A 57,671-nucleotide genomic window follows, 5' to 3' on the forward strand; every position below is an offset into this window, starting at 1 on the left:
TCCATAGCGTCAGCGCCAGTTTGGCCGCCTCTGAGGGCTGGAACGTAAAACCGCCGAAATTGATCCAGTTACGGTTGCCATTGATGTTGTCACCAACCAACTGAACCAGGATGAGGAGCACCAGGACTATCCCGAGCGCGGGCCACGCAAGGCGCTTGAGCCAGACCACATTGATCCTTGACAGGATGAACATGCCAGCAAAACCCAAGACGGCGAACATCCCCTGCTTCAGGGCATCACCGTAGGGCGATTTCTCCGCTGCAATGGACTCCACGCTGGACGCTGACAGGACCATAAGGATGCCAATGGCCGTCAAAGCGAGGGTGGCGCCCAGAATAAGGTAGTACGTCGATCCGTTCTTGGACCGCCCGTTACCCTCTAGCGCACCCCAGAATGCCCCGAACCATACTCGCGGCCGGAGGCTTACCCGCACGCGCGATGAGGCATTTTTTTCATTTTGGGGTTTTTGCCGTTGGGGTGGGCGGTGCGTTGGAGTGCTCACCATGACTACTCCTCGCCGGTGGTTGCCTGCCCCTCCACCAGCTCACGGACAGCATCGATGAATGCGGTGCCACGGTGAGCGTAGGAAGAGAACTGATCCATGGATGCTGCTGCCGGAGCCAGAAGTACGGTGTCCCCCGGCCCAGCGATTCGTGCGGCTGCTGCAACTGCGTGGGACATCAGCGCTTCCCCTGATTCCGGAGCTGGCGCTGCAACTGATCCGCCGGTTCCGGCAGTCTCCATAGTTTCAGTGTGACCCGCGGATGCAGCCAGCACGGGGACATCTGGGGCGTGTCGCTGGAGTGCAGCCTGCAGGGTAGTGGTGTCGGTGCCAATCAGCACGACGCCTTTGAGTCGGGCAGAATGCTCCTGGACCAACTGGTCATAGCTGACTCCCTTGGAGAGCCCACCGGCAATCCAAACCACACTCCCAAAAGAAGCCAGCGCAGCTGCGGCGGCATGTGGGTTGGTGGCCTTGGAGTCATTGATCCACAGGACATCGTTGGCCCTTGCGACAGCCTGGATCCTATGTTCTCCGGGGTGGTAGCTACGAATTCCGTCACGCACAGCAGTTTCCTTGACGCCATATGCCCTGACCAGGGCGGCCGCCGCCAAGGCGTTCGCCACCATGTGTCTGGGTGCCATGCGGCCCAGGTCCGTCAACGCGGCAAGCTCTACTGCGCTGTCACGTCGCTCGGCAATAAAGGCCCTGTCCACCAGGAGCCCTTCCACGACGCCCACCATGCTCACAGCAGGAACGTTGGTGGTGAAGGCCACGGCCCTGCATCCTTCAACCACATCGGCCTCCTCCACCATCCGTTCGGTTTCGGCCTGTTCAGCATTGTAGATGCAGGCGGTCCGGGTGTTGCTGTAGATCTTTGCTTTGGCCGCGAGATAGGCATCGTATGAGCCATGCCAGTCAACGTGGTCCTGGGCAACATTCAGGCAGACACTGGCCTCGGGCGACAGGGAATGTGACCAATGAAGCTGGAAGCTGGAAAGTTCAACGGCGAAGGCATCGTACTCAACAGGATCACGCAGGGCGTCAAGGATGGGTGTCCCTACATTGCCGACAGCGATGGCCTTGAGCCCCGCCGCCTGCAACATCGATTCGACCAGGCCAACAGTGGTGGTCTTTCCATTGGTGCCGGTAATGGTCAGCCAATCGGCTGTCTTTCGGCCAGCCCGGACCCGGAGCCGCCACGCTAGTTCCACATCTCCCCACACGGGGATGCCGCGACGGGCAGCATCAGCCAGCAGTGGCTGGTCCGGACGCCACCCGGGAGACGTGACAACAAGGTCCGGAACCGTCCCGTCCACCAATGGAACCGACTCGATGTGCTCGGCCCCTAGGGGGACGGCGCGGGCGCCAACGATCATCAAGGTATCGGCCTGAGCCCGGGATCTGTCGGTGGTGGATGAATCCACCACCACGACGTCAGCCCCAAGTTCAATCAGAGTGTCAGCGGCAGCAAAGCCGGAAAGGCCCAGTCCTGTCACAACAACTTTCAGCCCGGCCCAGTCGGCATCCCAGCTGACAAGTCCATCAAGTCGTCCGGAGCTCACAGCAGGACCACCCATTCAGCGTAGAAGATCCCCAGCCCCGCCGCCACGAAAAGTCCGCCAAGAATCCAGAACCGGACTACCACAGTAACTTCTTGCCAACCCTTGAGTTCGAAGTGGTGCTGAAGGGGAGCCATTTTAAAGAACCGCTTGCCACCGGTGGCTTTGAAGTATCCCACCTGGATAATGACGGACAACGTGATGATGACAAAAAGGCCACCAATGATCCCCAGCAGCAGTTCAGTGCGGGAGAGGATGGCAAAACCGGCAACGGCTCCACCAATTGCGAGGGATCCGGTGTCCCCCATGAAGATCTTTGCGGGAGAGGTGTTCCACCAGAGGAATCCGACAAGGGCGGCACTGATGATAGCCGCGAGCAGTGCAAGGTCCATCGGATCCCTGACCGTGTAGCATCCACTGCCGGCTTCCTTGGCGGAACCACAGGCCTGGTTGCTCTGCCAGATTCCCATCAGCGTATAGGCACCGAAGACCATAATGGCGGCTCCGGCTGCTAGGCCGTCAAGACCATCCGTGAGGTTGACGCCATTGGTGGCTGCTGTCACGATCAGATTTGACCACAGAACAAAGAGAATCGCCCCAAGGACTGTTCCGCCAAAGGCCAGATCAAGCCATGGAATATCCCGTACTAGGGAAATCTGGGTCGACGCTGGAGTGATTCCGGCGCTGTTGGGGAAATTTAGCGCCATGATGGCGAAGATGATCCCCACCGCGGCCTGGAGGATCAGCTTGGCCTTGGCGTTGAGACCCAGGCTTCGCTGGCGAGAGATCTTGATGAAGTCATCCAGGAAACCGACCAGCCCCATACCTACCATCAGGAAAAGCAGGATCAGGCTCGAGGCCGACGGCCCGGCCGAGTCCGGGTTCAGGAGCCACATGACCAGGTGCGTCAAGCCGTAGCTGGCCACAACCGTCCCCACCACCACCGTGCCGCCCATCGTGGGCGTTCCTCGCTTGGTGTGGTGCGAGGTGGGTCCGTCGTCGCGAATGAACTGCCCGTAGCGTTTTCTTACCAAGAGACGGATGAACAGTGGCGTGCCCACCAACGCAAGGATGAGGGCCAATCCGGCACCAATCAGAAGTGCAATCACAGCTGGGCGCTCCCGTCATTTTCAGTGTGGATGGGTAAGAGGGCTGCTATCCGGTCGCCGAGCAGGCGCAGGCCCACGCTGTTGGATGATTTGAACAACACAAGGTCTCCAGCCACGAGTTCCCGAGCAAGGATCTCCTGGGCTTCGTCCATGGTCTCAGCAAAAATGCATTCATCGCCCCAGGAACCCTCCTGGACGGCGGAAACGTAGAGTGAGCGGGCCGCCTTGCCCACCACCAGGAGTCGCGAAATATTGAGTCGCACTACTTGCGTGCCCACCGCGGTGTGCTCCCTGATGGAGTCTTCACCCAGTTCAAGCATGGCACCCAGGACGGCCCATGTGCGTCGACCGCGGCCCAGGTCCGCAAGGGTTCGCAACGCGGCCCGCATTGATTCCGGATTTGCGTTGTAGGCATCGTTGATGATTGTCACGCCATCGGCACGTTCAGTGCGTTCCATCCGCCATCGGCTGGCCGGACCCTGGCTGCTCAACGAGCTCGCAATCTCTGCTGCTGGGATCCCCACAGCGAAGGCAGCAGCGGCGGCAGCCAGCAAATTTGTGACGTGGTGCCGACCAATCAGCTGGCTGGCCACCGGATACGTTTCGCTGTCCGCGGGGAAGACAAGATCAAAACGCGGCGTTCCGTCGGGGGCAGTGTCTACCGAGAGCGCCTGCACCAGGCGCTGGTCGCCGGTAGGCCCGCCGTCGGCCGCTGGACTGTTCTCGGCGCTGAAAGCAAGCACGCGCGCACCGGTGCGCGAAGCCATGGCCCACACCTGCTGGTCATCACGGTTCAGGATGGCCGTCCCGGCAGTAGAGAGGGATTCCACCAGCTCACCCTTGGCAACAGCGATGTTCTGCACACCGCCAAATTCTCCGGCGTGGGCGGATCCCACACAGAGGACCACACCAATGTCGGGTTGGACCATTTCACCGAGGTACCGGATGTGGCCGATCCCGGTTGCGCCCATTTCGATGACCAGAAACTGCGTATCGTTGTCCGCCCGGAAAATAGTCAGTGGAACGCCCACCTCGCCATTGTAGGAACCCTGCGGGGCCACGGTGGACCCGGTAGCAGAAAGAATTCCAGCCAGCAGATCCTTGGTGGTGGTTTTTCCCGCTGAACCGGTGATCCCGATAACCGTGAAGTCAAGCCCTGCGGCACCACGGTGGACACGGATCCGGCGCACCGCTTCCGCCGCGAGTGCACCCATAGCGAGCACGGCATCGGTGACCACCACACAGGGGACGGTAACACCGTCGATCGGGTCAACGTCGTGCTCCACAATCGCCAACGTTGCACCAGCTACAAGGGCTTGGCCTAGGAAAGCGTGACCGTCAGCGTGTTCGCCGTTTTTGGCCACGTACAGCGCCCCCGGAGTAACGTCCCGTGAATCCGTCGTCACAGATTCGGGGACAATCCCCGGGTCTGCCTGTAGGCGGCCATCAGTAATGTCGGCAATCTCAGCCGCAGTAAATGCAATCATCTCGGTCTAGGACTCTATCCGGTGGTTTTGGAGAACGGTGAATCCCCTGGCTGTCAAGGCCGTACGGAGCTCCACCCGATCATCAAGGGCAATATTGACGCCCTTGACCTCTTGCCAGACCTCATGGCCGCGTCCGGCAACAAGGATCGTGTCAGACTCGGTGGCGTGTTGTACTGCTTCGCTGATGGCCAGCTCACGGGGGAAGATTTCTTCAATACGAGCGGAAAGATGCTGGTCCATTTTGGCTTTCCTCGCCCCTGCCAGAACGTCTGCCCTGATCAGAGCGGCATCTTCGTCATGGGGATCGTCATCGGTGATGATCACCAGGTCTGCTAGTGACGCAGCAATTGCGCCCATCTCGGGACGCTTCCCCTGGTCACGCTGGCCGGTGGCACCAAACACGACTATCACCCGAGATCCCGGTTCGTCGGAGCGAACGGCTTTCAGCGCGCGCGCCAGTGCATCTGGATTGTGCGCAAAGTCGACGACAGCGGCAGGTGACGTGCTGATCAGTTCCATGCGCCCCGGAACTCCGACAGACAGGGGATCAGAGGCCTCCAGAGCCTTCTGAAGGTCATCTGCGTCCACCCCGGCGGCCAAAACCATGACAACCGCCAGTGCTGCGTTAGAGACGTTGAAGCTACCGGGCAGTCCGGTGTACACCTCAATCCGGACATCATGGGGCCCGCTCAGCACGAAGCTGCTGCCAAGGCCACGGGGCCTGACATCTGTGACATTCCACTGCGCATTGTGGTCCCCGCCATCTGTGCACAGCGTCATGACAGGAATCTCCGACTGCTGGGCGAGCCTCCTCCCCCAGGGATCGTCCACCGTAACAACGGCGACGCGCGCGTGTTCTGGAGTGAAAAGCGTTGCCTTGGTGTCAAAGTACTCGTCCATGCTGCCATGCAGGTCAAGGTGGTCCTGCGTGAGGTTAGTGAAGCCTGCAACATCGAAAACGACACCATCAACACGGTGGAACGTAAGTGCATGCGACGAGACTTCCATCGCTGCGGTATCCAGGTTTCGCTCCCTCATGAGCGCCAAGAGGGCGTGAATATCAGTGGATTCAGGTGTGGTCAACAGGCTGGGGATCGAGGCACCACCAGCGAGGATCTCGATGGTCCCGATCAGGCCTGCACTGCGCTGGAGCGAACGCTGTATCGCATTGAGGAAGTATGTTGTGGTGGTTTTTCCGTTGGTTCCCGTCACGCCAAAAAGCGAAGGGGCCGGCCCTGGCATCGATGTTCCATAAACTTTCGCGGCAAGGTTGCCCACCGACTCACGTGGCTCAGTGGTGACGACCAGGGGGATGCCCAGCGAAGCCTGACTATCCAGGGCATCGGCACCAGCCTGGTCCGTCAGAACGGCCGCAGCTCCCGCAGCCACCGCCTGTTGAACGAAATCGATTCCGTGCCTGCCAGCGCCGGGCAGTGCGACATACAGGTCACCGGGAAGGATCGTTCGCGAGTCGATGCTGATTCCGGTGATCAGCGTCGCTTCAGCATCCACAATGGCCGGAGTTGGCAGGACCCCTGCCAAGGTACCCAACTGCACGGGTGCGACCATGCTTGGCCGGAACGGCGATTGACGACCTGCCGTAGAGGGCTGTCCTGCTCCGGCGTCAGGACTGGTGGACTCAGACAAACGAATTCTCCGATGGTACTTGTAATGACTGGCACATTTTCCTGCTGGAAAACGGGCCCGGCGGACTGATTATTTTGCGTACTGCGGTAGCTGAGCAGGTTTTCCGGTTGACGGCTGGACGTTGTAGCTTCGCAACGCCTGGGCCATCACTGACCGGAATACAGGTCCCTGGGTAATTCCGTAGATATCACCCTTGGGACGTTGCAGTACCACCTCAACGATAAACCGGGGATCGTCCATGGGCGCCATTCCAACGATAGAGGCTGTGTATCCGCAGAAGCCTGAGGTGCCGTCATCGCACGGTGATTCCGAGGTGCCGGTTTTGGCACCTACCCGATAGCCGTCAATGGCAGCATCCTTGACCTCACCCTGCGTGACGGCGCTTTCAAGCATGTCCCTGACCTGCTGGGCCGAATCCGGCGAAATCACTTGGCTGGATTCCTTGGCTGGGGCTTTTTCCTCAGTACCGTCAGGGCTGATGTAGCTGTCAATGAGGCGTGGCTGCTGCATCAGTCCATCATTTGCGATGGCCTGATAAGCACGTACCGTCTGCAGGGTGGATTGGGACACGCCCTGACCGAACAACACCGTAAATTCCTGCCGGCCATCCCACTGGTCTGCGGGTGCAAGAATGCCGTTGGCCTGCGAGGGAAGCCCGATTTCCGGGGCCTCGCCAATGCCAAATTTCCGCAGCCAATCGTAACGCTGCTCCTTGGACAGGCGCTGGCCAGCCATGACAGTTCCCGTGTTCATGGACCAACCAAGGATCCCTGCAAGGGTCCGGTCTTCGGTACCGTGGGTGAACGAATCAGTGAAGGTTTGTCCGTTGACGGTGTACGACGGAGGAATAACGAACTTTTCCAGCGGGCTGGCCTTTCCCTCCTGAATCAGGGCAGCCATTGTGAGGGTTTTCTGAACGGATCCCGGTTCGTACGCTGCTGTAACAGAACGCACTCCCCGGTCCTCCGCAGCTACTTTTCCTGGATCGTTGGGGTCCGGTGCTTTAGTATCGGCCATTGCAACGATATTGCCGGTTTTTACATCCTCCACGACTATCGAGCCCCACTCGGCGCTGAGTTTATCCGCCTGGTCCTGGATGGCCTGCTGGGCAAAGTACTGCAGGTCTGAATTCAGCGTGAGTTTGACGTCCTTGCCGTCCTGCGCCGGGGTCAATTCATCGATTCCCACGGGAATCCGCAGTCCATCGGCACCGATTTCGAACAGTCGTTTCCCATCCGTTCCGCTCAAAACGTCATTCTGGGTTTGTTCCAGGCCAGCGATACCCGAGCCGCCCTCTTCGAGGAAGCCGATAATTCCCCCCGCGATCGAGCCATTGGGGTAGACCCTCTTACTGACCCCTTCGGAGACCACACCTGGGATCCCAAGTTTGGAGATCTGGTCCTCGATATCAGGCTTGACGTCCTTGGCGACCAGGAAGTATTTCTGTTCGCCCGTGACGGCGGCGCGGACCTCGGCGTCCTTCATTCCCAGGAGTGCTGCGAGTTCTGAGATTCCCTGGTCACGACTGATGGTCTCAACGGCACCACCTGATGCGTTGAATCTGTAGAACTCTTCCGTGTTCGTGTTCAGCACCTGGTCAACAGCGATGTTGTAGCGAATCACGCTGTTGGCCATCGCTGTGCCTTGGGAGTCGACGATGCTGCCACGTTCGGCCGGAAGAACAGACTCCCGCATGCGCTTGTCCAACGCAGCCTGCGCCATTCCGCCAACGTTCAGCCCCTGGACCAGAACAAGTTTTCCGCCAACCACCAGAAGAAGCGCGAGCATGATCCCCAGTCCCAGCCGAAGCCGCTTTGTGGGCCCGGCCAGCTTGGGGTTTTGGCTCGCGCGGCCAGTCTTACCGGTTCGTCCAAAAACTGCTGTGGTGTTGTTCTGGGCTTTGCCGGTTTTCTGCGCCACGGGGTTCCTTGCTGGTTGAGAAAGTGCGAGCGTACTGCGTTACTGCCCCGGGGTCTTCTGTTCCGGGGCAGGAACAGATCCACCATTGAGCTCTGGTGTCGGTGCGGCAGCTACCGCTGCCTTAGCCGGTTGTTCTGCCGGAGACCTGCTTTCGAGCGGATCGGAAGCACTGGCCGGTGGCACCACGCTGAGCAGGCCACCAACGGCGGGTGCCGGAAGGAGCGTCCCCGGCGCTTTGCCTTCGGCTGCGGGCGCAGCTTTGCCGCTGACGGACAGCGTTGAGAGGTCAATCTGCCCCTTCGACGTCGAAGCGACCATACCCAAGTCTGCGGCCTTGGCTGCGAGATTCTGGGGAGCTTCGAAATTTTGTTGCTGCTGTGTCAGGTCCTGGTTTTCCTTGGTCAGGGTTGCTTGTGTGCTGCGGAGGCTGACGAGCTCATACTGCGACGTAGAGACGGAGATATTGAGGACAAGAACAGTGACAAGGGCAACGGCTAACAGGGCGAAGCAGAGCACTACGAAGGGTGCGCGCCTCTTGCGGGGAGTCGATCGGACCAACGCCAGTGGAGTCCGCGGCTTACGCGCCGCGGTTCCGCTAGTCCCGGGGAGCGAACTGGACTGTCGGGTTGACCCGGAGTAATTAGGCGCTGCGGCGGTGCTCATGCATCTCTCCTGGCTTTGATTCTTTCAACAGCCCGCAATCGTGCAGATGCGGCCCTGGGGTTTTGCATAATCTCTTCGCCGGTAGGCACTTCGGTGCCTTTAGTCAGCATCTTCAACACAGCTTTGTGCTGTTCGAGTTCCACCGGAAATCCCAGCGGGGCGGACGACGACGAGCCCGCCTGGAAGACCCGTTTCACAACTTTGTCCTCTAGGGAGTGGTACGACATCACAACTATCCGGCCTCCGAGCGCAGTCGCATTCACTGCCGCGGGAACCGCACGCTCCAGCACGTCGAGTTCCTCGTTGACCTCGATGCGTAGCGCCTGAAACGTGCGCTTGGCGGGGTGACCTCCGGTTTTGGCCGCACCAGCAGGAACCACCGCACGGATGACATCAACAAGCTCGCCGGTGGTGGCAAACCTTTTCTCCGACCGAGCTGCGACAATCCGGTTGGCAATCCTCCCAGCGAATTTTTCCTCACCCCAGCTCCGGATGATTCGGACCAGGTCTTCTTCTGAATAGTTGTTGACCACATCTGCAGCCGTCTGACCTGCGCTGGTATCCATCCGCATGTCCAGGGGCGCGTCAAATGAATAGGCGAACCCCCGCTCCCGCTCGTCGAGTTGGAGCGATGAGACGCCGAGGTCCATGAGGACGCCGTGTACCTCGCTGACGCCAAGATCAGCGAGGACGTCGTCAATTTCGTCATAGACGGCATGCACAAGGTCGGTCCGGCCCTGGAAGCGTTCCAGTCGTGCGCCGGCCAAGGCCAACGCCTCCTCGTCCCGGTCGATGCCCACAAGATGGAGATCAGGAAAACGTTCGAGCATCGCTTCGGAGTGTCCGCCCATGCCCAGCGTCGCGTCAATCACGACTGGCTGGCTGGCACCTTTGCGAGCCGCTTCGAATCCGGGTGCCAACAAATTAATGCACCGGTCCCGCAGGACCGGCACATGGCGTTCAGACGTTGGCTTGTTCTGGTCTGTCATGCCGTAGTCCTTCCGGTGGGCGATCGGCGCAGTGGGAGTTGCTGGGTTTTCAGAGAAGAAGGATTGTGCACTGACGGCGGGTTCTTCAGCCAGATCCCCATCCGCACCACCCCTTGTCCGCTGGCCTGGCTCCGGGGAAGTGAGCCAGGACTGCGTTGGGGCGGGCGGCTGGAGGTCTCGTTCAAGAATCCGCCGTCAAGCCATACCGTCAGAGAATCCCAGGTATGGCGTCATCCGTCTCAGAGAAAGCTGTTTCCTTCTCAGCGAGGTATTCGTTCCAAGCCTGTGCATCCCAGATCTCCGCTCGGGTGCCGGCGCCAATCACTGCCAATTCCCTGCCGAGGCCTGCATACTCGCGCAACGCCGCCGGAATGGTGACGCGACCCTGCTTGTCAGGTACCTCATCCGAGGCTCCAGAGAGAAAGACCCTGATGTAGTCACGTGCCTGCCGCGAGGAGATTGGAGCCTCCCGCATCTGCTCGTGAACTCGGGCAAATTCCTTCTCACTGAAAACGTAGATGCATCGCTCCTGGCCCCTCGTGAGAACCAGACCCTCAGCAAGTTCATCGCGGAACTTTGCCGGGAGGATGATGCGGCCCTTTTCATCCAGACGCGGTGAATGTGTACCCAGAAACACTGGCTACCACCCGTCTGTCGTCAGGAACTGCATTCCCCTGCGTCGCACTACCCTCTTATGCCCTCCACATTACTCCACTTCCACCCACAGTCAACGCAACTCACTCCACACGTGCGCCTTTTGGCCCGCAGCGACCCTCCTCTGGCTGGGAATGACGGCAGGGGTGGAAAGTAGGGGTTAAAACAAAAGGACTCGCCGAAGCGAGTCCTTTTACGTATGGGGTTGCGGCGGTGAAAGAGCCGGTGATCCCTGGAGCATGTCAGGTCAGAGAATGTTTTCCCGGGTCTGTCATGGTGCAGTGTTCAGGGTGGAGTGGGTCAGGGTTGTCCGCGGCGTCGTTCGTCCCAGCGTTCTTCGAGGCTGCTCATAAAGCTGCTGCGCGGCTTCGCGGATTTGCCTGACCGGCCCGACGCGCCAGATGTAGCGGAGCTGCTGCGCATGGTGGCGAAGTAGACACCACCACCCATAATGACAAAGCCGAGCACACCAATCGGAATGATCTGGGTTGTAACGCCAACGAGTAGCAGGAGGATCCCGGCGAGAGTGCCGAGAACTCCAATCACCAGATGACGCGTGGACCAGGATTTAGCCTGGTCCGACCCCATGGAACTGGCGAATTTCGGGTCGTCTTCATGCAGTTGCTTCTCGAGCTGTTCAAGCAGCTTCTGTTCGTGCTCCGAGAGCGGCATCACGACCTCCTTAAGTAGGCCTACGTCAGGACTGTATCCAGTCCATGATTCTGCTCCGATAACGTCTGGTCGACTCGTTTTGTTCCCTGCAACTGCCAACAATGGTCGCTGCTGGGAACTCATCTTTACCAGCCGTGTTTTGCTGGCATGTCCGGTAGATCACAACGCTCGAAATCCCTATATGCATAAGGATAGATCGTTGGGGCATTATCTGAAAGACACAGTATCGGCAGCGGTGACCTATCCCCCGCCTGTCAGTCACGACGGGTGTTCCCCGGCCGCAAAAGCCTTGCTGGCAGCACTGAGCTGTCACCGAACCGCTGAGTTACCTGGTCCAGCACCTGCTCGGCGGTTCGCCAGTTGTCATCACGTCGATCCAAGCTCAGCTGCATGGGTGCCGTGGCCGCTTCCTCAAGCTGTTCAGCACGGACACCCACCAGCCGGACTGCCAAGGGCCGTGCCCCCAAACCATCAAGGAGCTGGACAGCCACAGCGTAGATCAGCTGTGCGCTGTCCATCGGGGCGTGGACTGTACGGCTGCGGGTAATAGACGAAAAGTCGGACCATCGCACCTTAATGGCTACCGTGCGAGCTACCATGCCAGTGCTGCGTAGGCGTGCAGCCGTTCGATGTGACAGCCGCAGAAGTTCCCGGTGCAGGATCTCCGTGTCCCAGGTGTCCGTTCCGAAAGTCTCCTCGGCGCCGATACTCTTCTCCAGGCGCGCGGGCGTCACGGACCGCGGATCCAGACCCCAGGACAATCGATGGACGTGCTCCCCTGTCGCTCCGAGTGAGCGCTTCAGGGCCGAGACAGGCGTGGCAGCAACATCGGCTACGGTCCGGATTCCCATGCGGCCGAGGACCTCAGCAGTCTTTGCACCGACACCCCACAGCGCACCAACCGGCAGGCTGTGGAGGTATGGCACCGTCTCCTCCGGCGTAATGACGAGCAATCCGTCCGGCTTACAGCGCGTTGAAGCAATCTTGGCCACAAATTTGGTGGCTGCAATGCCTACCGACGCGGTAATTCCCAATTCGGCCGCTACCTGCTTGCGAATCAACTCGCCGATCGCTGCCGGCGAGCCCAAACGGCGAACCGCGCCCGTGACATCCAAGAAGGCCTCATCAACACTCAGTGGCTCCACGAGGTCGGTGATGGAGCCAAAAATCATCATGATCTGGCGAGAGACTTCCTGATACAGCGCATGTCGCGGTTCGATGACGACGGCGTCAGGGCACAGGCGCAGGGCGACCACCATGGGCATGGCGGACTTGACACCAAGTGCCCTCGCTTCATAGGAAGCTGACAGCACCACTGAGCGCTCACCAGGATGACCAACAATGACGCGTCTTCGCTTGAGTTCGGGCCTTGTGCGCAGCTCGACGGAGACAAAAAATGCGTCCATATCCACATGGAGTATGCAGCTGCGCCGAAGCTCCTGAAGCCTGGCTTCTGGAGGCTGATTGTTTGTCTGATGCACCACGCCTGTCATCCTATGCCGCAGGACTGACTAAACTGGAGGCTGAATCCGGCAACAACTCCAGGAGGAAAGTCCCTGTGACGGTCTTAGGAAGCATCAAGCCGCCCCTTGCGCTCGCTGCCGCGTGTGTAGTTCTGGCTGTGAGTGCCTGTTCGCCATCGGCCTCGGACGTACCAGCTGTGTCGTCTCCGGCCACGACTGCCCAGACCCAGGCGGCGTCGCCCAGCGCCAATGGCCCAACAGCATCGGCAGTCCCCACGTCGCAATCAGCCAACGGCTCCCTTGTTCAGGACTTTCCCAGCACGCTCATTCCACTCATGCCCAGCGCAACAGTGAAATCCAGCAGCCTCCTGACACCAGGGGGGCCAGCTACAGCAGGGCTGGTAGGCGAAATCAAGGCAGAAGCGCCTGCGATCCTGGCGTTCTATACCCAGTCCTTCGAGTCCCAGGGTTTCAAGGCTGTTCCAGGGGACACAGTCGAGAAGATACCGTCCAAGGACTTTCTCCGAGGAGACAGCGAAACCATCAACGTCTCAGTCCAGTCGGAAGCCGGCGTATCAACTTTCACCATTGGCGCGACAGTTTCGGGAGATTCGATCAAATGAGCATTGCCGAGCAGCTGCGGCTGGAACAGTCCTCCTTCGTTGCAACGGTGGCTGGCGAGCTGACTGGCTTCCTATCCTCCCGGCAGTCGGTGATGTCCGGTATCTCCAGCGACATTGACCCGATCATGGATTCGATTTCAAACCTCGTCACGGGCGGCAAGCGCCTGCGTGCCCTGATGTGCTACTGGGGGTGGCGTGGAGCCGGTGGCGAGGAAGCGGCCCCTGAGGTTGTTACGGCCGGGTCTGCACTCGAACTGTTCCAGGCAGCGGCGCTGATTCATGATGACATCATTGACCGCTCAGACACGCGCCGGGGCGGAGCGAGCGTGCACCAACGATTCATGCAGCTTCATGATTCCCAGGGCTGGGCGCTGGACAGGGAACGCTTTGGCCACGCAGCGGCCATCCTCGCCGGGGACCTGTGCCTGTCATTTTCCGAGGAAGCCTTCACGGACATTGGGCCCAGAGCCGCCGCCGGAACGAGTGCACGCTTGATCTTCAACCTCATGAGGGCTGAAGTTATGGCGGGCCAGTACCTCGATATTTTGGAAGAGGTAGCTGGACCGGTCCGCGACAGGTCGGGGGCGGTATCAAGGGCGCAGTCGATCATTCGCTTCAAGTCGGCCAAATACTCCACCGAGCATCCTCTGGCGCTAGGTGGTGCACTGGCCGGGGCATCCAATGACCTGCTCAGGGGCTACTCCCACTTTGCCCTGCCGCTGGGCGAAGCATTTCAACTGCGGGACGACGTCTTGGGAGTTTTCGGGGATCCCATCACGACCGGCAAACCGGCCGGAGACGACCTTCGCGAAGGAAAACGCACGGTGCTCGTGGCACTCGCCATGGAACATGCAGCTGCAGACGAATCAGCGTTTATCGACAACCGGCTCGGCAGTCCAAACCTCAGTGACGCTGACGTGGCCGAAATACGCAGCATCATCGAAAACTGCGGCGCGCTGGAAGCCACAGAATCGTTGATTGCCGAATTTGGCGCATCAGCGTTCACTGCCCTTGACCAGCTGCCGCTCGACGAATTGACTCATACTGCCCTCCGACGTCTTGCCGAGGCAAGCGTCAGCCGGGCATCCTGAGCCTTAGTGCGGGCAGTCCACTGAAGGGCAAGCCGCCAGGGTCAGCGGCTATCGGACATACACCAGTGGCGCCGGACAGATCCGGCGCCACTGGTGTGTCTTAGATTCTTTATCCCAACAAAAGGCGTGTAGGTCCTACCACGCCAGGGTCTGGGCTCGGCGTCGAATCTCTGTCTTCCGGCCTTCGCGCAGGGCATCAACCGGGCGTCCACGCAGCGACTCATCGGCAGTGAACAGCCACGTCACAAGATCAGCGTCGGAGTAGCCTGCATCCGCCAGCACAACGATGGTTCCGCGCAGGCTGTCAACAACCTGCCCGTCAAGGATGAACGCTGCCGGAACGGACCGGATATTGCGCTCGCCCACCCGCAGGGCCACCAAAGACCGCTCCTCGATCAGGCTGTGCACCCGGGTAATGGAAATATCCAGTATCTCGGCAACATCCGGCAGGGGCAGCCATTCGCCCACAAGGCTCTCTACAGTACTCACAGGTCCTAGATTGCCATGTACCGGGTCCCCGCACCTATTTTTCCCTGATTCAGACGAAATATCGCTGCCTGAAAGCTGATGACACTGCGGCTCAGAATATTCCGATGTCATGCTGTGGCCAGCAGTGTTTGCATTGCGGAAGATTTACCAGACAATTATCAGGAACATCATTCGTCACACCAATAACTTAAGTACCATTGGTGATGTTGAATACCGTGAATCACATCACCCCCACCAGCTCGCGTGGCTGAGAAGAGGATCCACCCCATGACGATGACCCGATCGCCACTCCGGAACACCCGGCACAGCATTCCGGTACTTGCTGCCACGACCGCGGCTGCCCTCCCGGCAGTCATGCTGTCATCCCTGGCCCTTGCCCAGCCCGCCAGCGCTGATACTGCACCCCAGCACATTCCCTCGATGCTGCAGGCTGCCATCAAGGCCCAGAAGGCACAAACAGCAACAGTGACGTCGGCGCAGATTCCCGCAGCTTCAGTGTCAACTGCCATCCCTTCGCTCAGGCGGCCTGCCAGGAACGCAGCGCCCGCAGACTACACGGTGGTCCGCGGAGACACCGTCAGTGCGATTGCTGCCAAGTTTGGGCTGGAGACATCAGCTGTGCTCAACCGCAACAATCTGCAGGCAAACTCCCTGATCCACCCCGGCCAGAAACTGAAAATAAGTGGTGGCGAGGCTTCAGTTGCCGCATCAGCACCGGCCACAGCGGGCACCTACACCGTCAAGGCTGGCGACACCATGAGCGCCATCGCAGCCGGCAACGGCGTGGGACTGGCAGAGTTGCTGGCTGCAAACAATCTGGGCTCAAGCGCGTTGATCTTCCCTGGCCAGAAGATTTCCCTGCCAGGCGCAGCGGCAGTGGAAACTGAACAGGATTCCTCGGCCATTGCACCGGCAGCCAGCCAGACCAATCCCCTCGTGCCAAGCTCGTTCTTGGGCTTCACGTACCCCACAGCAGTGGTGGACTCTGCCAACCAGAACAAGAACCTTCTGAACGCAGCCCCTGTCCCCAGCCGTGATGAAATGAAATCCATCATCATCTCGACTGCTAACCGGATGGGGGTAGAGCCCTCCCTTGCTCTGGCCTTCGCTTTCCAGGAATCTGGCTTCGACCAGCGCGCTGTATCCCCTGCAAATGCAATTGGGACCATGCAGGTCATTCCGTCATCGGGAGAATGGGCCTCAGACCTGACTGGCCGCCAGATCAATCTGCTCGACCCCTACGACAATGTCAGTGCCGGAATCGCGATCATCCGCCAACTCCTTGCCACCAGCAAGGACCTCGACAACGCAATCGCTGGTTACTACCAGGGTCAGTATTCTGTTTCCACCAACGGAATGTTTGACGACACCCTTGATTACGTCGCCGCGATCAAGGCCCACAAGAGCACTTTCTAGGACTGATGAAACATTCCGGCCTTACGCGGCTGGCTGCACTGGTAACGAATAGGGCCCGAACCGCATGGCGGATCGGGCCCTATTCGTTACGGCATTAGGATCGTAGGGTGGATAATCTTGCGCCGGATGGCCTCCCAGGCTCAGTGGTGGACGGCCGCTATGCTGTCCGTTCCCGAATTGCCGTGGGCGGAATGTCCACTGTCTTCTTGGCCACCGACCTTCGCCTTGACAGGGATGTCGCGCTAAAGATCTTGCATCCCCACCTTGCCCATGATGAAAACTTCCTGGACCGCCTGGGCCGGGAAGCCAAGTCTGCAGCCAAGCTCTCCCACCCCCATGTGGTTGGCATGCTGGACCAGGGAAACGACGGCAGCACCGCCTACCTGGTGATGGAATACATCAAGGGCCATACGCTGCGCGATGTCCTCAACGACAAGGGCGCGCTGCCCACCCGATTGGCCCTGGCCCTGATCGACCCGGTCATTGAAGGACTTGCAGCGGCCCACGATGCTGGGCTGCTCCATCGAGACGTCAAACCAGAAAATGTTCTGATTGCGGATGACGGGCGCATAAAGATCGGTGATTTTGGCCTGTCGCGGGCCGTCACCTCGTCAACCGGCACGGGCGCCCTGCTGGGTACAGTTGCCTACCTCTCCCCCGAACTTGTCCTAGCCCAACCCGCTGATGCCCGCAGCGACATCTACTCCGCCGGCATCATGCTCTATGAAATGATCACAGGCCAACAGCCATTCCATGGCGACATGCCCATCCAGATTGCCTACCAGCATGTCAACGATGACGTTCCCCTCCCGTCCGCCATGGTTCCCGGACTGGCAGAGGAAATCGATGAACTCGTCCAGTGGTGCACAGCCCGGGATCCGGAAAACCGACCGGTCAATGGCGCAGCGCTCCTCAGCGAACTGCGTCACATCCGGACCAACCTTGTCGACGCCGATCTAGACGTGCAACCACCAGCGGCAAAGCCTTCCACGCCCAAGACACCGCGCCTTCCGCAGCAGCCAGCCAAGCGCCCGACGTCTCTCAGCTCCCAAGAAACAGAAAGCCTCCAACTCCCCACCCACCAGGACCAGACTGCCGTTTTTACCCGAGGCACTCTGTCGGCCACAGAAGCAATTACCGAACCAGATGCTTCGGGCGGGCACACCCAGGGTTTCCAACCTACGGAAGTCGTCAGTCGAGCGCAGAACAGCACCTCCGTCTTCCCGGACGGCCTGCCCGTAGGCGGAAACCAGCATCGCCCCCCCGGGCTTCCATCCCAGCAGGCCGAACATATCTATGGGGCCCGGCAACCGCACGTTGCGCACGATCATCCACCGCTGTCCCAACGGGCCCAGCGAAAGCTCGGCCGCGACGCCGAGCGCGCACGGTCCCGCGCAGCTGCTACACCGGCAAAATCCTTGCGCGGCGGACACCCTCGACGTCGAGGCATCATATGGGTGGTGGTGCTGATTCTGGCGGCTGTCCTGGCCACTGGCGCCGGCTGGTTCTTTGGGTTGGGCCCGGGCTCGCCCGGCATTATCCCAACGGTAGCGAACCAATCCAGCACGGATGCCTCACGAACCCTGAGTGATGCCGGGTTCCGCTTTGCTGCAGAGGAAGTATTCGATGACGACGTCGCCGACGGAACAGTTGTCGGAACGGCCCCTGCGGCTGGCGAGGAGATCCGGAAATTCGAACTAATTTCACTGTTGGTCTCTAAGGGGCCGCAGCTCTTTCCCCTCCCAACATTGACTGGGCGCACGTTTGAAGAAGCCAAATCTGAGCTTAATACTGCGGCCATGGCGCTGGGAACTGTCACCGAAGTGTTCAGCGAGACTGTCCCTGCTGGCGAAGTGACAGCACAGTCGCCTGCGGCGGACACTGCCGTGAAACGTGGGACGCCCGTGGAGTTGACGGTCTCCAAAGGACGGGAACCCATTGCGGTTCCGGATGTCCGAGGTCAATCGGAAGCCGCCGCCATCAGAGCCGTCAAGGCCGCTGGACTAAGCGCAACCGTGGGGAACACAGTTAACGACAAGACCATCCCCAAGGGTTCAGTGGTCAGCCAGACGCCGCCGTCGGGAACGCTTAATCGTGGCGACTCGATAGTACTGACGATCTCTGCGGGCCCGAAGTTGATCGAAGTGCCCAGTTTTGTCGGCAAACAGGCGACCGACGCCAAAAAGGCCTTGGAAGACCTGGGGTTCACGGTCCAGCAAAACAACATCCTCGGGGGTTTCTTCGGAACCGTGCGGGCCCAGGATCCGGTCGGCACTGCTGTCCCTGAAGGCTCGGTTGTCACCATCACAGTGGTGTAGCAACAATCACGTCACGCAGGTCAAAAGGAAGTGCCCGCCGCCAGAGCGATCTGGTGGCGGGCGCTTCCTACACCACGATTCAGGCAGCGGGCTAGTCTTTCGAGAGAGCCTCAGCTACCAGGAACGCCATCTCTAGGGACTGCTTGTGGTTAAGCCGGGGATCACAGACCGACTCGTAGCGGTCGAGGAAAGCTTCTTGGTCCACAGGATCTGCACCGCCGAGGCACTCTGCAACATCGTCACCAGTCATCTCCACGTGCAGGCCACCCGGGACCGTACCCAGCGACTGATGTACTTCAAAGAAGCCACGCACCTCATCCATGACGTCGTCGAAATTACGCGTCTTGTACCCGTTGGGGGACGTGACGGTGTTGCCGTGCATAGGGTCCGTGACCCAGAGTACCTGCGCACCGGAGGCAGTGACCTTCTCCACCAGCTGCGGAAGCTTTTCCCTGATGTTGCCAGAGCCCATCCTGGTGATGAAGGTCAGCCGTCCCGGCTCCCGGTTGGGGTCAAGTTTGTCTATCAGTCGAAGCGCGTCGTCACCGGTCGTCTTAGGACCGAGTTTTACGCCGATCGGGTTGCGTACCCGGGACAGGAAGTCGACGTGAGCGTGGTCCAGCTCCCTGGTCCGCTCCCCGATCCACAGGAAATGGGCCGAGGTGTCGTAAGGGAAGCCAGTACGCGAGTCGATTCTGGTCAGGGCACGTTCGTAGTCAAGAAGAAGCGCCTCATGGCTTGCGAAGAACTCGACGCGCTTGAGGGCCTCGAAATCTGCTCCGCAGGAATCCATGAAGGTAATGGCACGATCGATCTCGCGGGCGAGCGATTCGTAGCGGGCATGCGCCGGGTTGCTGGTGAAGCCCTTGTTCCAGTGGTGGACCAGGCGCAGGTCCGCGAACCCACCCTGGGTGAAGGCGCGAATCAGATTCAGGGTCGACGCTGAGGTGTGGTAAGCGCGAAGCATACGGGCCGCATCGTGCCCGCGGGATTCAGGAGTGAACTCGTAGCCGTTTACTATGTCACCGCGGTAGGCGGGCAGCGTCACGCCATCTCGAGTTTCATCATTGGAGGACCGCGGCTTGGCGAACTGTCCCGCCATACGACCCATCTTGATCACAGGCAGTGCCGCACCGTATGTGAGGACAACAGACATCTGCAAAATGGTCTTGACCCGGGCACTGATTCGATCCGCTGTTGCTGCCTCGAAAGTTTCAGCGCAGTCACCGCCCTGCAGCAGGAAGGCTTTGCCCTGGGCAGCCGCAGCCAGACGTTCCCGAAGGACATCAACTTCGCCGGCGAAAACGAGCGGTGGTACGGCCGAAAGCTCTTTGACTGACGCGTCAAAGACGTCCTGGTCCTGCCACGTGGGCTGTTGGGAGACAGGAAGGTCGCGCCAGGCATCCAATCCTGGATAGTCGGCTGCGCCGCTCTGGGCAGTACTGGACATGGAAATGGCGGGATTTGCGGATAGCTCAGTCACACTCCAAGAGTAATGGTCACGAGCGCACTAGCCCTATCCTGGCCATCATGCGGACGTTTGCGCCCTAGTTGTCCCTTGCGACCCGCGAATATCCGCCTCAGGTGCGGGCGTCCTACCCCGCCGGATGGGAATCGTCAGGGCCCTGGTCCGGCACCCGAGTGTCAGGCGCCGGAGTGACGGGCGGATCTGGGACGACAGGAGCTTTCCCGCTCAAACGGAGTTTTGCGACTGCCGCATACTCATCCACGTACTCCTGACCTGACAGCATCATGAGCTGGTGCATGATCTCATCTGTTGCGGAGCGCTGGATCAGCCTGTCCTCGGCCATACCCTCGTAGCGGGAGAAATCCAGTGGCTCCCCAAAAATCATGCCGATCCGGCGGATGTTCGGCAGCCTCTTGCCAATGGGCTGGACCTTGTCGGTTCCAATCATTGCCACGGGGATCACCGGGACGCCGGCTTCGAGGGCCAACTTGGCCACTCCCACCTTGCCGCGATAGAGCCTGGCGTCGGGGCTGCGCGTTCCCTCCGGATAAATGCCCAGCAACCCGCCCTTGGACAGCACCTCCATGCCAGCATCCAGGGATTGTGCTGAGGCCGCACCACCCGAGCGGTCCATAGGCAGCTGATTGGTCAGCCGGAAGAACAATGCCGTGAGGCGGCCCTTAACTCCCTTGCCGGTGAAATATTCAGATTTGGCGAGGAAAACGACTGGCCGATGGACCATCAGCGGCATAAAAATAGAATCTGAGAATGACAAATGGTTGGAGGCCAGGATGGCTGGCCCTTCGACCGGAACATTATCCAGGCCCTTGACCCACGGACGGAACAGGAGCTTCATGATGGGACCAAGGAAGACCCGTTTCATCACCCAATAGAACACGTGACGTACCTCTCCAGACGATGACCAGCACAACGCTGCGCTGGGCGTGTGCTCCAGGCAACCCACTCTAATGAGATTTGCTGCAAACAATGACACCATTGGACCATGACAGACAGCAGTGAACCCGGACAACCTGCCGCATTTAGTTATCCGGGTCACGGTCCCAACGCACGCATTGGAGTCGCAATCTGCCACGGTTTTACCGGAAGTCCCCTCAGTGTGCTCCCTTGGGCGCGACAACTAGCGGAGCAGGGGTTCGCGGTGCGCGTTCCCCTCCTGCCGGGACACGGAACCTCGTGGCTGGATCTGGCGCGGACTACCTGGCGACAGTGGCAGGGAACCTTTGCCGAAGCAACGGAGGAACTTGCCCGGTCTGTCGACCAGGTTTTCGTGGCAGGCCTTTCCATGGGTGGCGCCATAGCTCTCCACACAGCCAGCCAACATTCCGTAGCCGGCGTATGCCTCGTGAACCCGGGGCTCAGCTTCTACGACAAGCGCATCTGGGTGATTGGGGTACTCAAATTCTTTCAGCGGTCAGTGGTTCCGAAGGTCGAGGAGTGCTCCACGGCACCGGCGACGGCCGACGGCGACTACAGCCGTACGCCGCTGGCAGCGGTCCACGAACTCAAAAAACTCTTCTCCGCTAGCATCCGCGCACTGCCAGCGGTCACTGCCCCCGTCCTGGTGTTTAGGTCAGTGACCGACGACGTCGTACCACCGTCGTCGTTGGCCATCATCCGCCACGGACTGGCGGAGCGCCCGCGCGTGGTTGACCTGCCCAACAGTGGCCATGTGGCAACCCTTGACACCGATGCGAACGTTATATTCGCCGGCACCGTTGACTTCATCCGCCTCCATTCCAGCTCCGAATCCGCCCGGGAGACTCCGTGAACGCACGTCACGACCACAGTCCATTTTCGAGTCAGTTCAGCGGTAACGGTCCGTGCGTGGGGGTGGTCCTCTCCCATGGCTTCACCGGGAGTCCGCACGGCCTTCGGGATTGGGCGCAGTACCTGGCGGCCGCTGGGTTTGCTGTCCGGATGCCTCTGCTACCTGGTCACGGCACGTCGTGGCAGGAGCTCGGGCGGACCACATGGCAGGACTGGCATCGAGCACTGGACGAGTCCTATCTGGAGTTGGAGGGCACCTGTGACCATGTATTTGCCGCAGGACTGTCCATGGGTGGCGCTTTGGCACTCCGCTTGGCTGCCACCCGACCGGTCTCTGGAACTCTTCTGGTCAATCCTGGCTTGGTCATCGACGACCCCCGGGCGGCGTTTGCCGGGCTACTCAAATACGCGCTCAAGAGCACACCGCCCATTGCCAACGACATCCTGAAGGCCGATGGCGACGAGGGAGCCTATCCCAGAAGTCCCGTCGCCGCCGTGCACCAGCTGAGGCTACTGTTCAGGGACACGGTGCGGCTACTCCCCCGGGTCAGCTCACCCGTCCTTGCCTTCCGATCCACTGTGGACCACGTAGTATCCGATTCCAGCATGAAAGCCCTGAGCCTTGGCCTGACCCACGCCGCGCTTGAAGTGCGTCCCCTGGCCAACAGTTATCACGTGGCCACCATGGACAACGATGCTCCGCAGATCTTTTCAGGGTCTGTTGATTTCATCCGGCACCATATAGACCCAATCAAGCACGCGGGCGCCGTAAAGGTTAACCCACCACAATTGTTCCAGCAGGAAGATTCGCTCGATGACTAGCCCCGACTCCGACGCTGCAGATCAGAATTCCGAGTCTGATGATGCGGTCTGGCGTGATCTTGTCGCTAGGCTGCAGGGTGGTACTCCCCAGGCCACTGACGTACCTGTTCCAGGGACCACACCTGACGGCCGTTCGGCCACAAGTGAGCATTCCGGCGAGGGCCCGGGGGGCCATGTTCCAGCCGAAAAGAACCAGGGAGACCAGCACCCACCGGCTGCGCTGTTCCAGGATTTTGATCCGCTGGGCCTCGCAGCTCCCCACCCTGAACGCTCTCCTGACGGGCCGGCACCTGCGAACCCACGCGACTATGTAGTGGAGGACGAAAACGACGAGGGAATTTTCACTCCGGAGGATCCAGTCATTTTTGCGGGTGCAGAGCCAAAAGCCGTTCTGGCATGGGCTGGTGCAGTCGGTGGTCCACTTGCACTGGTGCTGATAGCGATGTTTTGGAGATCAGCTCCCCTGACAGCCGTGCTGGGACTTGTGGCAATCTTCATAGTCTCGGTGGTATATCTCATCAGCCGCCTGCCCCAGGAAAAAGACGAAACGGACAACGGCGCCCGGCTCTGATCCCAGCGGCACGCTGGCAACGCTCCGGACTGCCTTCTTCGACGTGGCTGTCGCTGCGGAAGGGTCAGCCGCGCAACCTGCTGCTGACACGCGAGAGGTCCGCCGCGCCGATCAACCCGGCGTTGGGGCCAAGGGCTGCAAGCTCGATTCCGGCAGCAGGGCGAAAGCCCCGCCCGGTCAGGTTTCTCGCAAAAGCCCGCCGCGCAGGTGCAAGCAGGAGGTCCCCCGCCGAGCAGAGGCCACCACCAATGACAAACAATCCAGGATCCAGCGCGGCCGCAAGGTTGGCGAGCCCGAGCCCCAGCCACTCACCAATGTCCTCAATAGCCTCGCGGCTCGCTGGATCCCCGGACAATGCCAGTTCAGTCACGATTGCTCCGGTAATGAGGTCCGGATTTCCGTCGACTGCCTTGAGGAGCTCCTGGGCGACCGGAGAATTCGCCTGGGCCAGGATGCGGGCTTCGCGTCCAAGCGCATTTCCCGAGGCATACTGTTCCCAGCACCCTCGATTGCCGCACTGGCACCGATGACCACCGGGCATGATGATCTGATGGCCAAACTCGCCAGCTACACCAAACCGGCCGCGTTCAATCCGACCATCCAGCACCATGGCACCGCCGATTCCCGTTCCCAGGGTGATGGCGACCAGCCGGCTCTCCCCTTGGCCTGCACCGAAACGCCACTCCGCCCATGCTGCTGCATCGGCGTCGTTGGTGAGATAGACAGGGCGTTTGAGCAGCCGCTGCAGGTTATCCCGCAGGGGCTCATTGCGCCATGCTAGGTGGGGGCTGAAAAGTACAGTTCCGCCGTCCAGGTCCATCCAGCCAGCGGCACCAATGCCGACCGATCGGATCCGGTGAACGGCACCAAGCTCCCGGACGAGTTCGACGATGACTTCCTCCACGGCTCGGGGGTCCCTGCCGGGCGTGGAACGCCTAGACTCGCTGAGGATATTTCCCTCCGCATCCACTACTCCGGCAGCGACTTTGGTACCGCCGATGTCGATTCCGATGGCGAGGCCACGGCGTCCGAGGTGGCGGTGCTCGCGGCCAATGGAGCTCCGGCGTATCCGCGCTCGGCCAGTCCTGGGCGCTCGTTTCCAGGGTGCAGGTCGCAGAAACGGACTGAGGTCGCTGGCAGCCGAAGACTCGTTCATAGTCATCCATTCTAGGTTGGCCCGTAACCCCGCCCGGCCCAAAAAAAGTCGGCCCAGTCACCGTAACCCCTTTGTTACCGGCGAGTAGGTGAGATACCGCACAGTGCCCAAGTCGGCGTACTAGGCTGTAGCGTACCCCTGCACGGGCCGATGGATATCAAAGGAGCTATAGTGCGCGAATTCAGTGTTCCGCCCCTGGTGGTTGTGCCCGCGGACAACAACATCACGGATCTGGTGCTTCGCCAGGCCGCCAAGCCAAGCAATCCTGCCCTGTTCTCCCGCCTCAATGACGCTGGCGAGTGGACGGACATCTCCGCCAGGGATTTCCTGGCCGACGTCTCGATCCTGGCCAAGGGCATGATTGCCAGCGGCGTGAAGCCCGGTGACCGGGTCGGAATCATGTCACGTACCCGCTACGAATGGGCGCTGGTGGATTTTGCCATCTGGTTTGCCGGAGCCGTCTCTGTCCCCATCTACGAAACGTCCTCGCCCTCCCAAGTTGCCTGGAACCTGGGAGACTCGGGGGCCGTGGCAGCTTTCGGCGAATCCGCACACCACGAAAATATCATTCGCCAAGCTGTGGACTCCGAGGGGCTCACAGACCTTCGGCATGTGTGGCAGCTCGATGGCACAGGGCTGGATACACTTCGACGTGCGGGGGCAACCACCACTGATGAGCACCTCGAGGAACGCCGTAGCAATGCTGGCCTGTCCGACATCGCGACGATCATCTACACCTCCGGCACCACCGGGCGGCCCAAGGGCTGTGAACTGACACATGGCAACTTCGTGGAGCTCTCGGACAACGCCCTCGCCATCATGGGAGGCATCGTGAACGAGAATGCCACGACGATCATGTTCTTGCCCCTGGCCCACGTTTTTGCGCGGTTCATCTCAGTTATGGCCGTTGCCGGTGGAGCAACTGTTGCCCATACCCCCGACATCAAAAACCTGCTCGGGGACCTGCAAAGCTACAAACCCACCTTCATCCTTGCTGTTCCACGAGTCTTTGAGAAGGTCTATAACTCGGCGCTGACCAAGGCTGAGGACGGTGGAAAGGGAGCCATCTTCCATCGGGCCACAGAGACTGCCATCGCCTACTCCAAGGCGCGTCAGGCAGGCAAGATTGGGCTCGCGCTGAAAGTAAAACACGCCGTTTTCGACAAGCTGGTCTACGGCAAGCTCCGGGCGGCCATGGGTGGAAGGGTTGACCACGCTGTTTCCGGTGGTGGGCCCCTGGGTGAACGGCTGGGTCACTTCTTTCAGGGCATTGGCCTGCAAATTCTCGAAGGCTACGGCCTTACCGAGACAACTGCTCCTATTACTGTTAACACACCCGCGCTGATCAGGATCGGTACAGTGGGGCGCCCGCTGCCCGGCAATGCGGTCAAGATTGCGGACGACGGCGAGATTCTCGCCAAGGGCGTCTGCGTCATGCAGGGTTACTACCACCGTGAAGATCTGACTGCAGAAACCTTTGACGCCGATGGCTGGTTCCGGACAGGAGACATCGGTCAGCTGGATGAGCAGGGTTTCCTGCGGATCACTGGCCGGAAGAAGGAAATCATTGTCACAGCTACCGGCAAGAATGTCGTTCCGGCGCAGCTTGAGGACCGAATCCGGGCTGATGCCCTGGTCTCCCAGGTACTTGTGGTGGGAGACAACAGGCCCTTCATTGGAGCGCTTGTGACGTTGGACCCCGATGCCCTGCCTGGCTGGCTGAACCGGCACGGCCTGCCAGCTGGGACCACTCTTGAGCAGGCAACGGAGAATCCCACAGTCAAGGCTGCGGTGCAGGAACTCATCACCCAGGCAAATTCAGCTGTCTCCCAGGCCGAGGCCATCAAGTCGTTCCGGATTGTCGCTGCGGATTTCACGGAAGCTTCCGGGCACCTGACACCGTCCCTCAAGGTCAAGCGGAACCAAGTGATCAAGGACTTCGATTCCGTGATTGCGGAGATGTACTCCGCTCCCCGTGCCTGACCCAACACCACCAGATACGCCTGGGGCCCCCTCACATCACAGTTCGCCTGAGATGCGAGGGAGCCCCTTCCTGCCCGGTACTGCGCCCGAGCAGTTCCTGGCGCCTACTCGATCACAATCAGCAGGTCCCCGCCCTGCACCTGGCCTACGGCGGAGACGGCCAGCCGGGAAATCGTCCCCGCCACGGGCGCTGTAATAGACGCTTCCATCTTCATGGCTTCAATTGTGGCAACAGTATCTCCGGCTGCCACAGTCGCGCCCAGAGCCACGGTCAAGGTGACGGCCCCCGCGAAGGGGGCCGCAACATGCCCGGGCCGGCCGGCGTCGGCCTTTTCGGCAGCTGTGACGTTACTGACGACTGACCTGTCACGCACCACGACAGGCCGAGACTGTCCATTCAGGGTGCACATCACTGTCCGCATGCCCTTTTCGTCAGGTTCAGAAACGGCCTCCAACGAGGCGATCAGACGAACACCTTTCTCCAGCGCTATGACGTGTTCCTGTCCCCGCTGCAGTCCATAGAGGTAGTCCCGAGTATCCAGCACTGAGATGTTGCCGTAACTCTCTAGGCTTTTTTCGTAGTCCTTGGTGGGTCCGGCAAAAAGCAGCCGGTTGAGCGTCTGCTGCCGGGTCCTGGAATCACCCTGGAGTGCCGCACTGTCCTCGGAACTCAGCTCGACGTCCCGGATTTTTACGGTGCGCCCCTGCAGTGCCTTGGTGCGGAAGGGCTCAGGCCAGCCTCCCGGCGGATCACCCAGCTCACCGGACAGGAATCCTATGACAGAATCCGGGATGTCATAGTTCTGCGGATTCTCGTTGAAGTCAGCCGGATCAGCGTTGAGGCCCACCAGGTGCAGGGCGAGGTCACCGACCACCTTTGACGACGGAGTGACCTTGACGAGCCTGCCCAGAATGCGGTCGGCAGCTGTGTACATGTCCTCAATGGCCTCGAAGCGCTCACCGAGGCCGAGGGCAATAGCCTGCTGACGCAGGTTCGACAACTGGCCACCGGGAATTTCGTGCTGATAAACCCGGCCGGTGGGTCCCGCAAGACCAGATTCAAAAGGCGCGTAAACCCGGCGGACTGCCTCCCAGTAGGGTTCCAGCGAACAGACCGACGCCAGATTCAGACCTGTATCACGGGGCGTGTGTACCAGCGCTGCCACCAGGGCAGATGCCGCAGGCTGGCTGGTGGTGCCGGCCAGGGACGCTGATGCTACATCCACAGCATCCACACCTGCATCAATGGCAGCCATCAGCGTTGCCAGCTGCCCACCTGCGGTGTCATGCGTGTGCAGGTGGACCGGCAGATCAAAGCGCTCCCGCAGTGCCGCGACAAGCTTGGCGGCAGCCGCTGGCCGCAACAGGCCGGCCATGTCCTTGATAGCAAGGATGTGGGCCCCTGCATCGACAATCTTTTGGGCCAGGTCGAGGTAGTAGTCCAGGGTGTAGAGGTTTTCGTCTGGGTCAAGCAGATCGCCTGTATAGCAAAGGGCAACCTCGGCCACGGTGGTTCCCGTTGCACGGACTGCACGGATGGCTGGGGCCATCTGCTCCACATCGTTCAGGGCGTCAAAAATCCGGAAAATATCAATGCCGCTCGCCGCGGCCTCTGCCACAAAGGCCGTGGTGACCTCTTCCGGATAGGGCGTGTATCCGACGGTATTGCGGCCGCGGAGCAGCATCTGCAGGCAGACATTCGGGAGTGCTTTACGCAGCGCCACCAGCCTGTCCCAGGGATCCTCGCCTAGGAATCTGAGGGCTACATCGTACGTAGCACCACCCCAGGCTTCCACAGAGAACAGTTCTGGCATGAGGGCTGAAACTGCCGGTCCGGCTGCCACCAGGTCACGGGTTCGAACCCGGGTGGCAAGAAGTGATTGGTGGGCATCCCGGAACGTGGTGTCGGTGACGGCCACGGCAGTCTGTTCACGGAGTGCGGCCGAAAATTTCTCCGGTCCCATTTCCAGCAACCGCTGGCGCGTTCCCTGCGATGCCACGGCGTCCGGGAGCGGGGGCAACTTTTCAAGTGGATCGGAATGGACTGGCAGTTCACCGTTGGGTTTATTGACCGTTACTTCGGCAAGCCACGTCAGCAGTTTGGTGCCGCGGTCCGCAGAAACCCGCGAGTTGAGCAGTTCTGGCCGCTCCTCGATAAAGGACGTGGCGACATTTCCTGCGATGAAGTCCGGATCATCCAGGACAGCCTGCAGGAACGGAATGTTGGTAGATACCCCCCGGATGCGAAATTCGGCGAGGGCACGACGTGCACGTGCCACGGCCGCTGGATAGTCACGGCCACGGCAGGTGAGCTTGACCAGCAAGGAGTCGAAGTGGGGGCTGATCTCCGCGCCAGAGTAGACAGTCCCACCGTCCAAACGCACTCCAGCTCCGCCCGCAGACCGGTAGCCAGTGATCTTTCCAACGTCCGGCCGGAATCCGTTGGCAGGGTCCTCTGTGGTGATACGGGATTGCAGGGCCGCTCCCCGGAGTTTGACTGTCTCCTGGGATAGCCCCAGCTCTTCAAGGGTCTCGCCGGCTGCGATGCGCAGCTGGGCCTGGACCAGATCGACGTCTGTCACCTCTTCCGTGACAGTGTGCTCCACTTGGATACGTGGGTTCATTTCAATGAACACGTGTTGGCCCGCACGTTCCCCCACTGTGTCCACCAGGAACTCCACTGTTCCAGCGTTGACGTAGTTCAAGGCTTTCGCGAATTTCACGGCGTCGCTGTAGAGGGCCTGGCGGATGCCCTCGTCGAGGTTGGGTGCGGGAGCAATCTCAATGACTTTTTGATGCCTGCGCTGGATTGAACAGTCCCGCTCAAAGAGGTGCATCACATTGCCCTGGGCATCAGCCAGGATCTGCACCTCAATATGGCGGGGCCGCAGGACGGCCTGCTCCAGGAACATGGTGGGGTCCCCAAATGCCGCATCGGCTTCCCGCATTGCTGCCTGCAGCGCCTCTGGCAGGGCTTCGCGCGTCTCGACACGACGCATGCCACGACCTCCACCACCTGCCACCGCCTTGGCAAAGATTGGAAACCCGATCTGGTCTGCGGCAGCAATAAGTTCGTCCACGTCCCTGGACGGTGCGCTGGAGTTCAACACCGGAACACCTGCACGGCGGGCAGCCGCAAGCGCCTCCACCTTGTTTCCAGCGAGTTCAAGGACATCAGCTGGCGGTCCCACGAACGTGATGCCGGCCTCTTCCGCCGCCCGGGCCAACTCCGGATTCTCTGAGAGAAAACCATACCCGGGGTAGATGGCGTCCGCCCCGGATTCCTTGGCAACCCTAATGACTTCAGCTATATCAAGGTAGGCACGGACCGGATGCCCTTCTTCGCCTATGAGATAAGCCTCCCCGGCCTTCTGTCGGTGGATGGAATTGCGATCCTCATAGGGGAAGACTGCGACTGTTTTGGCCCCGAGCTCATACCCTGCGCGGAAAGCGCGGATGGCAATCTCCCCACGGTTGGCCACCAAAATCTTCGAAAACATACTTCTCCTGCACCTGGGCGGATGAATCGGTGAATGTGCTCACAGTGTCCAAGACGGTGGCCGGTCTGCACAAACCAATGTGGCAACCATCACATGAAGAACCGTCATCTCCAGTGTAGTTACAGCACGCCGCGGATGGACGGAACGCCCGCATCATGGGACCACGCAGGCGCCGAGCCGTGCCGGAGTGCGAGATCGCGGGTTTCACTTCAGCCGCACCATATGATGGTGTAGGGCGTTTTCTAGCTTGGTTCCGGCCAGGCTGGGGCCCGGCTGTCCAGGGGACAGCTCCTGAACATTGCAACCGGCGTTAGGTCTTGGGTTTTCACGTGCAAGTAGTCAGCATCAGCAGCCTCAAGGGCGGGGTGGGTAAAACCTCCGTCACAACGGGACTCGCGTCCGCCGCGCTTGCTGCGGGAATCCCCACCCTTGTGGTGGACCTGGACCCGCATGCGGATGCCACTACGGCGCTGGGGGTAGTTTCCGGCGAAAGGCTGGACATTGGCCGGATGCTCAAACGGCCGCGGCGGGCCAATCTGGCTGAGAACGTAGCAGTCAGTGGATGGGCGTCCCGGAACCGGGCCACAGCTTCCGCAGAGGCCATCCTGGATGTGGCAGTTGGCTCCGCATTTTCCGGCATCTACGATCGGCCGGACCTTGGCCGACGCGACCTGCGGCGGTTGAACACCATCATTGCCGAAACGCAGAAGTATGACCTGATACTGATCGACTGCCCGCCATCCCTCAACGGCCTGACCAGGATGGCCTGGTCAGCGAGCACCAGGGTGGCACTCGTTGCCGAGCCCGGACTTTTCTCGGTTGCTGGAACAGAACGCACCATGCGTGCCATGCAGCTCTTTCGGCAGGAATTTGCTCCCAACCTTGCGCCTGCGGGCATTGTTGCAAACCGCGTCCGGACCGGATCCTCCGAACATATCTTCCGACTTGCAGAAATGGAGTCGATGTTCGGCGATCTGCTTCTTCAGCCACGAATTCCAGAGCAGGCAAACTGGCAGCAGATCCAGGGAGCAGCACATCCAATTCATCAGTGGCCCGGCGAGTCGGCAAAGAACGCGGCGGCACTTTTTGACCTGTTGCTGAAAAACCTTTTGGCCTCGGGCACCAGTCGTCAGCCCAGGGAACCACGGCGGGGCTAGGACAGCCTGGGCGCTCCACCACCGTCGCATCACCAGCAACAGATCAGCCTTAAAGCACGAATGCCCCTGCGACTGCAGGAGCATTCGGTGTTATAAATCTTTCAGCTGATTTTGCGGGATACCCTGCGTTTGCTGAGTTCATCGTCGGGAAAGGACTGTTCCAGGGCGTGTTCGCTGGGAAGCGAGGCCAACGTGCCCTCCACTTCGCGCCAGACTCGGCCAACGGCAATCCCGAAGACACCTTGTCCGCCCTGCACCAGATCGATAACCTCATCAGCCGACGTGCACTCGTAGACACTTGCACCGTCACTCATCAGGGTGATCTGGGCCAAGTCTTCCACACCGCGTTCGCGAAGATGTTCTACGGCAGATCGGATCTGCTGGAGCGACACTCCAGTGTCCAGCAGCCGTTTGACGACTTTGAGGACAAGGATGTCTCGAAACCCGTAGAGCCGCTGTGAACCCGAGCCAGCAGCGCCTCGGACAGCAGGCTCCACCAGCCCGGTCCGTGCCCAGTAATCCAGTTGGCGATACGTGATCCCGGCCGCCTTGCAGGCGGTGGGCCCGCGGTACCCTGCGTCTTCATCCAGAACGGGGAGATCCTCGGTAAAGAGCAGCCCTTGGGCGCCCTTGACGGGAACCGACGAGCCAGCTCCGGAGGGTTGCTTCAACCCTCCTGCTTCGCCTGTGGGACTCACCTGGATCCTCCTTGTAGTCTGCTCCCGAAGATGTGCTGCCAGTCCGGCATGAAATCATGCCTCGGACGTTATGCGCTGGGCACCGCCGGGACTGTACACCTCAGTGTGACCGGCACGGCTGCTGCAAGCAACGGGAACTTGATATCTCCGACGTTAGGCCCGTAAAGAGACAAGGTCAAAGACGTCGGGGGCATTGTCCCGGCGTGTCGAAACTTTCAGCCTCAACTTTAACCTTAACGTGACCTAGCGCCCGAAATCTTCGGGTTCCACATCGTCCAAAAACTCGCGGAAACGTCGCAGCTCACGCTCTTCATCCTGCGTGGCTGGCCCTCCCTGTGTCTCTTCGCCGTCATCGTGCTCAGTGATGTGGACGCCAGCTTCTTCCATCACGTTGTCGGCGCACCAAATGCGGCACCGGGCGCGGAGCGCAACGGCGAGGGCATCGGAAGCCCGAGAGCTGACAGTCGTCCCGTTTTCAAAAGTCAACTGTCCATAAAAGACGCTGTCTTCGACCGCCACGATTGAGACGCCAACAATGGCGTGACCGAGGGACTCCACCACGTCGACCAGGAGATCGTGGGTCATGGGCCTGGGTGGAACCACGCCCTGCTGAGCCAGCGCAATGGCGCTTGCCTCAGCTGTTCCAATCCAGATGGGAACATGACGTGCTCCCTCGACCTCCCGAAGCAGCACCAGAGGCTGGTTTGAGGGAAGCTCGATCCGAACGCCGACGATCTCCACCTCAATCATCTAGAAGTCCATCCTGGAAATGTGGTCCTGAACCAAAGCCCTGTGCAATGAGAGGCAAAGATCGCTGATTTCACGGGCCGCCTCAGCGGCACGAGCCTGGGACGCAGCGTCCTTGCGGGACGTCAGCGGCGCAACTGCCCGCTCAACCAGGCCGAACTCGCGCTCAGCGGCCGCCTGGAACGGCCGGAGATGACGCGGCTCCAGGCCGTGACCCTCCAGCTGGACGCAGGCTCGGGCGACCTGCAGTGCGTGCTCATCAAACATCCCCTGCGAGTGGCCAATGAGACCAAAACTTAGCAAAGATTCCAGAAGGGGAACGCTCGCCCCCGATTCCGTCCGCAACTGTTCCTCCGTAAGGCGCCGGCCGCGCCGCGCGAGCTCGGCAGCCATCTCATCCGAGACAATCCTCGGGGACACCACGACGCCGGGGGGCAGGTTTTCAGGCCTCTCCCCCCTGTCAATGGCGTCAAGATAGTCCTTGATGACCTTGAGTGGCAGATACTGGTCGCGCTGGAGGGAAAGGACAAACCGAAGCCGCTCTACATCCGACTCCGCATACTGCCGATATCCCGCTGGGGTCCGCCGCGGGGTAATGAGGCCCTTTTCCTCCAGGAACCGGATTTTGGACGCGGTCATGGTGGGGAAATCTCCACTCAGCTGACCGAGGACCTCACCAATGTTGAGGACCTGCGGCCCACGACGTTGCGCATGTGCCATCACCACAGGCAGATACTCCGGGATCAGGCGCGGCCTGCTGCGCGGGCAGGACTCAGGTAGAAGGTGAGGCGGAATTTGCCGATCTGGACTTCACTACCGGAGCGCAGTTCCACGCTGTCAACACGGTCCTGATTGACGTAGGTGCCGTTCAGGCTGCCTGTGTCCACGACGCTGAAGCCGCGCTCGGTCCGGCGGAATTCGACATGGCGCCGGGAGACAGTGACATCGTCTAGGAAGATGTCCGCGTCCGGATGACGCCCGGCGGAGGTTACGTCGGAGTCCAGCAAGAACCGCGCACCAGCGTTGGGGCCACTGTGTGCTACCAGCAGCGCCGAATCGGCCGGAAGGGCTTCAACTGCGGCTCCTTCTTCGGTGGAAAGTTGAGGAGCTATACCCTGCTCTGCAGCGGGGGCCGTAATGTGGATCGAGGTGGTGTCGGATTCCGATACCTGTCCATCGATGCCAGGGTGCTGTTCTTGGCCAGCCAAAAGGGTCCTCCTCAGTCGTTGCGTCTCGCTTGAGCGCAATCATCACGGTGCACTGGGCCTTCCGCAGGCCCGGGCTGGGCTTTTCGAGACCACGCTGACGTGCGGGGACGCCAGAGGATGGTCAGGTAAAAACCCAGTAGGTTCAGCCTACCTGCTGTTCGTAGTCCGCTGCACTGAGCAGTGACCCCAGGTCCGCTGGATCGGCCAACCTGATTTCAAGAAGCCAGCCTTTTCCGTAGGGATCGCTGTTGATCAGGGCGGAATCAGTGTCCAGTTCTTCATTGCGGGCCACTACTTCTCCAGCAAGCGGGGCAAAAATGTCACTGACGCTCTTGGTGGATTCGACTTCTCCCACTACTTCCTTGGCTTTGACCTCTGTGCCGGGTTCAGGCATCTGCGCGTAGACAACGTCGCCTAGGGCATCCTGCGCAAAGTCAGTGATGCCCACACGGACAACGCCCTCGGAGCTCGGCGCTGAAACCCACTCGTGCTCTGCCGTGTAGGTCAAGTCTGCTGGAATCGTGCTCATCAAAGGGCCTTTCGTTGGTACTTTGCCGGGTCGCGAGGGCCAGATAAACGGTCCACCGCACAAAGTATAGGCGTTTCCGTCGGGATCGTTTCAGATCGCTTCAGTTGCAGGCAGAAGGGCTACAGAAGCACGCTCTTCATGGCTGCAGGGGCCGGGTATAGAATTCCTGAGGCGCCTGCACCGCTAGGCAGCGCGTACTTCCACGATGCCCTTGTCAGCGCCCGCGCCGCCAAAGAGGATCAGCTGGTTGGCGATCTTATCGGTGAAGAATCTGTCATGGCTGACCACCACCACGGCTCCCGGGAAATGCAGAAGCGCTCGCTCCATCACCTGTGTGCTGGAAAGGTCCAGATGGTTAGTGGGCTCATCGAGCAGGAGCACCGAGGCCCCGGACAGCAGGCACTGTGCCATGGCTACGCGCGCACGTTGTCCACCGGAGAGTTCACGGAGGCGTTTCTTCTTGTCCGCCTCCGAAAAAGCGAACATGGACAGGAACCTGCCCACTGACTTCCGGGTTGCTGTCAGCGCAAGGCTGTCCGGCATGGCATTGACAGCGTGGGTGAGCGTATCGTCATCGTCCAGGTCTTCAAGAACTTTGTTGTAGGAGATCACTCGGGCCCCTCCCGCCCATGCCACAGTGCCTGTGTCGGCGGATTCCTCGCCGGTGAGAACGCGGAGCAGGGTACTCTTGCCGCTGCCGTTGGCACCCCGGACCACTATCCTGTTGCCTCGACGTATCTCGAAGTCAACACCCGAAAAGAGCGTCCGGTCTCCGTAACCCTTGCCCAGCCCGTTTACACGGCACAGGACATCCTTGACATGCAGGCCCCGGTAGATCTCGGTGATGATCTCATCAACCGGACGTGGTGCGCGTGACTTCTTGATACCGGCCAACTGCTTGCCAAGGTTCCGCCCGCCCCCTTTGGCAGCCTCGCGCCGGTCAGCGATCCCTTCGGCTTCAAAGGCCAGCAGCTCCGACTCATGGACAAACTGGGCTTCCAGGGTCTTGAGCCGGAACTGCTTTGCAATGATGTACTCGCCGAAGTTGCCCGGATATTCGTGCAGGTGGAAGTTCTCGACCTCGATGATGCGTGTGGCGACAACGTCCAGGAACCTGCGATCGTGCGAGACAATGACGGCTGCACCCTTGAAGTCCCGGAACCAGGATTCCAGCCACTCAACACCCTGGACGTCAAGGAAGTTCGTGGGTTCATCAAGGAGCAGTACATCCGGCTCCTCAAGGATGATCTTTGCCAGCGCGGCACGGTTGCGCCATCCACCGGAAAGCTCGTCTATGGCGCAGATCCTATGCGCGGGCGTAAAGCCAAGAGTGGTCAGTACCTGGTCGATTCGCCGGGGATAGTCCCATCCGTCCAGCCGATCCATCTCCTCGAAGAGTTCAGCCTGGCGGATGATCATCCTGTCCTGCTCGGGTCCGCCGGCGGGATCGGCGGCAATGGCAGCATCGATGGACGCCAGCTCCGCTTCGACGGCGTGGACATCACCGAAGAGACCATCAAGGACCTCCGTGATGGTGGCCGTCCCATCAAGCTCCGAGAACTGGGAGAAGTAGCCAATGCGCGTTCCCTCGTCCACGGCCACCGTGCCAGAGTCCGGCTGGACCTGATCCAGGACAAGTTTCAGCAGGGTGGTCTTGCCGGAGCCATTGCGCCCGATAAGGCCTACGCGGTCTTTCTTCTCCAGCCGGAAAAACGCCTCGCGGAGAATCGGCGTCTTTTCAAAACTGACGTGGACATCGTTCAAACGGATCAGGCTCATGCGAACTGACCTCTCGTGTGTGGTTAAACAGAAAAGCACCCGATGATCGGATGCTTTTCCTGTGCGGTCGGGCTGACAGGATTTGAACCTGCGACCCCTTGACCCCCAGTCAAGTGCGCTACCAAGCTGCGCTACAGCCCGCTGATTCCGCCGTTCTCCGCTGCGCAATGGTCCCGGATTGCTCCAAGAACCTCACTCAGCAGTCCGGCCGAACCACCTAGAAGAGCTTACACGATCCACGGGGGTGCCAATGACACTTCCCGCTGTGCAACTCCCCAGAATCTACAATCAGCGCTTTTTGCCGCGCTTTTCGCGGACACGCATGTTGACTTCGATGGGTGTTCCCTCGAAGCCGAACGTCTCACGCAACCGTCGGGTGATGAACCTGCGGTATCCCGGGTCCAAGAACCCTGTGGTGAACAGAACAAATTTTGGCGGGCGGCTAGAGGCCTGCGTGCCAAAGAGAATACGGGGCTGCTTGCCACCGCGAACCGGGTGCGGGTGTGCCGCCACCAGTTCGCCAAGGAACGCGTTGAGGCGTCCGGTGGGGATGCGTTTGTCCCAGTTCTCCAGAGCCAGGTCAAGCGCAGGCACCAGACGGTCCTTGTGCCATCCGGTCAGTGCTGAAATGTTGACTCGGGGAGCCCATGCGACGTGGGCGAGGTCCTGCTCGATTTCACGCTCCAGATACGTGCGGCGTTCATCGTCCAGCAGGTCCCACTTATTAAACGCCAGGACCATGGCTCGGCCGGACTCAATGGCCAACTGCAAGATGCGGACGTCCTGTTCGCTGAGGACTTCGTCCACAGCAAGGAGCACGACGGCAACCTCTGCCTTCTCCAGCGCGGCCTGCGTCCGGAGGGAGGCGTAGTAGTCGGCACCCTGTGCCATGTGTTGGCGGCGGCGGATTCCTGCCGTGTCGACGAAGCGCCAGGTGCGGTCTCCCAGTTCGATGAACTCGTCCACGGGATCACGGGTAGTGCCAGCGGTGTTGTCAACAACAACGCGCTCGGATCCGGCAAGCTTGTTCAACAGAGAGGATTTGCCCACGTTGGGGCGCCCGATCAGCGCGATCCTGCGCGGGCCACCGGAGCGCTCCACACCCTCAATGGTCGAAAATTCCGGCAGGGTGTTGATCACGTGGTCCAGGAGGTCGGCCACCCCACGGCCGTGCAGCGCCGATACCGGATAGGGTTCGCCGAAGCCAAGGCCCCAGAGGGATGCGGAGTCTGCCTCCTGGGCGAAGTCATCAACCTTGTTGGCGACCATAATGACGGGCTTCTTGCTGCGGCGGAGCATCCGCATGACGCCCTCATCCGTTGCGGTCGCCCCCACGGCGGAGTCCACAACAAACAGCACAGCATCAGCCATCTCGACGGCCATTTCAGCCTGTTCGGCGACACGGGCGTGAATACCCCTGGCATCGTGTTCCCAACCACCTGTGTCTACCAGGGTGAACTTCTGGCCATTCCACTCGGCGGCGTACATGACACGGTCCCGGGTGACGCCGGGGGTATCTTCAACGACTGCTTCGCGGCGGCCAAGGATACGGTTTACGAGAGTTGATTTACCCACGTTGGGCCGGCCAATGATGGCCAGGACGGGATCGAGCCGGGCGGGACCGTCAAAGTCCTCATCGTCGTACTCGCCGCTCAACAGGGCGGCGTCGTCCTCATCGAGGTCGTAGTCTTCAAGGCCAGCCCGGAGCGAGGCCGCGCGGACATCGGCTTCCTCGTCACCGATGGCTGCCAGCCTCTCAACCACCTGGTCGGTGCCGCTGGGGTTGTAATCGTCGTCGCCGGTTCCGGAGTGGCTGGAGGTTTGAGTCGTATCGCTCATAACACGTTCCTTAAAGGGTCATCTGCCGGCGTCCCGGCTACTGCTTGAAAAATGGTGCGGTCATCCGTGCGGGGAAGTTCCTGCCCGCTGGCCGCAATGGCGTCCTGAATATTGCCGGCCAGGGCGGCACGGATGTCTGCCGCTGCCCTGTCCATTGAAACACGCCCGGATTCCCCGGGCTGGCGGGAGACCGTAAACGGCTCCCCAAACTGAACGTGGAGGCGCCGTCCTGGCCTGGGCACGGAGTCCACGTGCTCGACTCCCTGCCTGGTTCCCAGAATGGCTACCGGAACAACCTGCGCCGAAGAATTAAGGGCAAGCCAAGCAACCCCATTGCTGATGGCGCCAGCTTGGCCCCCACCCCGGGTCCCCTCTGGAAGAATGCCGATGCAATGGCCAGCATCCAGGACACTCTTGCAGCGCTGCAGCGCAGCACGGTCGCCGGAACGGTCCACGGGGAGCTGGCCACTGGCGCGCAGTACCACTCCGAGGAATCCCTTAAACATCTCTTTCTTGACAAGGATGTGCATGGGCCGTGGCGCGGCGCCGAACATCACTGGCCCGTCCAGGAAACTGATGTGGTTAGCCGCGAAAATAACGGGACCCCGGGACGGTACAGTGCTGCGGCCGACCACTCTGGTGCGGTAGACCACGTGGTCAAGGACCCAGCCGACAGGGCGACTCCACAGGATGGTCCAACGCCCCGGAATGTCTCGCTCAGTCACGGTTCAGGATCCTGACGACAATCTCTAGCGCAGCATCCACTGTCTCGGCAAAGTCCAACTCGGAGGAATCAAGCGTCACAACACCGTCAGCCGCTTGGGTGAAGTTCACCACCGCGGAGTCTTTGGCATCCCTGCCCGTTACCTGGAGGGCAAGCTGCTCGGCGCTCTGCGTGCCACCCAACTGGATACCACGACGCCGGAGCCTGGCCTCTTCGCTTGCCGTCAGCAGCATGCGTACTTCAGCTCCGGGGGCCACCACCGTGGTGATGTCCCTGCCCTCCACCACAATCCTGCGGTGGTGTTCCTCGATGGTTGCCCGCATCCGTCGAATCAGCTCAGTGCGTGCACCCAGCGTGGTGGCAACGGCACTGACGGCAGCGGAGATGACTGGTTCGCGGATGGCCTCGGTGACGTCAGTTCCGGCCACACGCACAAATTCGTCGTCGGCCGACGTACTGATGTCCAAGGGAAAGTCCCTTGCTGCCTGTTCCACAGCAACAGCGTCTTTGACATCGATGCCCTGCTCCAAGGCGAACCATGTGAGTGCGCGGTACATGGCACCTGAATCCAAGTACGCCACATGAAGGCGGCGTGCTACCTCTTTGCTGACACTGGATTTGCCGGATCCGGAGGGCCCGTCAATGGCCACGACGAGCGGACGCCCCACCCGCAGGGACGCCAGCGCGTCAAAAAGTTCCTTGGCCATTACTGCAGCACCTGCCATCCTCTGTCGTTCAATGCTTCGATCAGGTGATCGTGTGTGTTCGGCATGACGGAAATTTCCACCATGCCCTTGTTCTGTCCCGAGGAATGATCCAGTCGGAGATCTTCGAGGTTGACGCCAATTTCGCCAATCTCCGTGAGGAGTCGAGCGATTTGTCCCGGCCTGTCGTCCACCAGGACAGTCAGCCATGAGTACGCCTGGGGCGGGGCTCCGTGTTTCCCAGGAATACGCTGCTGGCCAGCATTGCCCTCGCTGATCAGCTGGGCAAGGTCCAGCCGGGCACCGTCAGCATATGGATCCTCCAGGGTGCCAATCAGACGATCCAGGTCTGTCCTGACCCCGTAGAGAACCTCCACCACTTTGGCGGCGTTTGCCCCAAGGATCTGGACCCAGAGCGTCGGATCACTCGCGGCTATCCGAGTCACATCGCGCAGGCCATTGCCCGCGAGCGAGAGTGCATGCAGGGGTGTCCCCTGCAGCCTGCTCGCCAAAAGTGATGACATGACTTGCGGGAGGTGCGACACCAGCGCCACAGCCTGATCATGCTCCTCGGGCGAGAGCACGGAGACCACTGCACCTAGGTCTGCTGCGAGGGCTTTCGCAGCAGTCAGGGCCCGGGGTGCCGTTTCTTCCGAAGGGCACACCACCCATGGCATGGACGTAAACAGCTCACCGCGCGCTGCGACTGGCCCTGATTTTTCCCGGCCAGCCATCGGGTGGGTTCCCACATAGCGTGAAAGATCCACTTTCCGGCACCGCAGAGCCGCCTCAATGTCGACCTTCACGCTGGCAATGTCCACGACCGTGGCAGTGGGGTACGCAAAAAGCGCGGCAGTGACGACGTCGGCCGTCACATCCGGTGGAGCAGCCACCACCACCAGCTCAGGGGTTACCTGAGCTGGCTCGGCCAGGGGCTGGCCAGCCCCAATGTCAACGGCAACTGCCTGGTTGGTGGGAGAGGGATCCGAGAGGAAAACCTCTAGGCCACGGCCACGGAGTCCCAGCCCAATGCTGGCGCCAAGGAGTCCAGTGCCCAGCACCACCACGGGTCCAGTCAGCTGACCGGGACCCTGGGCAACGAAGGCGGACATTCCCTACAGCCCCACGGACGACAGCAGGTGGCCGACTTCCTGCTTCCCGAGGTTGCGGATGCTGCCCTGGCGCTGGTCGCCAAGCCCGATGGGCCCGACCTTCACTCGGACCAGGCGGATCACGGGGAACCCGACCTCATCGAAAAGCCGGCGGACAATCCGGTTTTTACCGGAGTGCAACACAACCTCGATCAATACGTGGCCCGGCGTGGAATCGACCAAGCGAAAAGAGTCGACGGAAGCGATGCCGTCTTCGAGTTCGACACCGGCCTTGAGCTGCGCACCGATGCCCTGCGGGAACGGACCGCGAACCTGGACCAGGTAGGTTTTGGGAACCTCGTAGGACGGGTGGGTGAGCCGGTTGGCCAACTCTCCGTCATTGGTCAGCAGCAGCAGGCCTTCGGTGGCGACGTCCAAGCGCCCCACGTGGAAAAGCCGCTCACCATTGGTGTTCCGGACAAAGTCGCTGATGCACTGACGCCCCTCGGGGTCCTCCATAGTGGAGACAACGCCCTTGGGCTTGTTGAACACCATGTACACAAGGCTGTCGTCCAGCTGGATCCTGATGCCGTCAACATGGATGACGGCAGTCGATGGGTCCACCCGGACACCGAGCTCGGTGGTCACCTGGCCATCGACTTCAACACGGCCCTCGGCGATCATTTCCTCGCATACCCGGCGTGATGCGACGCCAGCCTGGGCCATGACCTTCTGCAGTCGGGTACCGTCGGCGTCGTGGAGTTCAGACTGGGGAACGTCGCCACGCGGGCCGCGTTTCCGGGACGGTTTGCGGACGGGTCCAAGGTTTTGGCCGAACCGCTCGCTACCGAACGCTTTGGTGCCGAAGGTCTTGGCCGACGTCGAACGCGGTTTCGGCTTGAGTGCACCGGGAGTCCCCGGGACTTTCCCTGCACCTGGTTTGCGGGCGCCGGGCCGACGGGCTCCTGCCCCTGCCGGTCCTCGCTCCCGGCCAACGGCGGCAGCGCTGTCCTGGGGCTGCTCGTCCGGATCGATGAAACGCTCCTCGCGCGGCCTCGGAGCCTTGTAGGGTCGCTCGCCCTGGGTGAATCCACCCTTGAAGCCGCCCGGTTTGCGACCGGCGCCACCAGCGGCGGAGCCGCCCTGGGCCGGACGCCCCTGGGTTGGCTTTCCTGCGGTCGGCTTGCCCTGCGCCGGCCTGCCTGTTGAGTTTCGTCCAGAACTGTTGCGTCCCGAACCGTTACGTGGTGAACCCTGGCGTCCCGCCTGTGTCATGACCCGTCCTTCGTTGATGATGCCCGATCAGGGGTGTCTGTAGACAACCCTAACCAGCCGGGCAGTTTTCGTCTGCCCTGAAATGTGATGATAGGTGGCGTAACCGCCTAGATGGTGCCGGCGTCGTAGAACTCCGCAATCCCGTCCAGCCCTGGAAGATGGGGCGAGAGTTGGGGCAACTCGGCAACAGACCCGATCCCCATCCTTTCAAGGAAATGGGATGTGGTCCGGTACAGGATGGCTCCAGACTCGGGATCAGTACCCGAATCTTCAATCAATCCACGCTGAGTCAGCGTCCGCACGACAGAGTCGACATTGACTCCTCGAATTGCAGACACCCTGGCCCGCGAAACGGGCTGCCGATAGGCGACGACTGCAAGAGTTTCCAGAGCCGCCTGCGTCAGGCGTGCCGTCTGCCCATCTAGGACAAAAGTGCCCACAATGTCGGCAAATTCAGCACGCGAGTAGATCCGCCACCCGCCGGCAACAGTCCGCAATTCAAATCCCCGGGGCACTGGAGCTGGGGCATGGTGATGCACCGTTTCCGGATCCGGGGAACTTCCAGTATAGCCGTCATAGTCCCGTTGCAGTTCCGTCAGAAGAAGTTCGACGTCGGCAACTCCGAGTCCCAGCCCGGCGGCAAGTTGGCTGGCACTTGCTGGCTGGTCGATGACCATCAGGACAGCTTCCAAGGCTGCCTTGGCGCGGCCGGGCCGAACCCCACCATCTCCGACGTCCGGGAACGCCTCGTGCCCTAGCGATTCCTGACTCACGTCTGTCCCTCGAATTCCTCGCTCAGATGGTCACTGGACCACTCGTGGATACCAGCCCTCCAGTGGACACCGAGCTCCCCCAGCGGCGCAACCTGGTCAAATCCCACGGCCCGGTCGCGGTACATCTCCAGGAGCGCCAGGAACCGTGCCACCACCACCAAGGTTGATTCAGCATCAGCAATCAGGGCCCGGAAGGACAGGGGATGCCCCTCCCGGAGCCGCAGGCCCAGGAGTTCGGCTTGTTCGCGGACGCTGACGGTTCCGCCGTGCAGGTGCGCCAGGCCAACCTCTGTGGGTTGGGGAACCTTCGGCAACAGCGCTTTGCTGGCCAGGGCCGCGAACTGCTCCGGCGTGTGCCGCCACACCAGATCCGGCAGCATGGCGGCGAAATGTTCCTCGAGCCCCACTGCCCTGGGAAATCGCTGGGCCTCATCCTCCAGCGTGTCCCCCAGCAGTACAGCAACATGCTTGAAAGCCCGGTATTGCAGCAGCCTTGCAAACAGCAGGTCGCGGGCTTCAAGAAGTGCGAAGTCTTCGTCGTCATCCACCGCACCTGCTGGGAGCAGTCTCGCAGCCTTGAGGTCCAGGAGAGTTGCCGCGATCACCAGGAATTCGCTGGCCTCATCCAAAGCCCAGTCGGTGCCGATCTCCTGGAATCCGCGGATGTACCTGATGAACTCATCGGTCACGGTGGCAATGGCCACTTCCGTGATATCCAGCTGGTGCTTTGCAATCAGGCCTAGGAGCAGATCGAAGGGGCCAGTGAAGTTGGCGAGTCGAACCTCGAAGCCGGCCTTGAGCTCAGCCATGGGAAGTTACGGCGCCCCTCCGCGGGAAATCAGTTCCTTGGCGAGCCTGCGGTAGGCATCAGCGCCAATATGGTTACCGGCATAGCTGGTGATGGGCTCGGCGGCCACTGTGGCGTCAGCAAACTTGATTGACCGTTTGATGACGGTTTCGAAAACCTTGTCGCCGAATGCCTCAACAAGGCGGGTGATGACTTCCCGGCTATGAAGGGTCCGTGCGTCGTACATGGTGGCCAGGACACCATCAACCTGCAGGCGCGGATTGAGCCTGTCCTGTACTTTGTCGATGGTCTCGACCAGGAGCGCCACCGCCCGGAGAGCGAAGAACTCGCAGATCAGGGGAATGATGACGCCATGGGCGGCAGTCAGTGCGTTGACTGTCAGGAGGCCAAGGGATGGTTGGCAGTCGATGAGAACGACGTCGTATTCGTCTTCTACCTTTTTCAGCGCGCGGTCCAGGACTTGCTCACGGGCGACTTCGTTGACCAGCTGCACCTCTGCTGCCGAAAGGTCAATGTTGGCCGGCAAGAGATCAATATTCTCTGTTCCCGTGTGCTGGATGGCGTCGCGGATGTCGACCTTGCGGTCCATCAAGACGTTGTACACGGTGAGATCAAGCTCGTGGGGGTTGGTGCCCAAACCGGCGGAGAGCGCCCCTTGCGGGTCAAAGTCCACCACCAAGACTTTGCGGCCGAACTCCGCCAGTGCAGCGGCGAGGTTGATGGTGGAGGTGGTTTTCCCCACTCCGCCCTTCTGGTTAACCATGGCAATGACCCTGGCAGGACCGTGGGAAGACAGCGGCGTTGGTTCAGGGAATTCGCGGTACGGCCTGCCAGTTGGACCCATGACGGCGTCTTCCAGCTCGTCTCCCGCACCCTCCAGCGTCACTGCACCCTGCTCGCTGCTCACGTATCTATCCACACTTTCAATGACGTTGACTGTCCATGCGCTGAATCTTCGGCGCCGACCTTTCCTGCCCACCACGTTACAGCCCAGCCGTCCCGAATTCCTGTTACTGCTGGATCCCTTTCCGTGAGCCTTGACTCTCTGGTAAAGGTCGAAGGTTCCTGTCAGGGGCTGGTTCACGAGACACCCAACAGCCCCCGCGGGCAGTGTCCGCGGGGGCTGTTGGGTAGGCATGAACTGACGTGGCGCGATCGGGCTGTCCGTAACCGGGCTCGGTTCAGGCTGGTGGGGTCAGGCGTTGGCCGGCACCCGGTCTGTTTCCTTTTCCTGGCGTTCGGTTGTCTCCGGAACATCGTGGCCAGCGATCATGGTCTGCTCATCAAACGGAGCAGTACCGTTCAGGACCTTTTCAACCTGGACCGTGTCAATCTCTTTGACCCAGGTGCCCACCAGGACAGTGGCCACGGCGTTGCCGGTGAAGTTGGTCAATGCGCGCGCTTCCGACATGAACCGGTCGATACCAACAATGATGCCAACACCGCCAAGGAGCTCGGGCCGGTGTGCCTGCAGTCCCGCGGCAAGGGTGGCAAGGCCTGCTCCTGTGACACCGGCGGCACCCTTGGAAGCGATGATCATGAAGATCAGCAGCGAAACCTGCGATCCGAGGTCAAGCGGAGTGCCCATGGCGTTAGCGACAAAAAGCGAAGCCATGGTCAGGTAGATGGCAGTGCCATCGAGGTTGAAGGAGTATCCCGTGGGAACTGTTACCCCAACGACCGGCTTCGAGACACCCAGGTGCTCCATTTTGGCAATCAGGCGGGGAAGAGCTGCCTCGGACGAAGATGTGGAGAAGATCAGCAGGTACTCACGGCCCAGATACTTCATGAGCTTGAAGATATTGAACCCCGTGACCACCTTGAGCAGGCCGCCCAGGATAACAACAATGAACAGTGCGCAGGTGACGTAGAAGGCAATCATCAGCGTCAGCATGCTCACGATCGCCTGGAACCCTGTGGCACCGACGACGGCCGCGATAGCACCGAAGGCACCAACGGGAGCAAGCCACATCACCATGATCAGCACCCGGAAGACCAGCGCCTGTGCGTGCCCGATTGCCTTGAGGATCGGAGTCCCCTGCGGACCCATTTTCTGCAGGGCAAAGCCCACCAGGATGGCTGCAAGGAGTGTCGGCAGGACCGGGATTGAACCTGGGATGATACCCAAAAGGAAAGCCGCGGTGGGGTCCAGCGCAGCTGGCTTCGCAGGATCATAGGGCGTGAGCTTGAGGCCCTCGCCCGGGTGGATCATGTTGCCGACCACGAGGCCGATGGCGAGCGCGAAGGTCGACATGATCATGAAGTAACCAAGCGCCAACCCACCAACCTTGCCGACAGTCGCGGCTTTGGCAATGGAGCCAATTCCCAGCACAATGGTGCAGAAGATCACCGGGCCGATCATCATCTTGATCAGACTGATGAACCCGTCGCCCAGCGGCTTGAGTGATTTGCCGACCTCGGGGAACATGAGGCCTACGAGAGCTCCAAGTATCACCGCAGCTATCACGGCAATGTAGAGGTAGTGCGACTTGTCGAGGCCCTTACGGCGCTTCTTCAGCGTCGGCAGCGACTCTCCTCGTTGAGAGGCCATGGCGTATCTCCTTGTTAATGTTTCTGATGGGGCGCGGTGCGCTGTTTCAATGCCCAGCCCACCATCCTGTGTGATATCCATCATTAGGTAGGCAGTGAGCTGGCTCACTGTTGCGTTCATATTGGTCGCAGAAAGGTGCTGATGATCCAGCGTTGGAGCATTGCGAGGCGACTTTTTGTCGCGAACCTGTTGCTTGTCATTTCTTTCCTTGCCATTGCCGGGGCCGCAACGTTCGTCGATGCGCGGGACCGCACCTACGACGAAGCCGGGGCTCGGATGAGGGGGATCGCCGTCACTGTAGCCGCCAATCCACTGGTTCTCAGTGCGGCAGAAAGTGCTGATCCGTCTGCGGTACTGCAGCCGTACGCCCAGGAGATCACAGCCTCGGCGGGGGTGGATTTTGTGACGATCATGGCGCCGGACCGGACCCGGTGGACCCACCCCAGGGAAGAAGAACTAGGTAAGCCCTACATAGGCTCCATTGATGCAGCGTTGGCTGGTCAGGTACTGACAGAGGTAACCACAGGAACGTTGGGTCCTTCGGTGCGGACCATCGCTCCGGTGCTGGACGAGGAAGGAAAAGTCCGCGCACTGGTGGCCGCCGGCATCACGGTCCGGGCGGTCGACATCGCCCTGACGTCCCGGCTACCCGCACTTGTGGGGGTAGGAGCCGCCCTGCTCGTTGGCGGGTCGCTGCTTGCCTGGCTGCTCGGCACGTATCTGCGGAAAGTGACACGTGGTTGGGGGCCTGAACAGCTCGCCCAGCTTTTCAGTTACTACGAGTCGGTGTTGCACTCCGTACGCGAGGGGCTGCTCCTGATCGACACCCGTGGCCGCGTGGTCATGTACAACGACCAGGCCGCCGAGCTGCTGGGCCTGGCCCCCTCCGAAGCCGCAGATCCAACCAATCCTCCTGCGCTGAGGAATCTCCCCCTCTCCGACGGGCTCCTGGAGCTTTTTGAATCAGGCCGCACCGTCCATGATGAAATTGTGCTGGCCGGACCAAGGATTCTGGTCATCAACCAACGTCCAGCCCACGGCCCGGCGCGCTCTGGTGCACGGCAACGGACAGCAACCTACGGAACAGTGGCAACACTGAGGGACCGGACGGAAATTGAGGCGCTGGGCAGCGAGCTGGAAACCATGAAGACGCTTTCTGATGCCCTCCGCGCCCAGACCCACGAACATGCGAATAGGTTGCACACCATGGTTTCGCTCATGGAGTTGGGGCGCACCCAGGATGCCCTTGATTATGCTACCCAGGACCTTGCCCTGAGCCAGCAACTCACAGACGACATGTTGAGGTCCGTGGATGAGCCCGTTCTGGGAGCCTTGGTCATGGGAAAAGTAGCGGAGGCGCACGAGCGAGGGGTGCACCTAGATGTCTCTACAGTGGGATCCGGGGCGGTGGAAGGGATCCACGTCCAGGATCTGGTGACAATCCTTGGTAACCTGCTGGACAACGCCATCGATGCGGCGGCTGACGGCCCTGCGCCACGGCGAGTGGACCTGGTCGTGGAGTCGGATCCCGAAGGGTTGGACATTGTGGTCCATGATTCAGGCTCCCCGCTGGAACCAGGGGCATTGGACACAATCTTCAGGCACGGTTACAGCACCAAGTCAGCGGGTCCGCTGGGGCGCGGAATAGGCCTGGCACTGGTACGTCAGGCAGTCCAGCGCCTGGGCGGAACGCTGACGCTCAATGGACGACGTGGCGCAAAGTTTGAGGTCTTCCTTCCGGCAGCCCTCCCCCAGCAGCAGAAAAAGGAGCATCGCCCGTGAGCCATATTCGGGTCCTCATCGTTGAGGACGAGGCCATCGCGTCGGCTGCCCACGCAGCCTATATTGCCAGGTTGGAAGGTTTTGTCGTGGCAGGCACAGCACCTGATGGCCAGTCTGCGCTGCGGCTTTTGGGTGAGATGGCCGCAGCCGCAAAGCCTGTGGAACTGGTGCTCCTGGACATGAATCTCCCCGACCTGCACGGCCTGGACATCGCGCGGCGGATGCACAGCGCCGGACTCTTTGCCGACATCATTGCCATCACAGCTGTCCGCGAACTGGCAGTTGTGCGCAGCGCTGTATCAGTTGGCGTCGTGCAGTACCTCATCAAGCCCTTTACTTTTGCAACATTCGCCGAAAAACTCTCCAACTACCGCTCCTTCAGGTTGCAGCTGGCCTCTCCGGAACCTGGTTCCGGACAGGCTCCGGCTTCACAGAACGACGTCGATCAGGCCTTCGCGAGCCTCCGCACACCCTCCGAGTCACCGCTGCCCAAAGGACTGGCACCCTCCACCCTGGATGCAGTGAGTTCTTTCCTGAAAGCGCAGACCGCAGCCGTCTCCGCCACGCAGGTGATGGATCCGCTGGGCATGTCCAGAGTCACTGCAAGGCGTTACCTGGAGTTCCTAGCAGACTCGGGGTCCGTCTCGCGCTCAGCGCGCTACGGGACCCCCGGCCGTCCCGAGAATGAGTACCTGTGGACGGGAAGGCAATCCCCGAAAGGCTGATAGTCGCGCCTTTCTGTATACACAGGTCACTTCAATGAGTCGTCGAAAGCTAGTTGTAGAAGAACATTGCTGTCGGCACTAGCTCTCTCACTCCTGAATGTATACACTCGAGGGGACGAGGAGGAGCAACGATGCGCGCCAGCGACAAAGCATACAAAGCCCTGCGCACTGACATCCTGGAGTGGCGGCTCCCCCCTGGATCAGTCCTTGCAGAAGTGGAGCAGGCAGCCCGGCTAGGCATCTCCCGAACTCCGCTCCGGGAGGCCCTCGGCAGGCTCAGCGCAGAAGGACTGACTACTCCGGGACGGCGTGGCGTGGTGGTGACCTCCATTTCACTGGCGGACATCGACGACCTTTTCGAAGTCCGCGGCACCCTCGAGGTCAAGGCTGCGAGCTTCGCAGCGCAGCGCGGTGACCGCTCAGTTTTTGCCGCACTCCATCCTGAGCTCCTGCGAGCGCCTCTCCTGTTGACGCCCGCCGATCCTTTCCGCACCGACTACTACGACCTGGTGGCCCGGCTCGATGCCGCAATTGACGACGCAACCACCAACACCTACCTTGTCAGTGCCATCCGCGGACTCCGCGTCCATCTGGCCAGGGTGCGGCGCTTGGCAGCCAACGACGTCGAACGCCTCACGGAGGCCGCAGCCGAACATGCGGCAATCGCTGAGGCAATCGCCGCAGGTAACCCTGACTTCGCCACGGCCGCCACCACCGTCCACCTGCACCGCAGTCTTTCGCACATCAAAGCCACACATCGAGAGGAACCCCATGGTTGAGCTCCACCCCGTCCGCGTCTATTCGAGCGACGAAAAACTGGCCCGCGAGGACCAGCTGGCCCACAAGATCGCCCGGGTCGCGGCTGATCCCGTTCCGGTCACCGACGACGTCACGGACATGGTCATCAACCGCATCATTGACAACGCATCCGTGGCGGTTGCCTCCCTCAACCGGGCCCCCATCATTTCCGCCCGGGCCCAGGCGCTCAGCCATGCTGCCAGCACCGGAGGACGCGGCGCCGGGATCTTCGGCGTAGGCGGGCGAGTCTCCCCCGAGTGGGCAGCCTGGGCCAACGGTGTGGCCGTCAGGGAGCTCGACTACCACGACACTTTCCTGGCAGCAGACTACTCGCATCCTGGCGACAACATCCCACCATTGCTGGCCGTTGCCCAGCATGCCGGGCTCAGCGGAGCCGACCTCATCCGCGGTATCGCCACGGGCTACGAGATCCAGGTGAACCTGGTCAAGGCCATCTGCCTGCACAAGCACAAGATTGACCATGTGGCCCATCTGGGCCCCTCAGCCGCTGCTGGCCTGGGTACGCTCCTGGGGCTCGACGTCGAGACAATCTTCCAGTCCATCGGCCAGGCACTGCATACGACGACTGCAACGCGTCAGTCGCGCAAGGGAGAAATCTCCACCTGGAAGGCCCATGCACCGGCCTTCGCCGGCAAAATGGCAGTGGAAGCCGTTGACCGAGCCATGCGCGGACAGACGTCCCCCGTACCCATTTATGAGGGTGAGGACGGTGTCATCGCCTGGATGCTTGACGGTCCCGAGGCAGCATATGAGATCCCCCTTCCCGCAGCTGGCGAAGCCAAACGGGCCATCCTGGACACCTATACCAAAGAACACTCGGCGGAGTATCAGGCACAGGCCTGGATCGACCTGGCCCGTAAGCTCCACGACGAGCACCCGGAAACGGCCGATCCCGCGAACGTGGCCACCATCCTCATCCGGACTAGCCACCACACGCACTTTGTCATCGGTTCCGGAGCCAACGACCCCCAGAAGTACGATCCCAGCGCCAGCCGCGAGACCCTGGACCACTCGATTCCATACATTTTTGCCGTCGCACTCCAGGACGGCTCCTGGCATCACGTGGATTCCTATACGCCGGAACGCGCGGCCCGCCCGGACACTGTTGCGCTGTGGCACAAGGTCACCACTGAGGAGGATCCGGAGTGGACGCGCCGTTACCACTCACTGGACATCGCCGAGAAGGCTTTTGGCGGCTCAGTAGTGATAACGCTGACGGACGGCACGGTGATTGAGGACCAGATTGCCGTGGCTGATGCACACCCCCTCGGCGCCAGGCCCTTTGCCCGGGAACAATACATCCACAAGTTCCGGACCCTGGCGGAAGGTTTGCTGGACCAGGCAGAAATCGACAGGTTCCTCGCCGCCGTCGAACGTCTCCCGCAGTTGGAGGCCGGTGAACTCGATCAGCTGAACCTCACTGCTGCCGACGGTGTCATTGATCTCGCTGCCGCACCGGCTGGACTCTTCTGATGCTGTACTCGAATGTCACAGCAGAAGAAAAACGACGTCGGCTTCGGGCGCTGCTGGACAGTGGCACTACCGCCCAGTTCCCCGGGGCCTTCAACCCCCTGTCCGCCAGGCTCATTGAGGAAAAAGGTTTCGCTGGTGTCTACATCTCTGGCGCAGTACTCGCAAACGACCTGGGCCTGCCGGATATCGGGCTGACAACCCTCACCGAGGTGGCCACCCGGGCGGGCCAGATTGCACGGATGACCGACCTCCCTTCGCTGGTGGACGCGGATACGGGTTTTGGTGAACCCATGAACGTGGCCCGGACCATTCAGGAACTGGAAAATGCAGGCCTGGCCGGATGCCATATCGAGGACCAGTTCAATCCCAAGCGGTGCGGACACCTTGACGGCAAAAACGTGGTGGACTCCGATACAGCCGCCAAACGCATTCGGGCGGCCGCCGACGCCCGACGGGATCCCAACTTCCTGATCATGGCAAGGACCGACATCCGGGCCGTTGACGGTCTGGAAGCTGCCACCACCCGAGCCCGCGAGCTAGTGCAGGCGGGCGCGGACGCCATTTTCCCAGAGGCGATGCGCACGCTTGAGGAGTTCCAGGCCATTCGCGACGCAGTGGAGGTGCCCATCTTGGCCAACATGACCGAGTTCGGCAAGAGCGAGCTCTTCACTCTCGAGCAGCTACAGGGCGTCGGCGTCAATCTGGTGATTTATCCGGTCACGCTGCTTCGTAGTGCAATGGGCGCCGCCGAGCGTACCCTTGACTCAATCGCAGCAGACGGAACGCAGGAATCGCAGGTCAGCTCCATGCTCACGCGGTCCCGGCTGTACGATCTGGTGGATTACCAGGCCTACGATCACTTCGACAGCAACGTGTTCAACTTTCAGGTCCCAGGTACTAACTGACCTGCAGATCACCGGCCCCGGCAGCAGCACGGGACCGACCCCACGGAACAAAGGAGTTTCCCTTGGCTGACACAGACATTCGAAAGGGCCTTGCAGGAGTGGTGGTGGACTACACCGCTGTCTCCAAGGTCAACCCTGAGACCAATTCACTGCTCTATCGCGGTTATCCGGTGCAGGAACTTGCCGCACAGTGCAGTTTCGAGGACGTGGCCTATCTGCTGTGGAACGGTGAACTTCCCACAGCAGAACAGAGCGCAGCCTTCTCCGCCCGTGAGCGGGCAGGACGTGCCCTCGACCCGGTGGTGCGCCAGGTTATCGACGCGCTGCCAAAAACCACCCATCCGATGGATGTCTGCAGAACAGCAGCGTCTGTCCTGGGAGCCCGCCATCCACTGGCCGAAGATTCCTCGACAGAGGCCAACATGACCAAGGCAATCGACCTGTTCGCTGCCATGCCAGCCGTTGTTGCCTATGATCAGCGGCGGCGCCATGGCGGGGAACCGCTGTCTCCGCGTGATGATCTTGGGTATTCGGCAAACTTTCTCTGGATGACTTTTGGAGAGGTCAAAGCGCCGGACGTGGTGGCAGCTTTTAATGTGTCAATGATTCTCTACGCAGAACACTCTTTTAATGCCTCTACCTTCACGGCCCGGGTCATCACCTCCACCCTCTCGGATCTGCATTCCGCCGTGACAGGCGCTATCGGGGCGCTCAAGGGCCCCCTGCACGGCGGAGCAAATGAGGCCGTGATGCACACGTTTGACGAAATTGGGATCCGCTCCGAGGAATCACTGGAGGAAGCTGCAGCGCGGGCCAAGGCCTGGATGGAGGACGCCCTCGCTGCCAAGAAGAAGGTCATGGGATTTGGCCATCGGGTCTACAAGCACGGGGATTCCCGAGTCCCCACCATGAAGGCCGCCCTCGATTCCATGGTGGAACATTACCGCAGGCCAGAATTGCTGGGGCTTTATAACGGACTGGAACAAGCCATGGATGAGGCCAAAGCCATCAAGCCGAACCTTGACTACCCGGCAGGACCGACCTATCACCTGATGGGTTTTGACACGGCCACTTTCACTCCCCTGTTTGTTGCCAGCCGCATCACGGGCTGGACAGCTCACATCATGGAGCAGGCAGCGGCGAACTCCCTGATTAGGCCATTGAGCGAGTACAACGGCCCGGCGGAACGCCACCTGCCCTAGCTGAACGGCCCCGCAGACGGCGGCAGGCCGGGCGCAACGGTGCGAGGTCCGCTGAGATCAGTCACCCGCAGCCCGGGCCTGCCGACGTCGAACTCATGGCTGGCGAGTGGTGCCCTGCGTCTGGGGACCACGGCTGACACTGGCAACGCTTTCGTTGTCCGCGGCCAGGACCACACGGATATCTGGCGTACCGCCGGCGATCATCTCCGGAACCCAATGCTCGGCGTCCGCCCACATGTGTTCGACGGGCAGCTCGTTGGTTTTGTACCACCCCGGCGTAATCTCCTCGGTTTCGACGGGCTCTCCTTTCCAGCGCCGCACAACAAACACGGTGCTGAACATGTTCCACTCCGGGCGATTGGGGAAAACAAAGTCAACTGTTCCGGCCAAGTCCAGATCCGGCTGGGAGATCTCGACGCAGATTTCCTCCCTGACCTCGCGGCAGATGGCTTCCTGGACCGTCTCCCCGGGCTCCACGTGCCCACCCACGCCGACAATTTTCCCTCGGCCAAAGCCCGTCCTCTTGAATCCCAGCAGTACTTCGGGACTTCCTGCGTTGTTGCGGAGCAGGAAGCAGAGGGTCACCTGGGCAGCAGTCATGAACCAACCCTAAAGCTTCATCGCGGAAGGCCATCTCCCCCTCCCATGGGACATGCTCATCTCAGCACCTGGGTCTTGAGCATGACGGATCATGCTCACTGCGGCTGCTGACTCAAGGACATGCTCAACTTGCAAAGCTCCTCCCCGCGGGACATGCCCATCCCATATCCAGACCCTTGAGCATGATGGACCAAGTCCTGCCTTAACCGGAGTCTGATGTGCCAAGATCGCAGTGTGAATCAGGAAAACCTTCCAGGGCAACGCCCATCCCGCAGCTCAGCACTTGATGCCCACCTGCCTGATTGGCTGGTCCGACGTCCGTTGCTTTGGGGTTGGCTCTGGGGGATTTCTTGGACAGCGCTGATTGTGGCCGATGAGTACATCGACTTTGCCGGCTGGGCTTGGTTCATTTTGGTCGCTTGCGCTGCACTGCCATCGCTGGGGTCAACCCTGGCTATCCTGCATGTGACTCCGCGGGATCAGGTCAAAGTACCTCGTGAGTCCGTTCTGGCACTCTTCTTCGTTCGTTTCCTCGCGCTGGTGGCGGCCTTCGTTGTCTGGTCCGTATCAGTGGTGATCAGTGCCTCAATCTCCACGACCGTCCAGACGCTTGCCGGAGACTCAGAACGGGAGGTCACGGCGCTGGGATTCAAGCTTATGGCCGCGCTGATCCCCCTCGTCGTGTGGGTACTTTGGCTGGCGTTCATCGGGCGTTGCGCATGGTTCTTGCGAAGACTCCGCGGCTGGCGGCAATTCCCTACGGCGTCGCGGGTTCCGCAGTCGTTCCTGCGCGGCCAGCCTCGCCTGCGAAAAACAGTAGTGGCACTTGCACACCCAGGCCTGCTGCTGCTCTCAGCAATGGCTACGTCATTGCTCTCACTCTTTCTTGGGACAGTGGAGCTGACGCTGATCGCACTACCGTAGGCATCAATCCCCCCATCAAAGCCCAGCGAGCATGCCCACCCTTTGCCGCAGCACGTGAGCATAACCAATCATGCCCAACCTCCGAGACCAGAAGTGAGCATGTCCGACTGGGGGTGGGGATATCCACTGGACATGCCCACCCGGGGCGAGGATCAGCGCGCGGAACGCATCATGCCCAGAACACTGACCACGAAGTGAGCATGTCCGATACGGTGTAGCTCAGCCCAGCGCCCGCGGGTGTGCCGCGGCATAGATTTCGCGGAGGGTGTCTGCTGTGACAAGCGTATAGACCTGGGTTGTGGTGACGGAGGCATGGCCCAAAAGCTCCTGCACCACGCGGACGTCCGCTCCGCCTTCAAGCAGGTGTGTGGCGAAGGAGTGCCGCAGGGTGTGGGGGGAAACGTCCTTGGTGATGTTGGCCCGTTCCGCAACGCTCTTAAGGATGGTCCAGGCACTTTGCCGACTGATCCTCCCGCCCCTGGCGTTCAGGAACAAAGCAGGTGTCCCTTTTCCCTTCGCGGCAAGCAGCGGCCTGGCACGGACCAGGTAATTTTCCAGTGCCCGGGCGCCAAAGGATCCCAGCGGGACCATGCGTTCCTTGCTGCCTTTTCCGAAAAGACGCACTATGGCCGGTCCCGACTCGTCCACCGCAACGCTGATGTCATCAACATCCAATCCAACGGCCTCGCTGATGCGTGCACCTGTCGAATAGAGAAACTCCAGCAGCGCACGGTCTCGCAGTCCGGTGGGCGTGTCGGCACTAGCGGCCTCAAGGATTTGTGTCACCTCACCCACGCTGATGGCTTTGGGGAGTCGCTTCCCCGCCATGGGTGGGTGGACGTCCGATGCCGGATTGGTCGTGGTGATGCCCTCCAGGGCTAGGAACTTGTGGAAACCACGGACCGCAACGACTGTGCGGGCTGCAGAGCGCACAGTCAACGGCGCACCGCCGTCCGTGCCATCAGGCAGTGACTGGACAAAAGCCGTGACATGGTGTCGCGTCGCATCGGCGGCGCCACCACAGCCCGCGGCGCGCAGGTAGGTGGCGTAACGAGACAGATCGCGACGGTATGCCGCAACAGTATTCGCAGCAAGTCCGCGTTCAACCCGCATGTGCTGCAGGTAGTCTCCTACCTGCCGGTCAAGGGCTGTCGCCTGTGGAACGGATGTTTCCGCCACAGCGTCAGCGTTGACTCGGGTGCGCAGGCCACGGAGCATCTGCTGGCCTCAGCCGGTCAAAACCAGCACTTCTGGCTGCGGCAAGGGCAAGAATTCCGACGACGGCGGACGGGTTGTGGAAGCGGCCCTGAAGGACAGCAGTGACGGCGTCGTCCAGGTCCATCCAGTGGAATTCGATCTCAGCCTCTTCGTCCTCACGCTGGTGACGGTCCGCTTCGGGTACCTCGCTGAGACCTTGAGCGAGATATATTCGGATGGCTTCACTGGAGGACCCAGGAGAATTGAAGAAGTCGGCCAGGACGCTCCACTTCCCGGCAACCAGGTCAGTCTCCTCTGCAAGCTCTCTGGCCGCCGCCGCAACAAAGTCTTCGCCCTCAATATCCAACAGTCCTGCCGGAATCTCCCAGAGGTCCATTCCCACCGGATGACGGTACTGCCGAATAAGGAGAATCTTCCCTGCGTCGTTGATCGGCACGATGGCCACGGCACCGGGATGGTCAATGAAGTCTCGGGTCAAGGCTGGACCGTGATCGTTAAGCTCGAACGTGTCGCTGACAATGTTCCAGATCCTGCCCTGGTAGGGCGTCTCCCTGGACACAAGACGGCGCGAGCTCGGGTGGTCCGAAACCATCTTGTCGAAAGAAGGGGTTTCAGGGCTACCAGGCATCGCGCCGTCCTTTACAGTCTTCAGTTACGTGGTGGAACTACTTGGCAGCAGCAGGCGCGTCGGCGGATGTGCTGTCCACGATGGCGCCCTGGTGCACCAGCGCGGCTTTGACGAGGCCAGCAAAGAGCGCATGCGGCCGGGTCGGGCGTGAGCTCAGTTCCGGGTGCGCCTGGGTTGCCACGTAGTAGGGGTGGACGTCAGCTGGAAGTTCCACGAACTCGACCAGTTTTCCATCAGGTGATGTACCGGAGAACACCAAACCCTTGGCTTCGATCTGTTCGCGATACTTGTTGTTGACCTCGTAGCGGTGACGGTGACGTTCGCTGACGTCTGTTCGGCCGTAGGTCTCCGCAACAACGGATCCAGGAATCAGCGTCGCGTCGTAGAGTCCGAGGCGCATGGTGCCGCCAAGGTCGCCCTTGCCGTCAACAATATCCAGTTGCTCCTCCATGGTGGCAATGACCGGGTACTTGGAATCAGGTTCGAATTCGCTTGAGGAAGCACCTTCGAGGCCCACCACATTCCGGGCATACTCAATGACCATGCACTGCAGGCCAAGACACAGCCCCAGGACGGGAAGCTTGGATTCGCGGGCAAATTTCAGGGCGCCGAGCTTGCCCTCAAGACCGCGGATTCCGAATCCTCCAGGAACACAGATGGCATCTACCCCTGAGAGTGCCTTCACGGCACCCTCATGGGTTTCACACTCGTCTGAGGGTACCCAGCGGATGTTGACTTTGGTGTTGTTGGCGAAGCCGCCGGCACGCAGCGCCTCCGTCACGGAAAGGTAGGCATCGGGGAGATCGATGTACTTGCCCACTAGGGCGACCTCCACCTGGTGGAGGGGATTGTGGACAGCTTCAAGGAGCTTGTCCCAGCTGGTCCAGTCAACATCCTTGAACGGCAGATCCAGTGCTCGGACGATGTAGGAATCCAGGCCCTGGGAGTGGAGTGTCTTGGGAATGTCGTAGATGCTGGGTGCATCGGCCGCGTTCACGACTGCATCGATGTCGACGTCGCACATGCGACCGATTTTTTCCCGCATTGCGGCAGGAACCTCGCGGTCCGAACGGATGACGATCGCTTCGGGCTGGATACCAATGGATCGGAGCGCAACAACAGAATGCTGCGTGGGTTTGGTCTTGAGTTCTTGGGAGGGTCCAATGTAGGGCACAAGGGAGACATGCAAGAAAAATACGTTGGAACGCCCAACGTCTTGGCGCACCTGACGGGCGGCCTCAAGGAATGGCTGGGATTCGATGTCGCCAACGGTGCCACCAATTTCGGTAATGATGACGTCCGGCGCGTTCTTCACGTCAGCTGGGAGCCGCATACGACGTTTGATTTCATCAGTAATGTGCGGGATTACCTGAACTGTGTCACCCAGGTACTCACCCCGGCGCTCCTTGGCAATGACCGTGGAGTACACCTGCCCGGTGGTGACGTTTGCGGAACCTTCGAGGTTCTCGTCAAGGAAACGCTCATAATGGCCAATGTCCAGGTCCGTCTCGGCGCCGTCGTCCGTGACGAAGACCTCACCGTGCTGGAAGGGGTTCATTGTACCTGGATCCACATTGAGATATGGATCCAGCTTCTGCATTGTTACAGACAAGCCACGC

The 57,671-nt window shown here is 60.7% G+C and carries 51 protein-coding genes and 1 tRNA gene (2 of these 52 running past the window's edge); 16 read left to right on the forward strand and 36 right to left on the reverse strand.

The features are described from left to right. From ftsW to dinB, 11 genes are all read right to left on the reverse strand, one after another. On the reverse strand, positions 1 to 505 hold the beginning of the coding sequence (ftsW, locus tag QMG79_RS07555) for a putative lipid II flippase FtsW (RefSeq protein ID WP_283537942.1). 1,001 nt of this gene lie to the left of the window's left edge; 505 of the gene's 1,506 nt are visible here — the first part of the coding sequence; its start codon is at positions 503 to 505; the stop codon falls past the left edge of the window. Positions 506 to 507: 2 nt separating this feature from the next. Next, entirely contained in the window at positions 508 to 2,082 is a 1,575-nt protein-coding gene (murD, locus tag QMG79_RS07560; RefSeq protein ID WP_283537943.1) for a UDP-N-acetylmuramoyl-L-alanine--D-glutamate ligase, read from the reverse strand. Beyond that, positions 2,064 to 3,173: a phospho-N-acetylmuramoyl-pentapeptide-transferase gene (mraY, locus tag QMG79_RS07565; RefSeq protein ID WP_283537944.1), complete on the reverse strand. Its 1,110-nt coding sequence runs from the start codon at positions 3,171 to 3,173 to the stop codon at positions 2,064 to 2,066. The genes murD and mraY overlap by 19 nt, the downstream gene beginning before the upstream one ends. Then, a complete protein-coding gene (locus tag QMG79_RS07570; protein WP_283537945.1) occupies positions 3,170 to 4,660 on the reverse strand; it encodes a UDP-N-acetylmuramoyl-tripeptide--D-alanyl-D-alanine ligase in 1,491 nt (496 codons plus the stop codon). The genes mraY and QMG79_RS07570 overlap by 4 nt, the downstream gene beginning before the upstream one ends. 6 nt (positions 4,661 to 4,666) lie before the next feature. Then, positions 4,667 to 6,307: a UDP-N-acetylmuramoyl-L-alanyl-D-glutamate--2,6-diaminopimelate ligase gene (locus QMG79_RS07575; RefSeq protein WP_502934710.1), complete on the reverse strand. Its 1,641-nt coding sequence runs from the start codon at positions 6,305 to 6,307 to the stop codon at positions 4,667 to 4,669. 69 nt (positions 6,308 to 6,376) lie between these two features. Beyond that, on the reverse strand, positions 6,377 to 8,137 hold the full coding sequence (locus tag QMG79_RS07580; protein WP_283538046.1) for a peptidoglycan D,D-transpeptidase FtsI family protein: 1,761 nt from the start codon (positions 8,135 to 8,137) through the stop codon (positions 6,377 to 6,379). A 129-nt stretch (positions 8,138 to 8,266) separates the two neighbouring features. Continuing rightward, entirely contained in the window at positions 8,267 to 8,890 is a 624-nt protein-coding gene (gene ftsL, locus QMG79_RS07585; protein WP_283537946.1) for a cell division protein FtsL, read from the reverse strand. Then, positions 8,887 to 9,879 carry a 16S rRNA (cytosine(1402)-N(4))-methyltransferase RsmH gene (gene rsmH, locus QMG79_RS07590; protein ID WP_283537947.1) on the reverse strand — a complete coding sequence of 331 codons (993 nt, stop codon included), beginning with the start codon at positions 9,877 to 9,879 and terminating at the stop codon, positions 8,887 to 8,889. The genes ftsL and rsmH overlap by 4 nt, the downstream gene beginning before the upstream one ends. Positions 9,880 to 10,087: 208 nt before the next feature. After that, the gene (gene mraZ, locus QMG79_RS07595) at positions 10,088 to 10,516 is read right to left on the reverse strand and encodes a division/cell wall cluster transcriptional repressor MraZ (RefSeq protein WP_283537948.1); all 429 of its coding nucleotides are present in this window, start codon (positions 10,514 to 10,516) and stop codon (positions 10,088 to 10,090) included. Between the two features lie 317 nt (positions 10,517 to 10,833). Continuing rightward, positions 10,834 to 11,205 carry an SCO2097 family morphological protein gene (locus tag QMG79_RS07600; protein ID WP_283537949.1) on the reverse strand — a complete coding sequence of 124 codons (372 nt, stop codon included), beginning with the start codon at positions 11,203 to 11,205 and terminating at the stop codon, positions 10,834 to 10,836. Positions 11,206 to 11,459: 254 nt separating this feature from the next. Then, the gene (gene dinB, locus QMG79_RS07605) at positions 11,460 to 12,698 is read right to left on the reverse strand and encodes a DNA polymerase IV (RefSeq protein WP_283537950.1); all 1,239 of its coding nucleotides are present in this window, start codon (positions 12,696 to 12,698) and stop codon (positions 11,460 to 11,462) included. A gap of 65 nt (positions 12,699 to 12,763) precedes the next feature. On the opposite strand from dinB, the gene QMG79_RS07610 reads away from it, so the two are divergent. Beyond that, on the forward strand, positions 12,764 to 13,291 hold the full coding sequence (locus tag QMG79_RS07610; protein WP_283537951.1) for a hypothetical protein: 528 nt from the start codon (positions 12,764 to 12,766) through the stop codon (positions 13,289 to 13,291). Continuing rightward, positions 13,288 to 14,382 carry a polyprenyl synthetase family protein gene (locus tag QMG79_RS07615; protein WP_283537952.1) on the forward strand — a complete coding sequence of 365 codons (1,095 nt, stop codon included), beginning with the start codon at positions 13,288 to 13,290 and terminating at the stop codon, positions 14,380 to 14,382. Before QMG79_RS07610 ends, QMG79_RS07615 begins: the two co-directional genes overlap by 4 nt. A 135-nt stretch (positions 14,383 to 14,517) precedes the next feature. Here the strand turns inward: QMG79_RS07615 and QMG79_RS07620 are convergent, their stop codons facing one another. Further along, positions 14,518 to 14,871, reverse strand: coding sequence for an Rv2175c family DNA-binding protein (locus QMG79_RS07620; RefSeq protein ID WP_283537953.1), 354 nt, complete (start codon positions 14,869 to 14,871; stop codon positions 14,518 to 14,520). Between the two features lie 267 nt (positions 14,872 to 15,138). Here QMG79_RS07620 and QMG79_RS07625 point away from each other — a divergent pair, with 267 nt between their 5' ends. Together QMG79_RS07625 and QMG79_RS07630 are read left to right on the forward strand one after the other, a co-directional pair. Continuing rightward, positions 15,139 to 16,287: a LysM peptidoglycan-binding domain-containing protein gene (locus tag QMG79_RS07625; RefSeq protein ID WP_283537954.1), complete on the forward strand. Its 1,149-nt coding sequence runs from the start codon at positions 15,139 to 15,141 to the stop codon at positions 16,285 to 16,287. A 107-nt stretch (positions 16,288 to 16,394) separates the two neighbouring features. Beyond that, positions 16,395 to 18,605 carry a Stk1 family PASTA domain-containing Ser/Thr kinase gene (locus tag QMG79_RS07630; RefSeq protein WP_283537955.1) on the forward strand — a complete coding sequence of 737 codons (2,211 nt, stop codon included), beginning with the start codon at positions 16,395 to 16,397 and terminating at the stop codon, positions 18,603 to 18,605. 91 nt (positions 18,606 to 18,696) lie between these two features. Here the strand turns inward: QMG79_RS07630 and QMG79_RS07635 are convergent, their stop codons facing one another. Both QMG79_RS07635 and QMG79_RS07640 read right to left on the reverse strand, forming a co-directional pair. Next, complete coding sequence (locus tag QMG79_RS07635) at positions 18,697 to 20,088, reverse strand: class II 3-deoxy-7-phosphoheptulonate synthase (protein ID WP_283537956.1); 1,392 nt, start codon at positions 20,086 to 20,088, stop codon at positions 18,697 to 18,699. 112 nt (positions 20,089 to 20,200) lie between these two features. Beyond that, on the reverse strand, positions 20,201 to 20,971 hold the full coding sequence (locus QMG79_RS07640) for a lysophospholipid acyltransferase family protein (RefSeq protein WP_283537957.1): 771 nt from the start codon (positions 20,969 to 20,971) through the stop codon (positions 20,201 to 20,203). A 105-nt stretch (positions 20,972 to 21,076) separates the two neighbouring features. Between QMG79_RS07640 and QMG79_RS07645 the strand changes: the two genes are divergently transcribed. The 3 genes from QMG79_RS07645 to QMG79_RS07655 are packed head-to-tail and all read left to right on the forward strand — an operon-like array spanning position 21,077 to position 23,254. Continuing rightward, positions 21,077 to 21,862, forward strand: coding sequence for an alpha/beta hydrolase (locus QMG79_RS07645; protein WP_283537958.1), 786 nt, complete (start codon positions 21,077 to 21,079; stop codon positions 21,860 to 21,862). After that, positions 21,859 to 22,683: an alpha/beta hydrolase gene (locus tag QMG79_RS07650; protein ID WP_283537959.1), complete on the forward strand. Its 825-nt coding sequence runs from the start codon at positions 21,859 to 21,861 to the stop codon at positions 22,681 to 22,683. The genes QMG79_RS07645 and QMG79_RS07650 overlap by 4 nt, the downstream gene beginning before the upstream one ends. Further along, positions 22,676 to 23,254, forward strand: a complete 579-nt coding sequence (locus QMG79_RS07655) for a hypothetical protein (protein WP_283537960.1) — start codon at positions 22,676 to 22,678, stop codon at positions 23,252 to 23,254. Before QMG79_RS07650 ends, QMG79_RS07655 begins: the two co-directional genes overlap by 8 nt. A gap of 64 nt (positions 23,255 to 23,318) precedes the next feature. On the opposite strand, the gene QMG79_RS07660 is transcribed toward QMG79_RS07655, so the two are convergent. Beyond that, positions 23,319 to 24,410, reverse strand: coding sequence for an ROK family glucokinase (locus tag QMG79_RS07660; RefSeq protein WP_502934720.1), 1,092 nt, complete (start codon positions 24,408 to 24,410; stop codon positions 23,319 to 23,321). Between the two features lie 171 nt (positions 24,411 to 24,581). On the opposite strand from QMG79_RS07660, the gene QMG79_RS07665 reads away from it, so the two are divergent. Further along, positions 24,582 to 26,393, forward strand: coding sequence for an AMP-dependent synthetase/ligase (locus QMG79_RS07665; RefSeq protein ID WP_283537962.1), 1,812 nt, complete (start codon positions 24,582 to 24,584; stop codon positions 26,391 to 26,393). Between the two features lie 104 nt (positions 26,394 to 26,497). Here QMG79_RS07665 and QMG79_RS07670 read toward each other — a convergent pair whose 3' ends face one another. Then, positions 26,498 to 29,893, reverse strand: coding sequence for a pyruvate carboxylase (locus QMG79_RS07670; RefSeq protein ID WP_283537963.1), 3,396 nt, complete (start codon positions 29,891 to 29,893; stop codon positions 26,498 to 26,500). Between the two features lie 329 nt (positions 29,894 to 30,222). Here QMG79_RS07670 and QMG79_RS07675 point away from each other — a divergent pair, with 329 nt between their 5' ends. Beyond that, entirely contained in the window at positions 30,223 to 31,050 is an 828-nt protein-coding gene (locus QMG79_RS07675) for a ParA family protein (protein ID WP_283537964.1), read from the forward strand. 101 nt (positions 31,051 to 31,151) lie between these two features. On the opposite strand, the gene QMG79_RS07680 is transcribed toward QMG79_RS07675, so the two are convergent. The 16 genes from QMG79_RS07680 to QMG79_RS07755 all read right to left on the reverse strand — a co-directional run bounded on the left by QMG79_RS07680 (position 31,152) and on the right by QMG79_RS07755 (position 45,776). Beyond that, positions 31,152 to 31,748 (reverse strand): MerR family transcriptional regulator, encoded by a 597-nt coding sequence (locus QMG79_RS07680; protein WP_502934711.1) that lies wholly within the window; start codon positions 31,746 to 31,748, stop codon positions 31,152 to 31,154. Positions 31,749 to 31,991: 243 nt separating this feature from the next. Then, positions 31,992 to 32,498, reverse strand: coding sequence for a bifunctional nuclease family protein (locus QMG79_RS07685; protein WP_283537965.1), 507 nt, complete (start codon positions 32,496 to 32,498; stop codon positions 31,992 to 31,994). After that, on the reverse strand, positions 32,499 to 33,215 hold the full coding sequence (ftsR, locus tag QMG79_RS07690) for a transcriptional regulator FtsR (protein WP_283538048.1): 717 nt from the start codon (positions 33,213 to 33,215) through the stop codon (positions 32,499 to 32,501). It abuts the gene before it with no gap. A 23-nt stretch (positions 33,216 to 33,238) separates the two neighbouring features. Beyond that, positions 33,239 to 33,703 (reverse strand): FHA domain-containing protein, encoded by a 465-nt coding sequence (locus tag QMG79_RS07695; RefSeq protein ID WP_283537966.1) that lies wholly within the window; start codon positions 33,701 to 33,703, stop codon positions 33,239 to 33,241. A gap of 142 nt (positions 33,704 to 33,845) precedes the next feature. Beyond that, positions 33,846 to 34,232, reverse strand: a complete 387-nt coding sequence (gcvH, locus tag QMG79_RS07700) for a glycine cleavage system protein GcvH (protein ID WP_283537967.1) — start codon at positions 34,230 to 34,232, stop codon at positions 33,846 to 33,848. Positions 34,233 to 34,415: 183 nt separating this feature from the next. Next, the gene (locus QMG79_RS07705; RefSeq protein WP_283537968.1) at positions 34,416 to 36,011 is read right to left on the reverse strand and encodes an ABC-F family ATP-binding cassette domain-containing protein; all 1,596 of its coding nucleotides are present in this window, start codon (positions 36,009 to 36,011) and stop codon (positions 34,416 to 34,418) included. A 67-nt stretch (positions 36,012 to 36,078) separates the two neighbouring features. Beyond that, positions 36,079 to 36,152 (reverse strand) — tRNA-Pro (locus QMG79_RS07710). Between the two features lie 147 nt (positions 36,153 to 36,299). Next, positions 36,300 to 37,850 (reverse strand): ribosome biogenesis GTPase Der, encoded by a 1,551-nt coding sequence (der, locus tag QMG79_RS07715; RefSeq protein ID WP_283537969.1) that lies wholly within the window; start codon positions 37,848 to 37,850, stop codon positions 36,300 to 36,302. Continuing rightward, the gene (locus QMG79_RS07720; protein ID WP_283537970.1) at positions 37,847 to 38,575 is read right to left on the reverse strand and encodes a lysophospholipid acyltransferase family protein; all 729 of its coding nucleotides are present in this window, start codon (positions 38,573 to 38,575) and stop codon (positions 37,847 to 37,849) included. The genes der and QMG79_RS07720 overlap by 4 nt, the downstream gene beginning before the upstream one ends. After that, a complete protein-coding gene (cmk, locus tag QMG79_RS07725; protein ID WP_283537971.1) occupies positions 38,568 to 39,281 on the reverse strand; it encodes a (d)CMP kinase in 714 nt (237 codons plus the stop codon). The genes QMG79_RS07720 and cmk overlap by 8 nt, the downstream gene beginning before the upstream one ends. Next, positions 39,281 to 40,390 carry a prephenate dehydrogenase gene (locus tag QMG79_RS07730; protein WP_283537972.1) on the reverse strand — a complete coding sequence of 370 codons (1,110 nt, stop codon included), beginning with the start codon at positions 40,388 to 40,390 and terminating at the stop codon, positions 39,281 to 39,283. Before QMG79_RS07730 ends, cmk begins: the two co-directional genes overlap by 1 nt. Before the next feature lie 3 nt (positions 40,391 to 40,393). Continuing rightward, entirely contained in the window at positions 40,394 to 41,644 is a 1,251-nt protein-coding gene (locus QMG79_RS07735) for a pseudouridine synthase (RefSeq protein WP_283537973.1), read from the reverse strand. 107 nt (positions 41,645 to 41,751) lie between these two features. Then, positions 41,752 to 42,321 carry an SMC-Scp complex subunit ScpB gene (scpB, locus tag QMG79_RS07740; protein WP_349357255.1) on the reverse strand — a complete coding sequence of 190 codons (570 nt, stop codon included), beginning with the start codon at positions 42,319 to 42,321 and terminating at the stop codon, positions 41,752 to 41,754. Positions 42,322 to 42,413: 92 nt separating this feature from the next. Beyond that, on the reverse strand, positions 42,414 to 43,226 hold the full coding sequence (locus tag QMG79_RS07745; RefSeq protein WP_283537975.1) for a segregation and condensation protein A: 813 nt from the start codon (positions 43,224 to 43,226) through the stop codon (positions 42,414 to 42,416). Positions 43,227 to 43,232: 6 nt separating this feature from the next. Next, a complete protein-coding gene (locus tag QMG79_RS07750) occupies positions 43,233 to 44,132 on the reverse strand; it encodes a ParA family protein (RefSeq protein ID WP_283537976.1) in 900 nt (299 codons plus the stop codon). A gap of 288 nt (positions 44,133 to 44,420) precedes the next feature. After that, complete coding sequence (locus tag QMG79_RS07755; protein WP_283537977.1) at positions 44,421 to 45,776, reverse strand: cation:dicarboxylate symporter family transporter; 1,356 nt, start codon at positions 45,774 to 45,776, stop codon at positions 44,421 to 44,423. Positions 45,777 to 45,917: 141 nt separating this feature from the next. Between QMG79_RS07755 and QMG79_RS07760 the strand changes: the two genes are divergently transcribed. The 6 genes from QMG79_RS07760 to QMG79_RS07785 all read left to right on the forward strand — a co-directional run bounded on the left by QMG79_RS07760 (position 45,918) and on the right by QMG79_RS07785 (position 52,682). Then, positions 45,918 to 47,558, forward strand: a complete 1,641-nt coding sequence (locus QMG79_RS07760) for a sensor histidine kinase (RefSeq protein ID WP_283537978.1) — start codon at positions 45,918 to 45,920, stop codon at positions 47,556 to 47,558. After that, a complete protein-coding gene (locus QMG79_RS07765) occupies positions 47,555 to 48,283 on the forward strand; it encodes a response regulator (RefSeq protein ID WP_283537979.1) in 729 nt (242 codons plus the stop codon). Before QMG79_RS07760 ends, QMG79_RS07765 begins: the two co-directional genes overlap by 4 nt. A 131-nt stretch (positions 48,284 to 48,414) precedes the next feature. Then, positions 48,415 to 49,062, forward strand: a complete 648-nt coding sequence (locus QMG79_RS07770) for a GntR family transcriptional regulator (RefSeq protein ID WP_283537980.1) — start codon at positions 48,415 to 48,417, stop codon at positions 49,060 to 49,062. Further along, entirely contained in the window at positions 49,055 to 50,575 is a 1,521-nt protein-coding gene (locus QMG79_RS07775) for an MmgE/PrpD family protein (protein WP_283537981.1), read from the forward strand. Before QMG79_RS07770 ends, QMG79_RS07775 begins: the two co-directional genes overlap by 8 nt. Continuing rightward, complete coding sequence (prpB, locus tag QMG79_RS07780) at positions 50,575 to 51,480, forward strand: methylisocitrate lyase (protein WP_283537982.1); 906 nt, start codon at positions 50,575 to 50,577, stop codon at positions 51,478 to 51,480. Before QMG79_RS07775 ends, prpB begins: the two co-directional genes overlap by 1 nt. A 62-nt stretch (positions 51,481 to 51,542) precedes the next feature. Beyond that, positions 51,543 to 52,682 (forward strand): bifunctional 2-methylcitrate synthase/citrate synthase, encoded by a 1,140-nt coding sequence (locus QMG79_RS07785; protein WP_283537983.1) that lies wholly within the window; start codon positions 51,543 to 51,545, stop codon positions 52,680 to 52,682. 93 nt (positions 52,683 to 52,775) lie between these two features. Here QMG79_RS07785 and QMG79_RS07790 read toward each other — a convergent pair whose 3' ends face one another. Beyond that, a complete protein-coding gene (locus QMG79_RS07790) occupies positions 52,776 to 53,282 on the reverse strand; it encodes an 8-oxo-dGTP diphosphatase (RefSeq protein WP_283537984.1) in 507 nt (168 codons plus the stop codon). A 234-nt stretch (positions 53,283 to 53,516) separates the two neighbouring features. Between QMG79_RS07790 and QMG79_RS07795 the strand changes: the two genes are divergently transcribed. After that, entirely contained in the window at positions 53,517 to 54,206 is a 690-nt protein-coding gene (locus QMG79_RS07795) for a hypothetical protein (RefSeq protein ID WP_283537985.1), read from the forward strand. Between the two features lie 219 nt (positions 54,207 to 54,425). Here QMG79_RS07795 and xerD read toward each other — a convergent pair whose 3' ends face one another. The 3 genes in view from xerD to pyrG are tightly spaced (at most 37 nt apart) and all read right to left on the reverse strand, a layout consistent with a single transcriptional unit that may run on beyond the window. After that, positions 54,426 to 55,385 carry a site-specific tyrosine recombinase XerD gene (gene xerD / locus QMG79_RS07800; RefSeq protein ID WP_283537986.1) on the reverse strand — a complete coding sequence of 320 codons (960 nt, stop codon included), beginning with the start codon at positions 55,383 to 55,385 and terminating at the stop codon, positions 54,426 to 54,428. Between the two features lie 4 nt (positions 55,386 to 55,389). Then, positions 55,390 to 56,052 (reverse strand): NUDIX domain-containing protein, encoded by a 663-nt coding sequence (locus QMG79_RS07805; RefSeq protein ID WP_283537987.1) that lies wholly within the window; start codon positions 56,050 to 56,052, stop codon positions 55,390 to 55,392. A 37-nt stretch (positions 56,053 to 56,089) separates the two neighbouring features. Further along, positions 56,090 to 57,671, reverse strand: partial view of a CTP synthase gene (gene pyrG / locus QMG79_RS07810; RefSeq protein WP_283537988.1) — the 3' portion only. 161 nt of this gene lie beyond the right edge of the window; the window shows 1,582 of its 1,743 coding nt (coding positions 162-1,743); its start codon lies beyond the right edge, outside the window — the gene reads right to left on this strand; it ends in the stop codon at positions 56,090 to 56,092.

This window comes from Pseudarthrobacter sp. PS3-L1, from assembly GCF_030063285.1.
Lineage (GTDB): Bacteria > Actinomycetota > Actinomycetes > Actinomycetales > Micrococcaceae > Arthrobacter.

Bases quoted from the DNA above. Each gene is read 5' to 3' on its own strand.
- rsmH (WP_283537947.1), bottom strand. From the start codon at position 9,879: ATGACAGACCAGAACAAGCCAACGTCTGAACGCCATGTGCCGGTCCTG.
- QMG79_RS07790 (WP_283537984.1), bottom strand. From the start codon at position 53,282: ATGACTGCTGCCCAGGTGACCCTCTGCTTCCTGCTCCGCAACAACGCA.
- QMG79_RS07730 (WP_283537972.1), bottom strand. From the start codon at position 40,390: ATGTCCGCCTTCGTTGCCCAGGGTCCCGGTCAGCTGACTGGACCCGTG.
- QMG79_RS07760 (WP_283537978.1), top strand. From the start codon at position 45,918: ATGATCCAGCGTTGGAGCATTGCGAGGCGACTTTTTGTCGCGAACCTG.
- QMG79_RS07685 (WP_283537965.1), bottom strand. From the start codon at position 32,498: ATGATTGAGGTGGAGATCGTCGGCGTTCGGATCGAGCTTCCCTCAAAC.
- QMG79_RS07625 (WP_283537954.1), top strand. From the start codon at position 15,139: ATGACGATGACCCGATCGCCACTCCGGAACACCCGGCACAGCATTCCG.
- QMG79_RS07670 (WP_283537963.1), bottom strand. From the start codon at position 29,893: ATGTTTTCGAAGATTTTGGTGGCCAACCGTGGGGAGATTGCCATCCGC.
- QMG79_RS07735 (WP_283537973.1), bottom strand. From the start codon at position 41,644: ATGACACAGGCGGGACGCCAGGGTTCACCACGTAACGGTTCGGGACGC.
- murD (WP_283537943.1), bottom strand. From the start codon at position 2,082: ATGGGTGGTCCTGCTGTGAGCTCCGGACGACTTGATGGACTTGTCAGC.
- QMG79_RS07775 (WP_283537981.1), top strand. From the start codon at position 49,055: ATGGTTGAGCTCCACCCCGTCCGCGTCTATTCGAGCGACGAAAAACTG.
- QMG79_RS07655 (WP_283537960.1), top strand. From the start codon at position 22,676: ATGACTAGCCCCGACTCCGACGCTGCAGATCAGAATTCCGAGTCTGAT.
- prpB (WP_283537982.1), top strand. From the start codon at position 50,575: ATGCTGTACTCGAATGTCACAGCAGAAGAAAAACGACGTCGGCTTCGG.
- QMG79_RS07745 (WP_283537975.1), bottom strand. From the start codon at position 43,226: ATGGCTGAGCTCAAGGCCGGCTTCGAGGTTCGACTCGCCAACTTCACT.
- ftsL (WP_283537946.1), bottom strand. From the start codon at position 8,890: ATGAGCACCGCCGCAGCGCCTAATTACTCCGGGTCAACCCGACAGTCC.
- scpB (WP_349357255.1), bottom strand. From the start codon at position 42,321: ATGGTCATCGACCAGCCAGCAAGTGCCAGCCAACTTGCCGCCGGGCTG.
- QMG79_RS07705 (WP_283537968.1), bottom strand. From the start codon at position 36,011: ATGAGCCTGATCCGTTTGAACGATGTCCACGTCAGTTTTGAAAAGACG.
- dinB (WP_283537950.1), bottom strand. From the start codon at position 12,698: ATGACAGGCGTGGTGCATCAGACAAACAATCAGCCTCCAGAAGCCAGG.
- QMG79_RS07770 (WP_283537980.1), top strand. From the start codon at position 48,415: ATGCGCGCCAGCGACAAAGCATACAAAGCCCTGCGCACTGACATCCTG.
- QMG79_RS07805 (WP_283537987.1), bottom strand. From the start codon at position 56,052: ATGCCTGGTAGCCCTGAAACCCCTTCTTTCGACAAGATGGTTTCGGAC.
- gcvH (WP_283537967.1), bottom strand. From the start codon at position 34,232: ATGAGCACGATTCCAGCAGACTTGACCTACACGGCAGAGCACGAGTGG.
- QMG79_RS07660 (WP_502934720.1), bottom strand. From the start codon at position 24,410: ATGAACGAGTCTTCGGCTGCCAGCGACCTCAGTCCGTTTCTGCGACCT.
- ftsR (WP_283538048.1), bottom strand. From the start codon at position 33,215: ATGGCACATGCGCAACGTCGTGGGCCGCAGGTCCTCAACATTGGTGAG.
- QMG79_RS07615 (WP_283537952.1), top strand. From the start codon at position 13,288: ATGAGCATTGCCGAGCAGCTGCGGCTGGAACAGTCCTCCTTCGTTGCA.
- QMG79_RS07755 (WP_283537977.1), bottom strand. From the start codon at position 45,776: ATGGCCTCTCAACGAGGAGAGTCGCTGCCGACGCTGAAGAAGCGCCGT.
- QMG79_RS07600 (WP_283537949.1), bottom strand. From the start codon at position 11,205: ATGCCGCTCTCGGAGCACGAACAGAAGCTGCTTGAACAGCTCGAGAAG.
- der (WP_283537969.1), bottom strand. From the start codon at position 37,850: ATGAGCGATACGACTCAAACCTCCAGCCACTCCGGAACCGGCGACGAC.
- cmk (WP_283537971.1), bottom strand. From the start codon at position 39,281: ATGGCCAAGGAACTTTTTGACGCGCTGGCGTCCCTGCGGGTGGGGCGT.
- QMG79_RS07645 (WP_283537958.1), top strand. From the start codon at position 21,077: ATGACAGACAGCAGTGAACCCGGACAACCTGCCGCATTTAGTTATCCG.
- QMG79_RS07570 (WP_283537945.1), bottom strand. From the start codon at position 4,660: ATGATTGCATTTACTGCGGCTGAGATTGCCGACATTACTGATGGCCGC.